Here is a 44,920-nt window from a genome sequence, read left to right on the forward strand (position 1 = left end):
TCATAGACGACGTCGCTGACGGTTTGCTTGAGTTGTGGCGACGCTGTGCTGCTGAGATCGATGCGGGCGAGTGGCATGGTGAAACCTCCTTGTGGCAGCTCGATGTGGGGACGGACTGCCCGCTGCGAAAGAGGCGCGCTCATTCCACCAGCGTGAACTGCATCAGCAAGGTTCGCTGCAGCATGGAGAAATTATCGTCGGAAATCAGCGTCAGCACGGTGTCGCCCTCGGGGGTGACGTGGGCGTCGATGCCCTCGAAATTGTCGATCTCGTAGCCAAGGTCGGCCTCGAAGATCGTGGGGCCATCGACGGTGGCGCCGGGCGCGATCGTGCCAAGCGCGATGCGCCGGATGCGGACGCCGGCGCCGCCGAGCAGCGAGAATTTTCGCTCCAGTATCAGAAGATCGCCGGAGGGCAGCTGCACGGCATCGCTGATGTCGTAATCGCCAGTGCGGCGCACGGAGAATTGCGCCGGCGCCTTGCCGCCGATCAGCCAGGCGATGATGTTGCCGTTGGCATCGAGGCCGCGTTCGGAAATTGCGACCAGGGTGCCGGCCAGCGGAAAACCCTTGCGCATCACCACCAGCGCTTCCAGCCCGCCGTTGGACGGCAGTTTTCGCATCCCCGGCGGCGTCGGGACGACCTCGCCTTTGGCGCGAACGCCATCGCGGCCGAAACCGAATTTCAGGATCTGATGCACGCGCTCGATGCCGATGTAGACCAGTGGCCCGTCGACTGCGATCGACTCGGTATCGTACCAGCCGCGCGCGGCGATCGGTCTGCCGTCGGCGCCGAGCATCGGCGCGGCTTCGACATCGGCGAGGCCGACCATCGCACTACCGCTGTAGACAATCTTGCCGGTGAACCAGTTGCCCTTGTCGCTGATGGCGATGAAGCCCTCGCCTTTGGCATCGAGCCGCAGGCCGGAGATTCCGCCGAAGTCGCGATATTTCGAGGTGAGCACCAGCCCGCTGCGATATTGCAGCGAGCCGAAGCGCAGATGGGTGCGGTCGCGGGTGTCGAAGGAGGGAATCGGCCGGGCTTCGACCTCGATGGAGACCGGGGCTCTGGCGGATGGTGGCGCCGGGACCGGCACCGTTTGCGCGCGGGCGATGGCGGGGAGAGCGGCGCTTGCAGCGGCGGCGATGAGAAAGCGGCGGCGGGTCAGCATGGGATTCGATCGGTCGGCCACAACGCAACAGATGCCCTCATGGTGAGGAGCGCGCCACTTGGCGCGCGTCTCGAACCACGAAGCGTTTGTCGCCCGTCTCCAGCGAATGGCGTTGCCATTCGCTGGAGACGCGGTCGAAGACGACCGCTCCTCAGGATGAGGAATTCTTGCGGAGAGAATGGCCCATCTCAAAACGAAGATGCTCTAGCGGGCCCGGATGTAGGATTGCTTCAGTGCGAAAGTCAGCACCAGCAAGGTCATCCACAGCCGCAGCATCGCGAAGCTGAAGATGTAGACGAACATGATCAGGTTCTTGAAAAGCTGGTTGAGCGGCGAATTGCGCCAGAACTCCACCAGGATGTCGCGCACGATATCCTGCAGCGTTCCGAGCGCTACATAACTCGCCGTCAGCGCCGCAATGCCGGCCAGCAGCCAGACGCCATGGCGCAGCAGTTCAGGTCCAATCGCGGACAGGCTGGTCCGGCCGGCGCGGCGTCCGGCCTCGACGATCATCAGCAGGATCAGCGTGGCGATCACCGCGCTCCACAGCATGGCCGGGATCGTGGGTTGTGCGAACGCCATGCCATCGATGCCCAACAGCATAAGCGGCGCCGCCTTGCCACCGAGCGCCAGTGCGCCGAGCATCGCCAGTACCATCAGCGATGCCGTCCATTTCAGGATCGTCAGCGACAGCCGAAAGCTTTCCGACGTGCTGAGGTCGCCGAGGCCGCTGTGCCCGCCGGTCAGTTCGATTGATCGTTGCGTCACCACGATGAAAGCGTTCAGGACCGCGATGGTGGCGAATGCAATGAAAATGATGGCGAGGCCCGGGGTGCTGAAAGCCAGTACGCGCATGGTGGCCGCCAGCACGAGCCAGGGCAGCGCTTCCAGAAAGCGGAAAGGCCCGAACTCGATGTCGGGTCGGAGGGCCATTCGCTCGCGGAGGGTATGGGACACGCTCCCATCCTGCCATGCGGGCCTGAATCGGCGGTTACGACCGATGGTAAAAGTGAGTTGAATTGGCAGGCTGCACGGACGCGCTACTCTTCTGGCTCCGTCGTGAACAGCAACGGATAGCCTTTGGCGCGGCCGGCGTCGGTGGCGCGGTCGGCCTTGGTCTCGGCGACGTCGCGCGTGAACACCGCGACCACGCAAGCGCCGAGCTTGTGTGCGGTGATCATCACCTTGTGCGCCTGGTCCTCGGTCATCCTGAATTCGCCCTGCAGCACCCGGGTGACGAATTCGCGCGGCGTGAAGTCGTCGTTGACGAGGATCACCTTGTACAGCTTGGGGCGCTCGACCTTCGGCTGGATCTTGGGCAGGACCGTGATGCGGGGGGTGGTGGTCGCGGGCATTCAGCGGCAACTCCGGGTGCCGTGTGGACGACGAGCCATCATGATGACACCGGGGAAAGCTGTCGATGAGTGCCCTGCGCCGTGCGCTGCGTTTGACCGGATTGTGAACCCGATGTCCGGTTACCACTTTGCGCGCCGTCATTTGCGTGTCACGATTGCGACTTCGACGGGAGGGCCGCTATGCGCTGGTGTGTCTCAATTGGAGCGGTGCTGGTCGCCGGAGCGATTGCCGGTGGCGATGTCGCGAGCGTGGCCGCACCCAATGCACGGCTGGTGCAGGCCCGGGATCCCACGGTCGATGTCGAACTGGTGCTGGCGGTCGACGTTTCCTATTCGATGGATATGGAAGAGCTGGCGATCCAGCGCGAGGGCTACGCTCTGGCGCTGGTCTCCAAGGAATTCCTTTCCGCGCTGAAGACCGGACCGACCGGCAAGATCGCCATCACATATTTCGAATGGGCGGCCTCGACCGACCAGAAGGTGATCATTCCCTGGCGCATCATCGACGGCCCGGAATCCGCGGATGCGGTGGCCGCCGAGATCATGAATACGCCGATCCGGCGGGCATCGCGGACCTCGATCTCCGGCGCGATCTATTTCGCGATGCCGTTGTTCGAGAACAACGCCTATGCCGGGCTGCGCCGCGTCATCGACATTTCCGGTGACGGGCCGAACAATAACGGCTCGCCGGTGACGGTCGCGCGCGACGAAGCGCTGGCCAAGGGTATCGTCATCAACGGCCTGCCGATCATGGCCAAGGAACTGTCCTATTCGACGATGGATATCGAGAATCTCGATTGGTACTACGAGGACTGCGTGATCGGCGGCCCCGGCTCCTTCGTGGTGGCGATCAAGGAGCGTGAGAAGTTCAAGGAAGCGATCCGCACCAAGCTGGTGATGGAAGTCGCCGGCCTGCAACCGCAGCCGCGCGTCATCCCGGTCGCCGGAAGAGAGCCGCGGGTGAATTGCCTGGTTGGCGAGAAGATCTGGCAGGACAGGTGGGGCAGGTAGCCGGGCTTACGCCGGCGCCGTTTCCTTCTTCGGCCAGTAGCGGTCGCGCAGATGTCGCTTCACCAGTTTGCCGGTCGGCGTGCGCGGCAGTTCGGCCTCGAAGTCGATGCTCTTCGGGCATTTGATCGGCGACAAATGTCTGCGGCAGAACGCGATCAACTCGGCCTCCAGCGCCTTTCCGGCGCGCGCCATGTCGTGCGGCTGCACGACCGCCTTGACCTCTTCGCCCATCTCTTCGTTCGGCACGCCGAACACTGCGACATCCGCGATCTCGGGGTGGGTGATCAGCACGTCCTCGGTCTCCTGCGGGTAGATGTTCACGCCGCCGGAAATGATCATGTAGGACTTGCGGTCGGTGAGATAGAGGAAGCCCTCGTCGTCGAGATAGCCGACGTCGCCGAGCGTTGACCAGCCGCGGTCGTTATAAGCGCGCTTCGTTTTCTCGGGATCGTTGTGATAGGTGAACACCGGCGCATCCGCGAAATACACCGTGCCGATCTGGCCGACCGGAGCCTCCTGGTCGTTCTCGTCTACGATCTTGAGGATGCCTGTTACCGCGCGACCGACAGTGCCGCGATGCGACAGCCATTGCTGCGAATTCGAAACGGTGACGCCGTTGCCTTCGGAGCCCGCGTAATACTCGATCAGGATCGGACCCCACCAGTCGATCATCCGGGCCTTGACGTCGATCGGGCAGGGCGCCGCTGCATGGATCGCGCCCTTCAACGACGACACGTCGTAGCGCAGCCGGATTTCGTCGGGCAGTTTCAGCATCCGCACGAACATCGTCGGCACCACCTGGGACTGGGTGATCTTGTGCTTCTCCACCAACTTCAGAAATTCTTCGGCGTCGAAGGCTTCCATGATCACCGAGGTGCCGCCGAGCGTGATCGCCATCATGTTGAAGCGCAGCGGAGCGGCGTGATACAGCGGCGCCGGCGACAGGTAGATGCTGTCGTCGTTCATGCTGCACATGTCGGCGCAGAGCTTCTTCAGGAACGGACTTGGTACGTCGATCGGGGTGTTGTCCTGGGCTCGCTTGATGCCTTTCGGCCGCCCGGTGGTGCCGGATGAATACAGCATGTCGCAGCCAGCGACCTCATCGGCGATCGGCGTCACGGGTTGGGCGTCCAGCGCGGCGCTCCAGTCGCGAAAGCCTTCGCGGGGCCCGTCGAGGATATAAAACAGCGTGTCCGGGGCACCGGAGATCAGTGGCGCGATCGCCTCGGCGCCCTTCGGCGAGGTGATGACGACCTTGGCGCCGCAATCCCCGGCGATATAGGCGATCTCGTCGGCGGTGAGGTAACGGCTGATCGCCGTAAAATACAGCCCGCTGCGCTGCGCCGCCCAGCAGATCTCCATGAATTCCAGCCGATTCTCGATCAGGAACGCGACGTGGTCACCGGCTTTCAGCCCGAGCGAGCGAAACAGATGCGCGCCCTGGTTGGATCGCGCATCGAGTTCGCGGTAGCTGATCGATTTACCGGAGCCGGCCATCAGATAAGCGGTCTTGTCGGGATGGGTGCGGGCGTGGATGGAGGGATGGCTCATCAGGCGTTTCCTCGGAAATCGGCGGATTTTTCCGCTCGTTTGGTCTTTCCCTGCCCCGCGCCGTGAAGCACCGTGGGGGAGCAAGGGCTGCAGCCGTTCACTTGCCGGTGGAGCGGATTAAATGGTCGCAAAACTGTTTAGTCAATCGGTCAATTAACTCTTGAGTCGGCGTCGATGATCGGGTTATCTGCGCCTCGCATGACGCCGAATCTGACATCCAGCCCCCCGGGCCGAGCGACCGCCGGACGCAATCCGACCGCCGACAAGCTGTTGCTTGCGGCGAACGAATTGATGATTGCTGGCAACTCGATCGAAGTGTCGCTGAGCGAGATCGCGCAGCGCTCGGGCGTCAATGCGGCGCTGGTTAAATATCATTTCGGCAACAAGGACGGCCTGCTGCTGGCGCTGCTCGCGCGCGATGCCGCCACCGAAATGACCAACCTTGATTACCTGATGGCGCAGCCGATCTCGGCCGCCGCCAAGCTGCGGCTGCACATCGCCGGCATCATCAAGGCCTACTACCAGTTTCCCTACATGAACCGGCTGATCCACTATTTGCTGCATGAGAGCAGCAGTGAATCCGCCGACGAGGTGTCGAAATTCTTCGTTGGCCCGCTGCTCGACTTCCAGCGCCGTTTGCTGGACGAGGGTTATGTGGCCGGCGAATTCCGCAAGGTCGATCCGGTGATGTTCTACACCAGCCTGATCGGCGCCTGCGATAACCTGTTCTTCAGCCGTCATGCCATGTCGCGCGCCATTGGCGTCGGCCCGGTGACGGATGAAGTCTGCCGTGACTACGTCGCCCATTTAGAAGCGATGATACTGCACGGCATGCTGATCAATCACAAAAAGGCGGGTTCAACCGTCTGACGACAACGAGCTAAGAAGAAACGACCCCAAGGAAACTGAAGCGAAGACGACCAAGAAAAAAATCTATCGGGAAACGCCCAAGGAACTATCAAAACCAATAAGAAACTTCGAGGAAACGCTTTCAAGGAACGGTCAACGTATCGTTCGAACAACAAAACAAGAAACGTCCCAAAAATTCAAAGAAACGTCCAAGGACCGATTAAAAAAGACTTCAAGAAACGACCAGGAAACGCCCAAGGAAAGGCAAACTCGATGCAGCTGAAAGACGTAGCCGTATTCATTACCGGCGGTGGCTCGGGGTTGGGTGCCGCGACAGCGCGCGCCATGGCAGCCCGGGGCGCCAAGGTTGCCGTGTTCGATCGCAGCCAGGAAAATGCCGAGGCTGTCGCTGCCGAAATCAACGGTGTTGCCGTGGTCGGTGACGTCACCAGCGAGGATCAGGTCAAGGCCGGCCTCGCCAAGGCCGAAGCTGCACACGGCACCGCGCGCGTGCTGATCAATTGTGCCGGCATCGGCGGCTCGCAGCGCATCGTCGGCAAGCAGGGCGTTTATCCGCTCGACAAATTCACCAACGTCATCATGGTCAACCTGATCGGCACCTTCAATTGTCTGCGGCTGTTCGCCGAGCAATTGGTGAAGCAGGAAGCCATCGGCGAAGAGCGCGGCGTCATCATTAACACCGCCAGCGTCGCCGCTTATGAGGGGCAGATCGGCCAGATCGCCTATGCGGCTTCAAAAGGCGGCGTCGTCGGCCTGACGTTGCCGGCCGCACGCGACCTCGCTTCGCAGAAAATCCGCGTCAACACCATCGCGCCGGGCCTGTTCCTGACGCCGCTGCTGATGGGCCTCAACGAGGAAGCGCGCGCCAGCCTGGGCGCGCAGGTGCCGCATCCCGCGCGCCTCGGCGACGCCTCGGAGTATGGCAACCTTGCGGTGCACATCGTCGAGAACCCGATGCTGAACGGCGAAACCATCCGTCTCGACGGCGCCATCCGCATGGCGCCGCGCTAGTACTTCTCTTTCTTCCCTCTCCCTAAGCAAAGCGAAGCCTTGCGAGGTGGGAGAGGGAGCCGTGCATAGTGCGGCCGGGCTAGGGGACAGGTTCTCGTTTCGCGACGCCCCCTCACCCATCAAGGTCTGTTTTGGCATCGGAGACGCCCTCTCCCACGAGGGGAGAGGGCGTAATTGGCGCTCTGAACCGGACGGCCAGAGGGAAAGACCAGCGTTCGCGACAAGAAGAAACACAGGGTCCGCAAGAGATCGTGGTTTTGGGAGAACGACATGAACGCGCAGGCCGCCGCGGTGCTGACAAAGCCTGCCTTCCGCAAGATCGACTGGCTTGAACGCGACATCGCGGTCGAGCGGCGGCCGGACGGCGTCATCGTGCTGAAGTCGCGCGTGCCGCTGATGGACTACCAGACCCATCTGCCGGCCTCGCTGGCGAAGTGGTCGCAAGAGCGGCCGGACCAGGTCTGGCTGGCGCAGCGCAATGGCCCCGATCGGCAGTGGCGTCATCTCACTTACGCCGAGGCCAAGCGCACGGTGGACGCGCTGACCCAGGCGCTGCTCGACATGAAGCTGGAAGCCGATCGCCCGGTCGCGATCCTGTCCGGCAATTCCATCGAACACGCGCTGATGACGCAGGCCGCGATGCAGGCGCGGCATCCGGCGGCGCCGATGTCGCCGGCCTATTCGCTGATGAGCCAGGACCACGCCAAGCTGAAATACCTGTTCGAGCTGATCGAACCGGCGGTGGTGATGGTGCAGGACGGCCCGACCTTCCAGAAGGCGCTCGATGCGCTCGACCTCACGGGCATCCGCGTCATTCACGTCGCCCGTCCGCCCGAAGGCATCGCCAGCGTTTCGTTCGTCGAGATGGCGGCGACACAGGTGACGCCGGCGGTCGAGCAATCGATTGCGCAAATCACGCCGGACACCATCGGCAAGCTGCTGTTCACCTCCGGCTCTACCGGCATCCCCAAAGCCGTGATCAACACCCAGCGTATGATGACCGCCAATGCGGCCATGATGATGCAGGTCCGGCCGCGCGATCCCGATAGCCCGCCGCCGGTCTATCTCGACTGGATGCCGTGGAACCACACGATGGGCGGCAACGCGCTGTTTCATCCACTGCTGATCGAGGGCGGCACGCTCTATATCGACGATGGCAAGCCGATGCCGGGACTGATCGAGGAAACGCTGAAGAACGTGCGCGAGATCTCGCCAACCTATTACGCCAACGTCCCGGCCGGCTACGCCATGCTCGCCGCGGCGATGGAGAAGGACGACGCGCTGTGCCGCAACTTCTTCAGGAATTTGAACGTTATGGGATATGGCGGCGCGCGGCTGCCGGACGATCTCTATGACCGGATGCAGGCGCTGGCGGTGCGCGCCACCGGCGAACGTATCGTGTTTTACACCGGCTGGGGCTCGACCGAGACCTCGCCGACCTCGACCGGCACTTACTGGGACACAGAGCGCGTCGGCCTGATCGGCCTGCCGTTTCCCGGCGTCGAGCTGAAGATGGTGCCGGTCGACGACAAGTACGAATTGCGGCTGCGTGGCGTCAACGTGATGCCGGGCTATTACCGCCAGCCGGATCTCACCGAAGCCGCGTTCGACGAGGAAGGCTTCTACAAGATTGGCGATGCCGCCGTGTTCGTCGATGATAGTGATCCGGTGCAGGGCCTGATCTTCTCTGGTCGCGTGGTCGAGGATTTCAAACTCACCACCGGCACCTTCGTTCATGTTGGCGACCTGCGCACTGATGCCATTTCCGCAGCAACGCCGGTGGTACAGGACGCGCTGATCGCGGGGCAGGACCGGCCGTGGATCGGCGTGCTGGCCTGGCCCAATCTCGCTGCCTGCCGCCTCCTGATCGGCGAACCCGAGGCGGGCTTTGCCGAAGTGGTGAAGCATCCTGCGGTGCTGGCCAGCCTGAAGAGCGGCCTTGAGGCACACAATGCCGGCACCAAAGGCGCCAGCAGCAAACGCATCGCGCGCGCGATGTTCATGGTCGAGCCGGCGTCGATCGACGGCAACGAACTCACCGACAAGGGCTACATTAACCAGCGCGCCGGTCTGCAACGCCGCGCGGCGCTGGTCGAGCAGCTCTATGCCGATCCGCCAGGAAGTGATGTGATGGTGCTGAAGTGAACGCGAATGCCGACCCCGTCATTGCGAGGAGCCCTTGCGACGAAGCAATCCAGTCCGCGCTTGCCGCCTTCTGGATTGCCGCGTCGCTTCGCTAAAGGGAAAGCTGCAAGGCAGCTTTCCCCGACCTCGCAATGGCGGCGGTGACTGCAAACAAAAAACTGAAGAGATAAAAAGGCATACCCCATGAACTTCGATTTCTCCGACGACCAGAAGCAGCTCCGCGATGAAGCACGTCGTTTCCTCTCGGAAAAATGCCCGCCGAAGGCGGTGCGCGAGGTGATCGACGGCAAGCAGCCTTATGATCGCGAACTCTGGAAGGGGCTCGCCGACATGGGCTTTCTCGGCGTTGCTATTCCCGAAGCGTTCGGCGGCTCGGGTGCCGGGCATCTCGAACTCTGCGTGATAGCGGAGGAAATGGGCCGCGCGCTGGCGCCGGTGCCGTTTTCCTCCACGGTGTATCTGGCCGCGGAAGCACTGATGCTGGCGGGCTCCGAGGCGCAGAAGCAGAAGTGGTTGCCGGCGATCGCGTCGGGCGCCGCGGTCGGTACGCTGGCGCTGTTCGAAGGCCCCGGCAATCCGTCGCCGGCTGCGATCAAGCTCACCGCCAGCAACGGCGTGCTTAACGGCGTCAAGCGGCCGGTGCCCGACGGCGCCGTAGCCGATTTCGCCATCGTCGCGGCGCGCAATGGTTCGACCGGCCGCGAGACCGATATCTCGCTGTTCCTGGTCGATCTCACCAGCGAGGGCGTCGAGGCCAAGGCGCTGGCCAATATTGATCCTTCGCGCGGCCAGGCCGAGATTTCGTTCAAGAACGTCAAGGCCGAGCTGCTCGGCCCGGCCAATGAAGGCTGGAGCATCCTGACCCGCGTGCTCGATCGCGCCGCGGTGCTGGTCGGCTTCGAGCAGGTCGGCGGCGCCGACCGCGCGCTGGAGATGGGCCGCGACTACGCGCTCGACCGCATCGCCTTCGGCCGCCAGATCGGCTCGTTCCAGGCGGTCAAACACATGCTGGCCGACATGTATGTGTCTGCGACTTTGGCGCGCTCGAATTGCTACTACGGCGCCTGGGCACTTTCCACCAACGCCTCCGAACTCCCGGAAGCGGCGGCCTCGGCGCGCATCAGCGCGACGCAGGCATTCCAGCACTGTGCCAAGAACAACATTCAGGTCCACGGTGGTATGGGCTTCACCTGGGAATTCGACTGCCACCTGTACTACCGCCGCGCCAATGCGCTGGCGCTTGGTCTCGGCAGCCTGTCGTATTGGGAAGATACCCTGATCGATCGCATGCGGCAGCGAAACGCGGCGTGAGGACGAGAACATGAATTTCGATGACACACCGCAGGAAGCCGCGTTTCGCGCCGAGGCGCGCGCCTGGATCGCTGCCAATGCGCCGAAACAATACCAAGACGAGCTGAACAAGGCCTCGCTCGGCCGCATCCAGCTCAAGGGCGGCAACATTCTCGAGGTCGCCAAGGCCTGGCAGAAGAAGAAGGCCGAGGCCGGCTGGGCCGTGCCGCACTGGCCGAAAGAGTATGGCGGCCGCGGCGCGACGCCGATCGAGCGGGTGATCTGGCAGCAGGAAGAGGGCGTGTTCGGCAAGCTCGGCGCGCTGTTCATCATCGGCCACGGCATGTGTGGCCCGACCATGATGGCTTATGCGCAGGAAGATCAGAAGCGGCACTACCTGCCGCCGCTGGCCTCCGGCGAGAATATCTGGTGCCAGTTGTTCTCGGAACCCGCCGGCGGGTCGGATGTCGCCGGGCTGCGTACCCGCGCGGAAAAGGATGGTGACAACTGGGTCATCAACGGCCAGAAGATCTGGACGTCGGGCGCGCATTATTCCGACTACGGCATCCTGATCACCCGCACCGATCCCAATGTGCCCAAGCACAAGGGTCTCACCATGTTCTTCCTGGACATGAAGAGCCCGGGTATCGAGGTGAAGCCGATCAAGCAGGCCAACGGGCAGGCTGAATTCAACGAGGTGTATTTCACCGACGTGCGGATTCCGGATGCGCAGCGGCTCGGTGCGGTTGGCGATGGCTGGAACGTGTCGCTGACCACCTTGATGAACGAGCGCATGGCGATCGGCGCCAATATGGCGACCGGCGTGCCTGAACTGTTCGAGTTCTGCAGCAATCTGATGCTGGAGGATGGCCCGGCGATCGATAATCGTGCGGTCCGCTCAAAGCTGGCAAGCTGGGCGGTGCGTGCCTCCGGCCTGAAATACACCAGTTTTCGCGCGATCTCGGCGCTGTCGAAAGGCGAGCGGCCCGGGCCGGAGAATTCGATCGGCAAGCTGGTCGCGGGCTCGATGCTGCAGGACGTCGCGACTTACGCGCTCGATCTGCAAGGCGCGGCCGGTATGTTGTCCGGTCCGGAAGACGCCGAGGTTGCCGGCAAGTTCCAGGCGATGCTGCTGCGCTCGCCGGCCACCCGCGTCGAAGGCGGCACTGACGAGATCCTGCGCAATATCATCGCCGAACGCGTGCTGGGATTGCCCGGCGATATCCGCGTCGACAAGGACGTGCCGTTCAACCAGATCCCGACCAGGGGACGATAGTTCGGTGTCCTGGACGCGGCGCACCACTTCGCGCTGTGCCGCGTCCCGGGAACGAATAACGAGACGAGGACGAGTACATGAATTTTGATGACACCCCGCAGGAAGCAGTCTTCCGCGCCGAAGCCCGCGCCTGGATCGCGGCGCATGCGCCGAAGGAGCTTGAGGCTGAGCTGACAAAGCCATCGGCCGAGCGCGCCAGCGAGAAGCGCGACGCGATGATCACGGTCTCGAAAGCCTGGCAAAAGAAGAAGGCCGATGCCGGCTGGGCCTGCCTGCACTGGCCGAAGGAATATGGCGGCCGCGGCGCCACGCCGATCGAGCGCGTGATCTGGCAGCAGGAGGAGGGCGTCTACGACAAGCTGTCGCGTCCCTTCGCGATCGGCCAGGGCATGTGCGGCCCCACCGTGATGGCCTATGCCGATGAGGAGCAGAAGCGTAAATACTTGCCGCCGCTGGCCTCCGGCGAAGAAGTCTGGTGCCAGCTGTTCTCCGAGCCGGCGGGTGGCTCCGACGTCGCCGGCCTGCGTACGCGAGCCGAGAAGGATGGCGATGGCTGGATCGTCAACGGCCAGAAGATCTGGACCTCCGGCGCGCACTATTCCGACTACGGCATCCTGATCACCCGCACCGATCCCAACGTGCCCAAGCACAAGGGCCTCACCATGTTCTTCCTCGACATGAAGAGCGAGGGCGTCGAGGTCAAGCCTATCAAGCAGGCCAACGGCATGCAGGAATTCAACGAGGTGTTCTTCACCAACGTGAAGATCCCGGACAGCCAGCGGCTCGGCGCGGTCGGCGACGGCTGGAACGTGTCGCTGACGACCTTGATGAACGAGCGTATGTCGATCGGCGCGCGGCTCTCCACCGGCTTTCCCGAACTGTTCGAGTTCGCCAGCAATCTGATGCTGGAGGACGGCCCGGCGATCGACGACCGCGCGGTGCGCTCCAAGCTGGCGAGTTGGGCGGTGAAGAATTCCGGCCTGAAATACACCAGCTACCGGGCGATCTCGGCGCTGTCGAAGGGCGACCGGCCGGGTCCTGAAAATTCCATCGGCAAGCTGGTGTCTGGCGCAATGCTGCAGGACATCGCGATGTTCGCCGCCGACCTGCAGGGTGCTTCGGGTGCGCTGACGGACCAGGATGCCGAGGCTGCCGGCGCGTTTCAGGCGATGATCCTGCAATCGCCCTCGATCCGCATTGCGGGCGGCACCGACGAGATCCTGCGCAACATCATCGCCGAGCGCGTGCTAGGTCTGCCCGGTGACATTCGCGTCGACAAGGACGTGCCGTTCAACAAGATCCCGACGAAGGGCAGATAAGGCCGAATATGACCGCTCCCATCGACACGCTGGAGACCCTGCTATCTGCGCGCTATTCCTGCCGCGCCTATAAGCCCGAGCAGGTGCCGCGCGTGACCATTGAGCGCATTCTCGCCGCCGCGCAAAAGACGGCCTCGTGGTGCAACAGCCAGCCGTGGCAGGTGACGATCACGTCCGGAGAAGCGACACAGAAATTCCGCGACGCCGTTTATCCGGTCGCCGCGGCGGGGACGCCGAATACCGGCGATTTTCCGTTTCCGCGCGAATACCGCGGTGTCTATCAAGACCGCCGCCGTGAGAGCGGCTTCCAACTCTACAACACGCTGGGCATCGTGCGCGGCGACAAGGCGGCCTACGCCAAACAGGCATTGGAAAATTTCAACTTCTTCGGCGCGCCGCATGTGGCCATTATCACCACCGACGAGGCGCTTGGCGTCTACGGCGCAGTGGATTGCGGCGGCTATGTCACCAGTTTCATGCTGGCGGCGCAGGCGCTGGGCCTGGCCACCGTGCCGCAGGCGGCACTGGCGTTTCATTCCGCGGTGGTGCGAAAACATTTCAGCATGGGTGACGACCGCCGCGTCGTCTGCTGCATCTCGTTCGGCTTTGCCGACGGAGAGAACAAGGTCAACGGCTATCGCACAACGCGGGCGGCATTGCCTGAAGTCGCGACGTTTGTGGAATAGGGGAGAATGTCATTCCGGGGCGCCTGCGTGCGACGAAGTCGTATGCGGGCGGACCCGGAATCCAGAAGTGCTCTATCATGTCGAGATTCCGGGCTCGCACGAGCTCACGCTCGCGTGCCCCGGAATGACAATTAAAAGCTCGGCGCACGCTTCTCCCCGAACGCCGCAATCCCTTCCTTGATCTCGTCGCCGCGCATGCTGTCGCGGGCGCGCTGGTCGGCGGCAGCTTCATCGAGTTCGCCGCGAGCGAATTCATTGATCGCGCGCTTCATGCCGGCCATGGCGCGGGGCGCGTTGCCGGCGAGGATCGTGGCAAGCTTGTCCACTTCCTCGTCCAACGCCTCGGCTGGCACCGACGTTGTGAGGTAGCCGATTCGCAGCATCTCGGAGGCGTCCAGTTTCTGTGCGGTCAGGAACAGCCGCTTGGCGTTATCGACGCCGAGCCGCGTCACGTAACGCTTGATGCCGCCTTTGTAGTAATGCAGCCCGAGCCTTGCTGCCGGCATGAACATCTCCGACGTGTCCACGCCGATGCGGAAGTCGCAGGCCAGCGCGAGGTCGGTGGAGCCGCCGTAGACACCGCCGTTGAGCCGGCAGATCGTCGGCAGGGCGATGTCCTCGAGCCGGTTGGCGACGATCTCGAAGGATGAGCCGGCACTCTGTTGCTGCGGTTCGCTCTGCGAGCGCTCGGCAATCGAGCCCAGATCGAAGCCGGCGCTGAAGGCGCGGCCGGTGCCGGTCAGCACCATCACGCGGATCGCCGGATCGGCCTCGATCTGGTCGAACAGCACGAGGAGGTGGTCGAGATCGCTTTGCTGCAGTCGGTTCAAATGTTTCGGGCGGTTCAGCCGGATGGTGGCGCGGGGGCCGTCGACGGTCAGGATGGGCAATGATGCGGGGGCCGTCGTTTCCGACATGTCGTTCTCCTTGGACTGGGGCGCGGACCGTGCCCGCGCCGACCCGGCGCGTCAACGCTGCCGGTTGCGGGGCGGTAATCCCCGCCGAGTTCGGCTATAGTGCCGCCAAACTACGCCCCTCCTGGAAACGGTTGGCTCCGATGGATCTCTCCTACCTGCAACACGCTGGCACCGTCTTCGCCACGATCTTCGTGCTGGCGACCTGCACCATGCGGACCATGATCCCGCTGCGGGTGTTCGGCGTCCTGAGTAATTTGCTGCTGATCGCCATCTCGATCCCGACGCACAACTATCCTGTGATGGCGCTGCATGCGGTGCTGCTGCCGCTGAACGGCTATCGCCTGCACCAGATGCTGCAACTGGTCCGCGACGTGAAGAAGTCGGTGTCCTCCGACCTGTCGATGGAATGGCTGAAGCCGTTCATGACCAAGCGGCGCTGCCGGACCGGCGAGGTGCTGTTCTACAAGGACGAAAAAGCCGAGGACATGTTCTATATCGTCAGCGGGAGATATCGGCTGGTCGAATCCGAGATTGAACTGCCGGTGGGTGCCATTGTCGGCGAACTCGGCATGTTGTCGCCCAGCAACGAACGCACCCAGACGCTGGAATGCATCGAGGCCGGAGACGTGCTCGCCGTCAGCTACAGCCAGGTCGAGGAGCTCTATGTGCAGAACCCGGAATTCGGATTTTTCTTCCTCAAGCTCGCCTCGGCGCGCTTGTTCGAGAATATAGGCAAACTGGAAACGCGGCTGGCGCAGTTCGAGGCGCCGTTGATCGCGGGCGCAGCGCAGCGCGCCTGAGCATCGGGAACCGCCGTGCCCGGCTTCATCAACGTCATCCGCAACACGCTCACTGAACTGGCGGGGCCGGACCAATCCGCACCGGCGGTTTTGCCGGCTGGCTTGCCGGAGGCCGTGCTGCCCGTTGCGAACGCCGGTGTGGCGCTGCTGACCGACTATCAGGGGGCGGCCTATGCGCAGCTCTATTGCGACCGGCTGCGCCGCTTCGTCGGTCGCCGCGGCGTCGATGACGCGCTGTTCGGCGAGATCGCCCGTCTGCTGGCGGAGCGGATGGCTTATCACGACGCCATCCGCATCGCGCAACTCAAGCTGCGCGAGCCGCCGCGCCACGGCCGCGCCGCAGTCGACGTCCGCCGCTTTCGCTGCGACGAATTGCTGTCGGCGCTGCCGGCGATCGTCGGCGAGCCGCTGTTATGGGCTGTCGAACGGATCGGCTGTTCGCACCGCACGGTGCCTATCCGCTTTAGCAATGCCGGTTGGTGGAGCTTGCTGCGCCTGAGGGGGGAAGCGTCGCTGCGTCGTTCGCGGCGGCTGTCGGTGCGATATGCCACCGAGCGCGTCTGGGTCGGGCGCTGGCTTCATATGATCGATCGCGCGCTGACCAGGCAGCCCGATGCGGCCGGCGCCGTTGTCCAGACCGCCAGTATGATCGAAGGCTACGGTACCGGCTATCGGCATGGTGTGGCGGCCTGGCACCAGATCATCGACGGGCTGGCGAAGCCGGTATTCGATGGGGGGCTGCTTCTGCCGGACCTCGCCGCCGCCATCACGCAGGCCAGCCACGCGCCGCGCGATCCGAAGGGTGATGAATTGCGCAAGATCATTGCGGAGATCCGGGCGGGTGCTCTTCTTCCTTCGTCTCCTGTGGAAGGCGGATAAAGGAACCGATGCATTTCGGGTTCCGCAATGTCATAAATGGGTGCGCGCAGATTACGATCTGTTCGCTGGCCCGGTGAGAAGGACATCCCTTTGTCGTTTCCCGCACTCTCATCGTCGATCGCTCTGGGCGCGCTGATTGCCTGGATGCTCGCCCTCACGGTCAAGCATGTCATCGCCGACTTCTTTCTGCAAAACGCCTGGATGGCGATCGGCAAGGACCAGAAGACCGGCTGGGCGCTGCCGCTGCTGACGCATGTCGCCATTCACGGTGTGCTGACCACGGCGCTGGTCGCCGCCGTGCAGCCGAAACTGTGGTTCATCGGCCTGATCGATTTTGCGATTCACATCACGATCGATCGCATCAAGGGGTTTCTGGTCGCCCGCTACCAGATCACTCCCGGCCACCCCTGGTTCTGGTGGCTGCTTGGTGTGGATCAGGCGCTGCACCACGTTACGGACTTCCTGCTGGCCATCCTGATCGTTGCGAACGCCTGATCACGGGTTCCAATACGGCCGAAATGCGGCGGTGATTGTCTGATTCGGAATCCAAATTCAAGGGGGCGTAACGCTGAAAAGGGTCTTGGTTAACCCCTCGTTAGGAAATTGCGCGGCATCCTCATCATCGAGGAGAAATGCCATGTGGTCCAGCCGACAAGCCTTTGAAAACGATTTCTGCCCGGTCCAGGAAGATCTGCTCGGTGCGATGTACCGGGCCAGCGAGAATGGCCTGCCGCAGCTCGTCGAGAGTGTTTCGTCCGATGTGCGTGCGATGCTGGCGCTGTTCTGCTACCGTCGAAGCCACCTGCATTCGCTGGCCATCGCCATCGCCGCGAGCTGCGACGAACGCGAACTGATGCAGCTTGGCGGCCGCGTCGGCTCGACGCTGTATGCGCTGTCGCACGAAACCGCGGTGTCGCGTCCCGCGGCTGCGTCTTCCTACGGCAACCGCAAGGCGATCACGCTGTCGACCAAGCCGCTTTCGACCTTCACGGCGGTCGATGACGAGATCGACGAAGACGTCGCCGAGGAAGCGACCCCGTCGGTTGTTCAGGGTACCTACGTTACGGCCTGAGCGCCGTTACGGCATGACCAGTGCGGGCATGCCATGCCGGCGCCGCGCCATGTCGCATTCGGGATCGCCGGGCAGGCAGGTCCGGCACACTTCCGGCCGGATCGCATAGATCCCGCAGGCGGTATGCGTGCCGACCTTGCCGGTCAGCGCCGAGCAGCGATCGCCCTCGCAGCGCATCCCGGACAGCCTGTCATTGACGAATTTTTCCGGAATCAGATCCAGATCGGCGTCATCTTCGGTGGTGAAGCGCGGCCAGTTGCTGGAATACGAACAGCAGGCGCCGCAGGCCTGGCAAGGGCCGACGTCATCGGGCAGGGCGGTGGCGGTTTCCATCGCGGCTGTCTACGCGAAAATCCCCGCCGGATACAGGGCAGCATCGTCGCGACGTCGCAATGACGCGAGCGGCGTCTATCCCCTCGGCTTCGCCAGTTCTGCTTCCAGTTCGGCGATCCGCGCGTCGCGCGACGCCAGTGCAGCCGCCACATCGGGAGCGTCAAACTTCTGCGGAATGTGTTGCGGGCAGTTGGTATCCCATGCCGCGATGGTGAACAGGATCGCTTGCTCGGGACGCGCCTTGTAATCCTGCGGCATCAACGACTTCAGCAATGCCGCATCGTCCTCGACCACGCGCGCGGTGCCCCACAGCTTGACGCGGCGGCGATGGGCAAAGTCCATGATGAAGATGTTGGCCTTGGGATTTTCAGCGAGGTTGCCCTGCGTGATGTACTGCCTGTTGCCGCTGTAGTCGGCAAATCCCAGCGTGTGCCCGTCGAGCGCCTTGATGAACCCTTTAGGCCCGCCGCGATGCTGGATATAGGGCTGCCCATCGGCGCTGGCGGTGGCGAAGAACACACTGTCGGTCTCGGCAAGGAAGGCCGCTAGATTGTCATCGATCTCGGTACGCCAACCGCCATTCTCCTCGACATGCGCATAGGCTTTTCGCGACCCCTTGCGGGCCTGGATCGCCTTGACCGCGGCGCTGAAGGCCACGTCGCTTGAGTAGGTGTGAACGTCTGACATCGGTCCGACCTTTCAAACAGAGCTGCACCGCCCCGATCGCACCAACATAGGGCGCTCCTGCGCCCGCCATAATCGTCTCAATTGACAGTTCATTATTGCAGGATATGAAATAACGGGATGGATAGGATCGAAGCTATGACGACCTTCGTCGCGGTGGCGGACCTCAAGGGGTTCGCTCCAGCCGCGCGCAAGCTCGGGCTGTCGGCTTCCGCCGTGACCCGTTACGTCGCCGCACTCGAAGATCGACTCGGCGCGCGCCTGCTGCAGCGGACCACGCGCTCGGTGACGTTGACCGATATCGGCGCGCGCTATCTCGAGCGGGCCCGCCGCATCCTGGGAGATGTCGAAGAAGCCGAGAGCGCGGCGCAGGCGGAACGTACCCAGCCGAACGGGCGTCTGATCGTTTCGGCGCCCGTGGGGTTCGGGCGTATTCACGTTACGCCGCTGATGTCGCTCTACCTTCAGCGTTATTCGAACGTCAGTGGCGAATTGCGGTTGACCGACCACCTCGTCAATCTGGTGGAGGACGGCGTCGATGCTGCGGTGCGGATCGGCCATCTCGCAGATTCAAGTCTGGTCGCGCGAGTCGTTGGCAGCATGCGGCGTATCGTGGTCGCGTCGCCTGACTATCTTGCCCGTCGCGGCACTCCGAAGCTGCCGAAGGACATCTCGGCTCACGATACCATTCAGTTTGGCGGCGTCGCAGTGCCTCCCGAATGGCGTTTCGTCGAGAACGGCGAGGATATCCGCGTGGCGCACACGCCGCGCTTTACCTGCAACGTCGCTGATGCGGCGATCTGGCATGCCGAACGCGGCGGCGGTCTGACCAGCGTGCTCGCCTATCAGGCAGCGGAGGCGCTTGCGGCAGGGCGTCTCAAGACGGTTCTGTCCCGTTTTGAACGGCCCGCGATGCCGATCCATATCGTCTATCCGACATCGCGCCTGTTGTCGGCCAAAGTTCGTGCCTTCATCGACCTCACGGCCGAAACCTGCAACTGGAATTTCGACGTGCGCAAATTCTCCGTTAGACCTTCGGCTGGGCCACGCTGAAAGTGCCGTTGGCACGCGCGCAGGGCACGCCGTCGGCGGTGACCAGCGCCTGCGCGAAGCAAAGCCGGTTGCCGGTCTTGATCACGTCGCTCTCGACCTGCAGCCATTGCCCGACCTGCGCGGGTCCCAGAAAATCGACCGACAGGTTGACCGTCACCAGCCGGGCCCCGCCGCCGATCACGTGGCCGCAGCTCATGCCCATGGCATTGTCGGCCAGCGACGTGATCAATCCGCCATGCGCCATACCGCGCGAATTGGTATGCGGCCGCGTCAGACGCAGCCCGATCAGCACGGCGCGGTCGGTGGATTTGGAATAGATCGGCTCCCACGGCTCGGTCAGCGGAGAACTGCGGGTGTGGCGGGCGAAGCCATCGGGAATGTCGGTGTCGGTCATTACGGGCATCCGGTTCGTTGCCGTTTCATTGAACCCAAACGCGCACGAACACCACGCCAACAAAGTTTAAAACGCGAGCGGCCCGGGCCACGCTCCCTTCCGGCATTGCGAGGAGCTCTTGCGACGAAGCAATCCAGTCTTTCCGAGCCTCCGCTCTCTGGATTGCTTCGCTGCGCTCGCAATGACGGCGTTTCAATTAGTACGGCAGCCCCACATAGTTCTCCGCCAGCGCGGAAGTCGCGGCTTCCGAATGTACGACATAGTCCAGTTCGGCCTGCTGCAGCTTGGTGGCGAAGCCGTCATTGTCGGGGAAGCGGTGCATCATCGAGGTCATCCACCACGAGAACCTAACCGCCTTCCACACCCGCTGGAGCGCGCGCGCGGAGTAGCCGTTGATCCCGGCCGACGACTTCTCGTCGTAGAATTCGCGCAGCGCCTGCGACAGGTAATGTACGTCGGAAGCGGCGAGGTTCAGCCCCTTGGCGCCGGTCGGCGGCACGATGTGCGCGGCGTCGCCGGCGAGAAACAGTTTGCCGAACCGCATCGGCTCGGCGACGAAGCTGCGCAGCGGCGCGATGCTCTTCTCCAGCGAAGGGCCGGTGACCAGCGCCTCTGCAGCTTCCGGGTCAAGCCGGGAGCGCAATTCGTCCCAGAACCGGTCGTCGGACCAGTCCTCCACCTTTTCGTCCAATGCGCACTGCACATAGTAGCGGCTGCGGGTTGGCGAGCGCATCGAGCACAAAGCGAAGCCGCGTTCGTGGTTGGTGTATATCAGTTCCGGCGACACCGGCGGCGTATCCGACAGCAGGCCGAGCCAGCCGAACGGGTAGACCCGCTCGAACGTCTTCACGGCGTCCGCCGGCACGCTCTGTCGGGAGACGCCATGGAAGCCGTCGCAGCCGGCGATGAAGTCGCAGGCGATCTCGTGGCTGACGCCATCCTTGACGTAGCGCACGCGCGGCCGGTCGCCGTCGAAATCATGCAGGCTGACATTGTCGGCATCGTAGATAGTGGTGAGCCCGGCCGTGGCGCGGGCGTCCATCAGGTCGCGGGTGACTTCGGTCTGGCCGTAGACGGTGACGACCTTGCCGCCGGAGGCGTGCTTGAGGTCGATGCGGTGCCGGACGCCGCCGAACAGCAATTCGATGCCGTCGTGGATCAGCCCCTCATGCTGCAGCCGCTCAGTGATCCCGAGCTTTTCCAGCAGGCCGACGGTGCCCTGTTCGAGCACTCCGGCGCGGATGCGCGCCAGCACGTAGTCGCGGTCCTTGCGCTCCAGAATGACGTTGTCGATTCCATAGGAATGCAGAAGTTGTCCGAGCAGCATGCCCGCCGGGCCGGCGCCGATGATGGCTACTTTTGTCCGCAACGTGAAGCTCCCGCGATAGTGTCGGTCCGGTGTCGAACGCGGCTGGTTGTGAGTCAAGCGCAGGCCTCGGAGGCCCAGCTTGCAATGATGATTATATCATATAACAATATTCTCAAGCGCCTAGTCGAGGCTTGTTCTTCCGGGGGAGAAAATGTCGATCCCCCGCATCATCGATCTTGCAACGGCTTGCCAGTTAGATAACATGTTAATCAAATAACAGCGGGACGATCAAAGTCCGGCGAAAAACATAATTTAGACCGGGAGAATACGTCGATGAGGAAAGCCATTCTGGCGTTGCTTGTGGCTGCGTGCGCGATACCTGCAGTCACATCTGCCATCCATCCTGCTCTGGCGCAGGACAAGACCGTCACCATGAAAGTCTCGTTGTGGGTGCCGCCGGCGCATCCGCTGGTGCCGGCCACGCAGGCCTGGGCCGCCGATATCGAGAAGGCCTCGGGCGGCACGATCAAAATGTCGGTGTTCCCCTCCGAGCAGCTAGGCAAGGCGTTCGACCATTACGACATGGCGCGCGACGGCATCGCCGACATCACCTACATCAACCCCGGCTATCAGCCCGGCCGCTTCCCGATCGTCGCCGCGGGGCAATTGCCTTTCGTGTTCGCCGACGGCAAGAAGGGAACGCTGGCGCTCAACGAATGGTACCAGAAATACGCCAAGACCGAGATGAAGGACACCAAGCTGTGCTTCGCCTTCATCCACGATCCAGGCTCGCTGCACGGCAAGAAGAAGATCCTGGTGCCCGCCGATCTCAACGGCGTGAAGGTGCGTCCGGCGCAGAGCACGATCGGCGAAATGGTCAAGTTGTTCGGCGGCACCAACGTGCAGGCTTCGGCGCCGGAATCGCGCGACGCGATCGAGCGCGGCGTCGCCGACGAGATCGCCTTCCCGTGGGGCTCGATCTTCCTGTTCGGCATCGACAAGGTCGTCAAGTATCACATCGACGTGCCGCTTTATGCCACGGTGTTCACCTACAACATCAACCTCGCCAAATATAATTCGATGTCGGATGGCCAGAAGAAGATCATCGACGACCACTGCACGCCGGAATGGGCGTCCAAGGTCACCGATCCCTGGGTCGATTTCGAGGCCAACGGCCGCGTCAAGATGAAGGCGCTGCCAGACCACGAGGTCTACAAGCTGACGCCGGAACAGCTCGCCGAGTGGAAGAAGGGCGTCGAACCGCTGCACGCCAGCTGGGCGGCGGCGGTGAAGAAAGCCGGCGGCGATGCGGATGCGATCGACGCGGAATTGAAGGCGGCGCTGAAGAAGTTCGACGCGGGGCTGTAAGGCACCAATCTGTCATTCGGGGATGCGCTCTGACCGGCGCAGTCGGTCGGAGTGCAGACCCGGAACCCAGAGATGTTCGTTACCCTCTCGGGGTTCCGGGTTCGCTCGCAGCTGACGCTGCTCGCGCCCCGGAATGGCCGACCTTCGGGATAAAAAATTGAACCAGTCATCATGACCGCTACTCCCGAAATCACTACTGACGGTGTCGTCGGTGGGCCGCTTGGCCCGCCGCGCAAGAACGTTATGGACCGCTTCATCGATTCCATCGAATGGATCGCAGCCCTGTTCGTCGGCATCGTCGCGCTCAACACCTTCATCGCGGTGTTCATGCGCAAATTCTTTGCCGTGACGATCCCCGATTACTACAATGTCGGCCAGTTTCTGCTCGGCATCCTGATCTTCTGGGGCATCGCCGCGACCTCGTATCGCGGCTCGCACATCACCGTCGATCTCGTCTGGGCCAACGCCACGCCAAAATACCAGCGATGGATCGACGTGTTTGCGACGCTGGTGCTGCTGTTCGTGGTCAGCGTGCAGACCTACACGCTGTTCGACAAGGTAGTCGACACCTACAACAGCAACATCGTCACGATGGACCTGCAGTTGCCGATCTGGCCGTTCTTTCTGGTGTCCTGGATCGGCGACGGCGCCGCCGTGCTGCTGATCGCGTTCCGGACCTACAGGCTGATCTTCCACCCCGATCAGATGCACGATCCCAAAATCAATACGGCAGAGTGATCGCATGGAATTGAGCAATGAAGCGGTCGCGCTGATCGGGTTCGTCAGCCTGTTCATATTGATGCTGTTGCGCGTGCCGGTCGGCATGGCGATGGGTCTCGTGGGAATCACCGGCTTTGGCTATCTCACCGGCTTTGCGCCGGCGCTGAAGCTGGTCGGCCAGACCACGATGCGCACGGTGACGGACTATTCCTTCGGCGTGATCCCGATGTTCCTGCTGATGGGCGCCTTCGTCTCGGTGTCCGGCATCAGTCGCGAACTGTTCCGCGCCGCCAACACCTTTGTCGGCCACTGGAAGGGCGGGCTCGGCATCGCCACCATCGCCGCCTGCGGCGGCTTTGCCGCGATTTCCGGCTCGTCGGTAGCGACCGCCGCGACGTTCTCTGCCGTGGCCTATCCGGAAATGCGGCGCTTCAACTATCCGCAAAGCTTCGCCACGGGCGTGATTGCGGTCGGGGGCACGCTCGGTGCGATGCTGCCGCCGTCCACGGTGCTGGCGGTGTATGGCATCATCACCCAGCAGGACATCGGCAAATTGTTCATCGCCGGCATCGTGCCCGGCCTGCTGGCGATCGTGATGCACATGATCACCATCGCTATCATCGGCGTCGTCAAGCCGGACTTCCTGCCGGCGGGGCCGAAGGCGTCGTGGCACGAGCGCGCGCTGGCGATCCGCGACGTTTGGTCACCGTTGCTATTGTTCGTGTTCGTGATCGGCGGGCTGTATGGCGGCTTCTTCATCCCCACCGAGGCCGGCGCGGTCGGCGCGGTTGGCGCCTTTATCATCGGCGTGCTTCGCGGCAAGCTGAACAAGGAGGGCATCCTGCAATCGCTGCTGCAGGCGACGCGCACGGCGGCGGCCGTGTTCACCGTGCTGATCGGCGCTTTGTGTTTCGGCTATTTTCTCACCATCACGCAGACGCCGCAGCACGTCACCGAATTCCTCACCAGTCTCGGCATCGGCCGCTACGGCGTGCTGGCGCTGATCCTGCTGATGTATCTGGTGCTCGGCTGCCTGATGGACGCGATGGCCATGGTGATCCTCACCGTGCCGATCGTGTTTCCGGTGGTGATGGCGCTCGGCTTCGATCCGATCTGGTTTGGCATCGTTATCGTCATGACGGTCGAACTCGGTCTGATCCATCCGCCGGTTGGCATGAACGTGTTCGTCATCAAGAGCGTGATCAAGGACGTCAGCATGTCCACCATCTTCAAGGGCGTGCTGCCCTTCGTCGTCACCGACCTGATCCGGCTGGTGCTGCTGGTGCTGTTCCCGTTGATCGCCACCTGGCTGCCCATGCGGATGATCGGATGACCATGACGCCACAACTCCAGACGAAGTATGTCTTCACTCTCGCCATCAAGATCGGCGTGCCGATCGTGGCCGGCGAACTCGGTCACGGCCTGCGCCGCGTCATCCCGATTCTCGGTGGCGAAGTGCGCGGCGAGGGGATGCATGGCACGATCTACCCGGTCGGCGCGGATTTCCAGACCATCCGGCCGGACGGCTTCACCGAACTCGAAGCCAAATATGCCTTCGAGATGGACGACGGCGCGGTGATCTACATCGACAATATCGGCATGCGCTTCGGCCCGAAGGAAGCCCTCGACCGCATCGCGCGCGGCGAGATCGTCGATCCCGATCTGATCTATTTCCGCTCGGTGCCGAAATTCGAGACAGGCAGCCCGAACTATCGTTGGCTGATGCAGCACCTGTTCATCGGCGTCGGCGCAAGGCATCCGGACCGCGTGGAGATCGCGGTGCATCAGGTGTTGTGAGCGGCGTTGCTTCCCCTGTCCCGGCCCGGGCTTCGTCCGGTCCACCGTCGCCCGGTTAGCGAAGCTTCGCTTCGAGCGGAGAGGGAAAGAGGCGAGTCATCGTACCGCAGTGCAAGATTGACTCACGTCAAATTAGTTATAACGTATAATTATTCCAGTTAGGACCTATTCCCTGCCATGACCGATGCTACCTCCACCACCGCTCCGTCGCTCCTGACCATCGACACCGTCGGTCGCGTGATGACCATCGGCCTGAACCGGCCGGCGAAGCGCAACGCGCTCAACGACGGCATTATCCTTGAGATCGAGCGCACCTTCGCCGCGCTGCCGGAAGCCATCGGCGCCGTCGTGTTTCACGGTATCGGCGCGCATTTTTCCGCAGGCCTCGACCTCTCCGAGCTGTCCGAGCGTGACGCTACTGCCGGACTGATGCATTCCAGGATGTGGCACCGCGTGTTCGACGCCATCCAGCATGCTCGCGTACCCTCTATTGCGGCGCTGCAGGGCGCGGTGATCGGCGGCGGGCTCGAACTCGCCTGCGCGTGTCATATCCGGGTTGCTGACCCCACTGCTTATTACGCGCTGCCGGAAGGCCAGCGCGGCATCTTCGTCGGCGGCGGCGGATCGGTGCGGCTGCCGCGGCTGGTCGGCGTGGCGCGGATGGCGGACATGATGCTGACCGGCCGGGTCTACACCGCGACCGAAGGCGTGGGGCTCGGATTCTCGCAATATCTGACGGAGCAGGGCGGCGCGCTGGCCAAGGCGGTCGAACTCGCCGAACGCGTCGCGCAAAATGCGCCGCTGACGAATTTTGCTGTGTTGCAGGCGCTGCCGCTGATCGCCGAAGCCAGCCCGCAGACCGGGCTGATGCTGGAGGCGCTGATGGCCAGCGTAGCCCAGAGCGACCAGGAGGCCAAGAAGCGCATCCGTGATTTCCTTGATCGCAAGGCGGGCAAGGTCAAGCCCGGCTGATCTCTCCGAACTATAAACCAGGGTCGAAACAACATGTCTGCAACAGCCGCAAAAGGCGATCAGACCATAGCGAATACGGCGCATCCGCTGCGCCCGATCTCGTTCGGCGATATCGGCATCACGATCGATCGTCGTGACGACGGCACCATCTATATCCGCCCGGCCACCGCACTCGGCGACTATCCGGTCCGTATCACCGACCGGCTGCATCATTGGGCGCGCGAAGCGCCTGACCGCGTCTTCATGGCCGAGCGCGCCGAGGCCGGTGGCTGGCGCGAAATCACCTATGCGCAGATGCTCGATGCGGCGCGTCGGATCGCCTCGGCGTTGTTGGCGCGCGGCCTGTCGGCCGATCGGCCGATCGTGATCCTGTCCGGCAATTCGCTCGATCACGCACTGATCGCTTTCGGTGCGCTGTATGCCGGGATTCCGTTTGCGCCGGTGTCGCCGGCCTATTCGCTGATATCGAAGGACTACGGCAAGCTCTCGTATCTCATGAAGCTGCTGACGCCCGGCCTCGTCTTCGTCGATGATGCCGCCCCCTTTGCCGACGCGATCCGCCTCAATGTCCCGGAGGACGCCGAGGTCGTGGTGTCGCGCGGCGTGCTGCCGGATCGCGACGTCACCATGCTAGGCGAATTGCTGGTGACGCCGGAGGCCGCCGATCTCGACGTCGTGCACGACGCTATCGGTCCCGATACGATCGCCAAATTTCTGCTGACCTCAGGCTCGACCGGCAACCCCAAGGCGGTCATCAATACCCAGCGGATGCTGTGCGCCAACCAGATCATGATCCGCGATACGATGGCGTTCCTGAAAGACGAGCCGCCCGTGATTATAGACTGGCTGCCGTGGAATCACACTTTTGGCGGCAACCACAATATCGGCCTGACGCTGCTCAATGGCGGTTCGATGTATCTCGACGCCGGCAAGCCGACGCCGGCGGGCATCGAACAGACCATCCGCAATCTCCGGGAAATTTCGCCGACGGTGTATTTTAACGTGCCGAAGGGCTACGAGTCGCTGCTTCCTTATCTGCGCGAAGACGCCGAGTTGCGCACGAAGTTCTTCTCGAAACTGCATGCGATGTTCTTCAGCGGCGCCGGCCTGTCACCCTATGTCTGGAACAGCCTCGACGAGCTCTCGGTGCTGGCCACGGGCGCGCGGGTACCGATGCTGACCGGGCTCGGAGCCACCGAAACCTCGCCGTACTTTATGTCTGTGACCCCCGCCACCAGCCGCTCCGGCCATGTCGGGCTGCCGGTGCCGGGGAATGAAGCCAAGCTGGTGCCGAACAACGGCAAACTGGAAGTCCGCGCCAAGGGGCCGAACATCACGCCGGGCTACTGGCGCCAGCCGGAGCTGACTGCGAAGGCCTTCGACGAGGAAGGCTACTACATCTTCGGCGACGCGCTGAAGCCGGTCGATCCCGACGATTTCACCGCCGGGTTCGATTTCGACGGCCGCATATCCGAGGATTTCAAGCTCGGCTCCGGCACCTGGGTCAGCGTCGGCCCGCTGCGCGCGCGCTTCGTCGCCACCTGCGCGCCGCTGGTCCGCGACGTCGTGATCGCCGGCATCAACCGCGACGAGCTTTCGGCCCTTGTCATCCTCGATCTCGACGGCTGCCGGCTGATCAACCCGGCGCTGCCGCTGAACGATCTCGCCGCCGCGACCGCCGATCCCTTGATCCGCGACGCCTTTCGCGACCGGCTGGTACAGTTCATGGCGGGATCGACGGGGTCCTCGACCCGGATCGCCCGCGCGGTATTGCTCGATACGCCACTGTCGATCGACCGCGGCGAAGTCACCGACAAAGGCTCGGTCAACCAGCGCGCGGTGCTGGAGCATCGCGCCGAACTGATCGAGGCGATATATGCCGGGACGGCCAGCGTCATTACGACCTGAGCCGCGGGGCTGACTTTACCACCGCCCTGACCTAAAGAAGGGGCTGATTACGCGTTCGAACTTGCTTAAGACCAAATTATAAAAACAAAACCACCAGGGAGAAACCAATGACCAGACTCAGTTTGGCGATCGCGGCTGTCGCTGCCTCGCTGGCCGTCGCCGGAGTGGCGCAGGCACAGACCCCCGAGATCACCATCGGCATCACCGTGTCCACCACCGGCCCGGCGGCGGCGCTGGGCATTCCCGAGCGCAATTCGCTGGAATTCGTGCCGAAAGAAATCGGCGGCGTGCCGCTGAAGGTGATCGTGCTCGACGACGGCGGTGATCCGACCACTGCGACGACCAATGCGCGGCGTTTCGTCACCGAGTCCAAGGCCGATATCATTATGGGTTCGTCGATCACGCCGCCGACCATCGCGGTCTCGACCGTCGCCAACGAGGCCGGCATTCCGCATTTCGGCCTGGCGCCGTTCCCGATCACGCCCGAGCGCGCCAAATGGTCGGTCGGGATGCCGCAGCCGGTGCCGATCGTCGGCAAGGTGATGTACGACCATATGAAGGCCAAGGGCGTCAAAACCATCGGCTATATCGGCTATTCGGATTCTTACGGCGACCTGTGGTTCAACGATCTCAAGACCCAGACCGGGCCGATGGGCATGACCATCACCGCCGAGGAGCGCTTTGCGCGCCCGGATACGTCGGTGACCGGCCAGGTGCTGAAGCTGTTGGCTGCCAATCCCGATGTGGTGCTGGTCGGCGCTTCCGGCACGGCTGCGGCCCTGCCGCAATCCGAATTGCGCGCGCGCGGCTACAAGGGGCTGATCTACCAGACCCACGGCGCCGCCTCGATGGACTTCATCCGCATCGCCGGCGCCTCGGCCGAAGGCGTGCTGATGGCGTCCGGCCCGGTGATGAACCCGGAAGGCCAGCCCGATTCGGCGCTGACCAAGAAGCCCGGCCTCGCGCTCAACGCGGCCTATGAGGCCAAGTACGGTGCCAACAGCCGCAGCCAGTTCGCCGGCCATTCCTACGACGCCTTCGAGTTGTTGAAGCGCCTGATCCCGGTGGCGCTGAAGACCGCCAAGCCCGGCACGCCGGAATTCCGCGAAGCGATCCGCCAGGCGATGCTGTCCGAGAAGGAAATGGCTGCCAGCCAGGGCGTCTACAACTTCACCGAGAAAGATCGCTACGGCGTCGACGACCGCGCCCGGATCCTGCTGACCGTCAAGGATGGCAAGTACATCCCGGCGCAGTAGACACGCCACGCGACGGCGCGGGGTAGGGATCAACCCACTCCGGCGGCACGTTGAAGTGGTGGGCACGGCGCCAGAGCGCCTTTGCCCGTCCAGCAGAACCGAGTAATAAGGCCGGCCCTCGCCAGAGGGCCGGCCTTTGCTTTTGCTCACCTGTGTTCCACGAGAAAGAAACGTTAATGTCCAAGCTTCATCTGGCCCTCGCGGCCGTCGCCGCCACGCTGGCGCTCGCCACGCCGGCTTGCGCCCAGACCTCCGAGATCACCATCGGCCTCAGCCTCTCCACCACCGGCCCCGCCGCCGCTTTGGGCGTGCCGGAGCGCAACGTGCTGGAATTCGTGCCGAAGGAAATCGGCGGCGTGCCGCTGAAGCTGATCGTGCTGGATGACGGCGGCGATCCGGCCACCGCCACCACCAATGCGCGCCGCTTTGTCACCGAGGCCAAGGCCGATGTGATGATCGGCTCTTCGATCGTGCCGTCGAGCGTGGCGATGTCCACCGTCGCCAACGAGGCCGGCATTCCGCATTTCAGCCTGTCGCCGATGCCGTTCACCCCGGCGCGTGAAAAGTGGTCGGTGGACATGCCGCAGCCGGTCGCGATCGTCGGCAAGGTGATGTACGACCACATGAAGGCCAAGGGCGTGAAGACGCTCGGCTATATCGGCTATTCCGATTCTTACGGCGACATCTGGTTCAATGACTTCAAGGAGCAGACCGCGCCGATGGGCATGAAGATCGTCGACGACGAGCGCTTCGCCCGGCCGGACACCTCGATCACTGGCCAGGCCCTGAAGCTGGTCGCCGCCAATCCCGACGCGATCCTGATCGGTGCGGCTGGCGCCGGCGCTGGCATGCCGCAGTCGGAATTGCGGGACCGCGGTTACAAGGGGCTGATCTACCAGACCCATGGTGCTGCCTCGATGGACTTCATCCGCATCGCCGGAAAATCCGCCGAGGGCGTCTTGATGGCGTCCGGCCCGGCGATGAACCCGGAAGGTCAGCCCGATTCGGCATTGACCAAGAAGCCCGGCCTGACGCTCAACGCCGCCTACGAAGGAAAGTACGGCGCCAACAGCCGCAACCAGTTCGCCGGCCACGCATATGATGCGTTCGAAATTCTGAAGCGCGTTCTTCCGACCGCGCTGAAGACCGCCAAGCCCGGCACGCCGGAATTTCGTGAAGCTATCCGTCAGGCGCTGCTGTCCGAGAAGGAAATGGCTGCCAGCCAGGGTGTCTACAACTTCACCGACAAGGACCGTAACGGCGTCGACGACCGCTCGCGCATCCTGCTGACAGTGAAGGGCGGCAAGTACGTTCCGGCGGAGTAGGGCGCGCTGTCATCCTCAGCCACGCCAATTGGCTTGGCTGAGGATGCAGCAGACGGCGAAGCCGGCTGATGCAGGCCCTGAATCCCGAGATGTTCAACGTCCCATGTCGAGGTTCCTCAGCCGCTCCAATCGGAGCGGCTGAGATTCGCTCGCAGCTTTCGCTGCTCGCACCCCGGAACGACAGCTTTAGGCAGGACGACGGCTTCGACGAAACTCAAACCGCGCTCGCACCCTCGTGCTGAAATCCGAGATAGCTGGCCACCACGCGCTGGTTGCTGGCGATGTCGCGCGCATCGCCGTCCAGGATGAACTCGCCGAGCTCCATCACATAGGCCCGGTCGGCGATCTTCAACGCGGCCTGCGCGTTCTGCTCGACCAGCAGCACCGAGACGCCGGCAGCCTTCAAATCTGCGACGATGCGAAAGATGTCGGCGACGATGATCGGGGCGAGGCCGAGGCTCGGCTCGTCCAGCATCAAGAGCTTTGGTGCGCCCATCAGCGCACGGCCCATTGCCAGCATCTGCTGTTCGCCGCCGGAGAGCGTGCCGGCGAGCTGCTTGCGGCGTTCCTTGAGTCGCGGAAACAGCGTGTAGACGCGCTCGAAAGAGCGCGAAGCGGTCGCCTTGTCGATGCGGAACGCGCCGAGCTGCAGATTGTCCTCGACATTCATCGTGCCGAACAATTCGCGATGCTCCGGCACCAGGCAAAGCCCGGCAGCGACGCGGTCCTCGATGTCCTGCCGGGATACGTCCGCGCCCTGAAAGCTAACGCCGCCCTTCAGCGGCAGGATACCCATCACGGCGTTGAGCAGCGTGGTCTTGCCGGCGCCGTTGGCCCCGATGATGGTGACGATCTCGTTGTCGCGGACCTCGAGATTGACGGCGCGCACGGCCTCGACCTTGCCATAGGCGACATGGGCGTCGGTAACGGACAAGAGAGCACTCATGCGACCGCTCCGAGATAGGCCTTGATGACATCGGGATTGGACTTGATCGCGGATGGCGTGCCTTCTGCGATCTTGGTGCCGAAATCCAGCACCACGATGCGGTCGGCGAGATCCATCACGAAGCCCATATCGTGCTCGACCAGCAGCACCGACATGCCGCCGTCGCGCAACTGGCGCAGCAAAGCGGCGAGCTGCTGCTTCTCCATGTGGCGCAGGCCGGCGGCGGGCTCGTCGAGCAGCAGCAGCATCGGATCGACGCACAGAGCGCGCGCGATCTCGACGATGCGCTGCTGGCCGAGCGACAGAGAGCCGGCGAGTTGCTCCATCTGGTCGCCGAGGCCAACGCGTTCGATCTGGCGCGCGGCTTCCGCCAGCAGCTTGGCCTCGTCGGCACGGTCGAGCCGCAACATGCTGCTGATGGCGCCGGCGCGGCCGCGCAGATGCGCGCCGAGCGCGACATTTTCCAGCACAGTCATGTCGGGCACCAGCTTGACGTGCTGGAAGGTGCGGGCGATGCCGCGCTTGACGATCTCCTGCGGCGCGGCGCCATCGACGCTTTGGCCGCGCACGGAAATTTGGCCTGCGGTCGCCGCCAGCACGCCGGTGATCAGGTTGAACGTTGTGCTCTTGCCGGCGCCGTTGGGGCCGATCAGCGCTACGATCTCACGCGCCTGCACGTTGAAGGACACGTCGTTGACGGCGATCACGCCGCCGAACTGCTTGCGCGCCTTGTCGACCTGCAGCAGCACGCCGGATTCTGCATGGAGCACCAGCCGCGGCGGCAATTCCGCCGAAGTATCGGGCCGTTTGCGCTTGCTTTCAAACGGCAGCAGTGAGGTCAGCCACGGCCACATCCCGGTCGGCGCCAGTTGCAGCAGCCCGACCAGCAGGATGCCGAACACGATGGTCTCGAGCTGGCCGCCGCCGCCGCCGAAGATCATCGGCAGATAGCTCTGCAGCACTTCCTTGAGGATCACGACGATTGCAGCACCCAGCACGCCGCCCCAGACGTAACCGGCGCCGCCGACCACGGCGATGAACAGATATTCGATGCCCGCCTGCGGGCCGAACGGCGTCGGGTTCGCCGCGCGCTGGAAGTGCGCGTAGAGCCAGCCGGACAGGCCGGCGAGCACTGCGGCATAGATGAACACCAGGAGCTTGGCGCGCGCGGTCTGTACGCCGAAGGCTTCGGCAGCGACATGGCCGCGGCGCAGCGCGCGGATGGCGCGGCCGGTGCGGGAATCCAGGAGGTTCATCGACAGCAGCGCGCTGACGATCACCGCGATCCAGATCGGGAAATAGATCGTGCCGGGGTCGAGCATCTTCAGCGTTCCGACCGACAGCGGTGGAATTCCGGAGATGCCGTCATTGCGGCCGAGGAATTCCAGCTTGCTGAACAGATAGAACAGGCTGATGCCCCAGGCGATGGTGCCGAGCGGCAGATAGTGGCCGGAGAGCCGCACGGTGATGAGGCCGAGGAGCACGGCGGCGGCGCCGCTGACGATCAGGGACAGTGGCAGCGTCAGCCAGGGCGACAGGCCGTAGGTCGTGGTCAGCACTGCCGTGGTGTAGGCACCGAAGCCGCAGAACGCGGCCTGGCCGAACGAAGTGAGGCCGCCGACGCCGGTCAGGATCACCAGGCCCATCGCCACCAAAGCGGCGAGGCCGATATTGTCGAGCAGCACGAGCCAGAACGGCGGCATGCCGGGAATGAAGGGGATCACCGCCATCAATGCGGTGAACAGGAAGATCGGAAGGAGACGCTGGTTCATCGCGCTCAATCCTTCTCTTCTTCGACCGCGGGCGCGGCCAGCGAGCGCAGCACCAGCACCGGCAGGATCAGCGTGAAGACGATGACCTCCTTGAAGTTGCTGGCATAGAACGACGAGAACGCCTCGACGATGCCGACCACCAGCGCCGCCACGGCGGTCAGCGGATAGCTGACCAGACCGCCGATGATGGCGGCGATGAAGCCTTTCAGCCCGATCAGGAAGCCTGTGTCGTAATACAGCGTGGTGATCGGGATGATCAGGATGCCGGAGATCGCGCCGATCACCGAGGCCAGCAGGAACGCTATCTGGCCGGAGAGCGAGGTGCGGATGCCGACGAGGCGGGCGCCGAGCCGGTTGACCGCGGTGGCGCGCAGCGCCTTGCCGTACAAAGTGAAGCCGAAGAACAGCCAGAGGCCGACGATCAGCGCGATGGTGATGGCATAGACGGCGATGCTCTGGCCGGTGAAGCGCAGTGGCCCCAGCGTCAGGACGGCGCTGGACAGCGCCGGTGCGCGCTGGCCCTCGGCGCCGAAGAACACCAGGCCGAAGCCCTGCAAAGCGAGATGGCAGCCGACCGAGGCGATCAGCAACACCAGTACGGAGGCGTGGGCGATCGGCTGAAACGCGATGCGGTAGAGGTACAGCCCGATCGCGGCGACGATCAGCAGCGACAGGGTGATGTTGACCGCGACGCCCGCCTGATGGCCGGCCAGCGCCAGCGTGACGCCCCAGATCGCCAGAGGAAACACGATGTTGACCGTGAAAGCCCGCAGCACCCGCCTGGCCTGCAGCGATTTCCGGGATGTGAAGAGGTCGAAGCCGAACGCGACCACGCCCATCGCGACCGCCAGCCGGATCGTGCCCGGCACCTGGCCGGCCGAGAGGCTGGCATAGGTCAGCGCGCCAAAGGTGATGAATTCGCCCTGCGGGATCAGGATGACCCGCGTGACCGCGAACACCAGCACCAGCGCCAGGCCGAGCAGCGCGTAGATCGCGCCATTGGTTATGCCGTCCTGTAACAGGAACAGCAAAATCGTCGTGTTCAAGGCCGGACGCTCCCCCACCATGTCATGTGCGTGCCGCGGTTAACACAAGCGCACGACGATCAGCAACGGCAGTTGAAACCCGCCGTATATTTGATATGTTTTATAACGATTATCGATCATAACCTCAAGGCCCGCGGGCTTTGAACGGATTGTTGTCCACCTCTTGGTGGCGTCGGGTGAATTCAACGATGGCTGCTTCCAAAACCACCGCGGGCGACGCGCTGAAACGCCAAGTGCCGCTGGAACCGGCGCTCGATGTCGCGCCGCTGCAGATGGGCGAATTGTCCGAATTGCTCGGCTATTCGCTGAAGCGCGCGCAGCTCAAGGTGTTCGAGGACTTTTTGCGCTGCATGGCGCCGCTGCAGCTGACGCCGGCGCAGTTTTCGGTGCTGCTGTTGCTCGACAACAATCCCGGACGCAACCAGACCGAGATCGCCAATACGCTCGGCATCCTCAGGCCGAACTTCGTCGCGATGCTCGATGCGCTGGAGAGTCGCGACCTGCTGACCCGGATGCGCTCGCCCAGTGACCGCCGCTCCCACGTACTGACGCTCACCGACAAGGGACGAGCCACGCTCAACCGCGCCAAGAAACTGGTCGCCACGCGGCACGAGGCCCGGCTGATCGAACTGCTCGGTCCGGCCGACCATGCGGCGTTGCTGGGGATGCTGGCGAAGATCGCAGCGGAGTTCTGATTTTCCTAGCTGTCATTCCGGGATGCGACAGACGGCGAAGCCGGATGGCGCAGGCCCGGAACCTCGAGCTGTTTTGACATGTCGGGGTTCCCAGCCGCTCCAATTGGAGCGGTTGAGGTTCGCTCGCGGCTGAAGCCGCCCCCGTCCCGGAACGACAGCGCGCTACTCCCGCTCCACCAGAATCGCCCGGACGTCGTTCACATTGGTCAACGTCGGGCCAGAGTGCAGCAGATCGCCGGTGGCTGTGAAGAACGCGGTGGCGTCGTTGTTTTTCAGGTAGGCCGCGGGATCGAGATCCTGGGCGCGCATCGCCGCAAAGGTCCGGGCGTCGATCAGCGCGCCGGCCGGGTCGTCCGCAGAGCCCGCGCCGCCATCGGCGCCGTCGGTGTCGCCCGCCAGAGCCGATACGCCAGGCGTATCTTTCAGCAGGTCCGCCAGCGCCAGCGCGTATTCCTGGTTCGGGCCGCCGCGGCCGTTGCCGGTGACGGTTACGGTCAACTCGCCACCGGAGAAGATCGCGAGCTTGCGGTTGTCGGCGCGGGCCTGCAGCGCGAGCTTGGCGTGCGCCGCCGCGATGTCGCGGGCTTCGCCTTCGAGGTCGGCGCCGAGATCGACGATGTCATAGCCGGCTTCGGCGGCGACCTTGATCGCGGCATCCAGAGATTCCTTCGGCCGGGCGATCAGCTTGAATGTCGCGCGCGCAAACGCGGCGTCGCCGGGCTTCACGCTTTCGTTGGCTTCGTCGTCCAATGCGGCGCGCACGGCGTCGTCGATGGCGAGATTGTATTTTGAGATGATGGCGCGGGCGTCGGCCAGCGTGGTCGAATCCGCCACCGTCGGGCCCGACGCGATCACCGCGGGATCGTCATGCGGCACGTCGGAAATCGCCAGCGTCAGGATTTCGGCGCGGTGGCCGGCGCGGGCAAGCCGGCCACCCTTGATACGTGACAGATGCTTGCGCACGGTGTTGATCTCGCCGATCGCAGCGCCCGAGCGCAGCAGCGCGCGCGTCACCTGCTGCTTTTGCAGGAACGTGATGCCTGCGACCGGCGCGATCCAGTTGGCCGAGCCGCCGCCGGACAGCAGCACCAGCAGCAGGTCGTCGGCGGTGGCCTCGGCCGCCAGTTTCAGGCTGTCATCGGCGCCGCGTAATCCGGCCTCGTCGGGCACGGGATGGCCGGCTTCGATAATCTGGATACGCCGCGTAGGCACGCCGTGGCCGTGCCGCGTGGTGGCGATGCCGGTGAGCCGGGAGGGCTCCAGCCCCAGCGCATCGAGATAATGCGCTTCCGCCGCGGCGGCCATCGCGCCGGCCGCCTTGCCGGCGGCGAGGCAGATGATGCGGCCTTGCGGCGGCATCGGCAAATGCGCGCCGAGAATGACATCGGGATGCGCCGCAGCAACTGCGGCATCGAAGATTGCGCGGAGCAGGGGACGGGTGTCGGTCATGCTGCGAGTTATGCCGATGAACGCAGATCACGGCAAGATGCGCCGTCTTCCCCCTCTCGCACCCTACGCATACAATGCGCTGGGTGGAGAGGGAAATGATGGCTCAGCGGCCGTTGGCACCGCCACCGAGTTCGCCGTCAAGCACGTCGCCGAACAGCACCCAGTTCTCGCCCTGGAATTTCATCAGCTGCAGCTGTTCGATCGGTGAGAAGTCGGTTGGCGAGGTGTTGATCTTGACGCCCGGCAGCAGCGTGCTCTGCTGGATGTTCTTGAGATTAGCCGATTGCCGCATCACGTTCTCGCGCGTGAGGTCGTCGCCGCACTGCTTGAGCATGATCGCCATCGTCTCGGCGATGTTGTAGCCGGACATCAGCGAGGAATCGGCGGGGTTGGCGTCGGGCAGATATTTGGCAAGGAAGGCATGATAAGCCTTCATGCCGGCGTCGTCCTTCCACTGTGGATCGGTGGCGTCCTTGGAATAGGCCGCCGACAGCACGCCCTGCGCGTTGTCGATACCGGCCGGTCGCATCACCGCGCCGATCGAGGCGGAGACATTGGGGACGATCATCATCGGCTTCCAGGCCAGTTCGGCGATCTTCTTGATCGACTGCGCCGCGAATTTCGGCGTGGCAAAGACCACCACGACATCAGGGTTCAGCGACTTGATCTTGACGATATGGGAATCCACCGTCGGCTCGGTCAGCTCATAGCTCTCCTCGATCACGATCGAGGAGAGCTTGTCGCCGATGCCATCCTTGAGGCCTTTGAGGTAATCCTTGCCGAAATCGTCGTTCTGGTAGAGCACTGCGATCCTGGCGCCGGGCTTTTCCTTCATCAGGTACTTGGCGTAGATGCGGCCTTCGCTCTGGTAGCTCGGCAGCCAGCCCATCGTCCACGGGAAGTTCTTCGGATCGGCCCATTTGGTGGCGCCGGTGGCGAGGAACAGCTGCGGCACTTTCTTGCCGTTGAGATATTTGTGGATCGCGGTGTTGGACGCCGTGCCGAGCGCGCTGAACATCAGCAGCACCTCGTCGCTCTCGACCAGCTTGCGGGTCTGCTCCACCGATTTCGGAGGGCTGTAGGCGTCGTCATAGGAAATGTAGTTGATCTTGCGGCCGTTGATGCCGCCTTGTTCGTTGATCATCTTGAAATAGCCGGCCTGCGCCTTGCCGACCGCGCCATAGGCCGAGGCCGGGCCGCTATAGGGGACGATGTTGCCGAGCTTGATTTCGGTGTCGCTGGCGCCGGTGTCGTATTTTTTCTGCGCAAACGCGGGACCGGCAATGGCCAGAAGCATAGCGGTGGCCGAAATCGACAGAAGCCGGGCGTGAGGTGCAGACATTCAATTTCCTTCCCGAAAGCCGTAGCCATTGAGGTTGCGGCTGATTTTTTTGGTTGAGTCGCGATGCTTTTGCATCTGCGAGAGAATTTTACCGCATTCGCAGCATCGCCTCAACGAAAAAGCCCTCCGCCTCGGTGGCGGAGGGCTGAGATGTCAAGGCATTCCATAATGCGGAATAGCGTCAACTCCACGCTCTGTCGCGTGACGCGATTGGGGTCACTCTGTCGGCGTATCGGCCGTGATGACGTCGCCGAACAGCTCCCATTTGTCGCCCTTGAAGCGAATCATCCGCAGTTGGGCGATCGGTGCGAAATCCGTGGCCGACGTATTGATGGAAATGCCCGGCAGAAGCGTGTCCGGCACAAAGTCCTTCAGACTTGCGGCCTGCTTCATCACGTTGGCGCGCGTGAGATCGTCACCGCACATCTGCAAGACCTTCACCAAGGTTTGCGCAGCTCCGTAGCCATAGAGCAGGCTGTTGTCGGAACGATCTGAGCCGGGCATGTATTTGTCGATAAAGGCCGCCCACTTCTTCATGCCGGGATCGTCCTTCCACTGCGGATCGAGACCGTCCTTGCGGTAGTCGGCCGACAACACGCCCTGCGAATTGTCAAAGCCGGCCGGCTGCAGCACGGCGCCCACCGAGATGCTGACATTGCTGACCAAATGAAGCGGTTTCCAGCCGAGTTCGCCGATCTTCCGGATTGTCTGCGCGGCAATCTTCGGCGTCACGAAGGACACCACGACATCCGGGTTCAGCGACTTGAGCTTCACGATATGGGAGTCGACGGTCGGTTCGGAGATTTCATAGCTCTCCTCGGTGATGATCATCGAGGCTTTCGCACCCAAAGCTTCGCGAAAGCCTTTCTGGTAGTCCTTGCCGAAATCATCGTTCTGGTAGAGCACCGCGATCTTCGCGTCGGGCTTCTCCCGCATCAGATATTTTGCGTAGATCTGCGCTTCGACCTGGTAGCTGGGTTGCCATCCCATCGTCCATGGAAAGTGCTTTGGATCGTTCCACTTGCTGGCGCCGGTGGCGACGAACAGTTGCGGCACCTTTTTGGTATTGAGATATTTCTGGAAGGCGGTGTTAGATGGCGTGCCCAGCGAATTGAACACCACCAGCACTTCGTCGGACTCCACCAGCTTGCGTACCTGCTCGACCGCCTTGGGTGGGCTGTAGCCGTCGTCATAGCTGATAAAATTGATCTTGCGGCCGTTAATGCCGCCTTGGTCGTTGATCATGTTGAAATAGGCGGCCTCGGTCTTTCCGATCAGCCCGTAGGACGAAGCAGGCCCGCTATACGGCATGATGTTGCCGATCTTGATTTCGGTGTCGGTCGCGCCCGGGTCGTATTTCTTCTGGGCGAGCGCGCTGCCGCTGAGGGCAATGCTGAGGGTCACGGCAACCGAAGCCGCAATCGCACGCGATGGCATAGGCATTATTCGTCAACTCCCTGATGTGAATCGTTTTCGAGGCGGCCTTTGTGGCCTTGCTCCGATTGAATACTTTTCCTGGGCGCTCATCAAGGAAAAGCCCCCCGCGACGACATCGCGAGGGGCTGCTTTATTGGGCATTGACGAAGCGGCTTAATCGGAAACGCGGCCGTCGATGACGGGGCCGAACATCCGCCAGCTCTCGCCGGTAAAGCGCATCATCTGCAATTGCTCGATCGGATAGAAATCACTCGCGGACGTGTTGAGCTTGATGCCGGGCAGCACCGTATCGGGCGCAAAGTCCACAAGGCTAGCCGCCTGCTTCATGACGTTGTCGCGGGTCAGGGTATCGCCGGTCTGCTTCAGTACCTGCACCATGGTTTGCGCGGCACCATAGCCGTAGACGACGGAGATATCGCTGCGGCTGACCTCCGGCGCGTACTTGGCAAGGAAGGCGATGTAGCGCTGCATGCCTTCGTCGCTGTCCCATTGCGGGTCGGCGCCATCCTTGGCGTAATAGGCCGACACGATACCCTGCGCGTTGTCGAAGCCGGCAGGCTTCATCACCGAGGATACCGATGCGCTGGCATAGCTCTGGATGTAGAGTGGCTTCCAGCCGAGTTCGGCGGCCTTGCGGATGCTCTGCACCGCCGATTTTGGCGTGGTGACGCTGATGAAGGTGTCGGCGCCGCTGGCCCTCAGATTGATGATGCGCGAGTCGATCGTCGGCTCGGTCACCTCGTAGCTCTCCGTCGCCACGATCATCGAGGCTTTGTCGCCGAGCCCTTCCTTCAGGCCCTTCAGCACTTCTTTGCCGAGATCGTCGTTCTGGTATAGCACTGCGATCTTCGCGTCGGGCTTCTCGGCCAGCAGGTACTTTGCGTAGGTCCGACCTTCGCTCTGGTACGGCGGCTGGAACCCCATCGTCCACGGATAGTCGCGGTGGTTGCCGAAGCCGGCGGCGCCGGCGGCGACGAACAGTTGCGGCACGCGCTTGCCGTTGAGGTAGCGCTGGATCGCGGCGTTGGAGGGCGTGCCGAGCGGGCCGAACACTGCCAGCACCTCGTCGCTCTCCACCAGTTTTCGCGCCTGCTCGACCGCCTTGGCGGGATTGTAGGCGTCATCGTAGCTGATGAAATTTATCTTGCGGCCGTTGACGCCGCCCTGGTCGTTGATCATCCGGAAATAGGCGGCCTCAATGCGGCCGGCGACGCCGTAGGCAGACGCAGGGCCGCTATAGGGCATGATGTTGCCGATCCGGATCTCGGTGTCGCTGGCGCCGGGGTCATAGCGCGGTTCGGCGCGTGCGGCGACGCAGGTGACAAGCAGGGCAGCGACGGCCGGCAAAGCGGCGGCGCGGGAAAGCAGGGCAGGCATGGGTGTCCTTGAAGCGAAGCGGCGATAAGCGGACCAGAAGATCCCGATTGCCCCAACAGGTTTCATGCTATCGCATCAAGAATAAGGCCCCGCGCGACCAGAGGTCGGCGGGGCCTGGAAAACAATCAATGGTCATTCCGGGATGCATGTCAGTCGGCAGAGCCGGCTGGCATGCAGACCCGGAACCCAGAGATGTTTACACAGCTCTAGGTTCCGGGTTCGCTCGCAGCGCGCTGCTCGTGCCCCGGAGTAACGGGCAACCTTACCCGCCGATCTGGCCAGCAATGATGGGGCCGAACAGGTCCCACTTCTCGCCCTTGAAGCGCTGCATCTGCAATTGCTCGATCGGGTAGAAATCCGTCGCCGAGGTGGTGGTGGTGACGCCCGGCAGCAGCGTGTCGGGCGCGAAGGCCTTCAGGCTGGCGGCCTGCTTCATGATGTTCTCGCGGGTCAGATTGTCGCCGGCCTGCTTGAGCACCTGCACGATGGTCTGCGCCTGGCCGTAGCCGTAGACGACGGAGCCATCGTTCTTGTCCATGCCCGGGGCATATTTGGCGAGGAAGGCGTAGAACTTCTTCATGCCCTCGTCATTGTCCCACGACGGGTCCGAGCCATCCTTGGCGTAGTTCGCCGACAAGATGCCCTGGCCGTTCTCGTAGCCGGCGGGCTTCATGACCGAGCCGACGGAGGCGCCGACGTTGCTCTGGATGTAGACCGGTTTCCAGCCGAGCTCCGCCACCTTCTTGATCGCCTGCGCGGCGAACTTCGGTGTCGTGATGCTGACGAAGGTGTCGGCGCTGGTCGATTTCAGTTTGACGATGTGCGACTCGATGGTCGGCTCGGACACTTCATAGCTTTCCTCGGCGATGATCATTGAAGCCGCCTTGGCGCCGAGGCCGTCCTTCAGGCCCTTCAGCAGATCCTTGCCGAAATCGTCGTTCTGGTACATCACGGCGATCTTGGCGTCGGGCTTCTCCTTCAGCAGATAGGCCGCGTAGATGCGTCCCTCGCTCTGATAGGCCGGTTGCCAGCCCATCGTCCACGGGAAGTCCTTGTAGTCACCGAACTTGGTCGCACCGGTGGCGACGAACAGCTGCGGTACCTTCTTGGAATTCATGTACTTCATGATCGCCGAATTCGACGGCGTGCCGAGGGCGCTTGCGATGAACAGAACTTCGTCGCTCTCCACCAGCTTGCGCGCCTGCTCGACCGCCTTCGGCGGGCTATAGCCGTCATCATAGGTGATGTAGTTGATCTTGCGGCCGTTGATGCCGCCCTGGTCGTTGATCATCTTGAAGTAGGCGTCTTCCATCTTGCCGATCACGCCATAGGCCGAAGCCGGGCCGCTGTAGGGCATGATGTTGCCGATCTTGATCTCGGTATCGGAAGCGCCGGTGTCGTATTTTTTTTGAGCGAAGGCGGCGCTGCTGGCGGCAACAAAAGCGAAGGTCGCTGCAACGGTCAGGGCCGCGCGCGAACGATTTGCAGGCATTTCGAAACTCCCATTGAGTGCTACTTGAAAAGCGTAGTGATTTTCAGTGCCGGACTTTTTATCCCGCCTTACCTAATACGTTTTCGACTCCGGCAGCAAGAAAAAGCCCCCTGCGACGTTAGTCGCAAGAGGCTGAGATGTTAGGTACTTTTGTTATCAAGCTACGTCATTCCGGGGCGCGAGCAGCGTAAGCTGCGAGCGAACCCGGAAGCTCGAGATGGCGATCACACATCGAGGTTCCGGGTCTGCGCTATCCGGCTTCGCCGTCTATCGCATCCCGGAACGACAGAGTTAACCGCCCAGATTGCTGTCGACCGGCGGGCCGAACACGTCCCATTTCTCGCCGGTGAAACGCATCATGCGCAACTGCTCGATCGGATAGAAGTCGGTCGCCGAGGTGTTGAGCTTGACGCCGGGCAGCATGGTGTCCGGCGCGAAGTCCTTCAGGCTGGCTGCCTGCTTCATGATGTTTTCACGAGTCAGGTTGTCGCCGGCCTGCTTCAGCACCTGCACGACGGTCTGTGCCTGGCCGTAGCCGTAGATCGCGGAGCTATCGGCGAGGTTGGCGCCGGGCGCATATTTGGCGACGAAGTCGAGATACTTCTTCATGCCCTCGTCGTTGGCCCATTGTGGATCCGACGAGTCCTTGGCGTAGGCCAGCGACATCACGCCCTGCGAGTTGTCGAGTCCTGCTGGACGCATCACCGACGCCACCGAGGAGCCGACGTTGCTCTGGAAATACATCGGCTTCCAGTTGAGCTCGCCGACCTTCTTGATCGCCTGCGCGGCGAATTTCGGCGTCGAGATGCTGACCAGAACGTCGGCGCCGGTCGCCTTGAGCTTGACGAGGTGGTTCTCGATGGTCGGCTCCGAAACCTCGTAGCTTTCTTCGGCCACGATCATCGAAGCCTTGTCGCCGAGGCCGTCCTTGAGACCCTTCAGGAGATCCTTGCCGAGGTCGTCATTCTGGTAGAGCACGCCGATCTTGCCGGCGGGCTTTTCTGTCAGGATATATTTGGCGAAGATACGGCCTTCGCTCTGATAGGCCGGCTGCCAGCCCATCGTCCACGGGAACGTCTTGTACTCGCCGAATTTCGTCGCGCCGGTGGCGACGAACAGCTGCGGCACCTTCTTGGCGTTCATGTACTTCTGGATCGCGGTGTTCGACGGTGTGCCCAATGGCCCGAAGATGAACAGCACCTCGTCCGATTCCACCAGCTTGCGGGCCTGCTCGACTGCCTTCGGCGGGCTGTAGGCATCGTCATAGGTGATGAAGTTGATCTTGCGGCCGTTGATGCCGCCCTGATCGTTGATCATCTTGAAGTAGGCTTCTTCCATCTTCCCGATGATGCCGTAGGCCGAAGCCGGGCCGCTATACGGGATGATGTTGCCGATCTTGATTTCGGTGTCGGAAGCGCCGGTATCGTACTTCTTCTGGGCGAGGGCGCTGCCGCCGGTGATGAAGAGGGCGGCGGCAGCGGCGGAGAGCGTAGCGTAGCGAAGGGTATATTTAGAAATCACAAGTTCCTCAGTTTCTTCTCAGTTTGCCGATCAGGCTTTGCGCGCCGTAGGCGATCTGCCGGGCGCCGTGGGGGACCAGAAAGATGATCATGATCAGGATCACGCCAAATACGGCGCCGGAAAGGCCCTTGGAGATGTGCTCGGCGATGTTCGGAACGAACACGATGAACGCCGCACCCGCCAGCGAGCCGGGCAGCCAGCCGACGCCGCCGACCACCATGCCAAGGAACAATGCGATCGCGAGCTGGATGGTGTAGCCATCCGGCGCCACGAACTGCACGGCGATACCACCGAGGCCGCCGGCGACGCCGGTGATGCCCGCGCTGACGCCGAAGGCCAGCGTCTTGTACAGCGAGACATCGACGCCCATCGCGGAGGCCGCGATTTCGTTGTCGCGGATCGCCATCATGGCGCGGCCGGACCGCGACTTCAGCAGGTTGACCGAGAAGATGTAGATCAGGATCGAGACAACGAGCGTGAAGTAATACAGCCACATGTCCTGTGAGACCTTGAGGCCGATCGTTGCGAAGATTTCCGGTGCATCCGGCTTGGTGACGACGAGGCCCTGCACGCCGCCGGTCCAGTGCTCGAACACGCCGAGCTTGAGCAGCTGCGGCATCGCGATCGCCAGCGCGAAGGTCGCCAGCGCCAGATAGACACCGGACAGGCGCAGCGCGGGCAGGCCGAACAGGAAGCCGGCGATAAAACAGATTACGCCGGCGACCGGCAGCGTCAGGATGTAGTTGACGTTGCCGTGTTCGATCAGGATCGCCGACGTATAGGCACCGAGCGCATAGAACGCGCTCTGGCCCAGCGAGAATTGCCCGCTGGCCCCGGTGAGAATGTTAAGCGCCAGCACCGCGATGGCATAGATCAGCCACATCGTCATCTGGAAGATGAAGAAGTTCTTCACGAACAGCGGCGTGGCGATCAGCAGCGCCAGGATCACCAGCGATGCCATGGGCCCGAGCGCCAGTGCCTTCTTCGGCACCGCGTCGGTAACGGGAGCGGTCGAGACTTCTTGAACGGCGCTCATGATCAAACTCGCTTCACGATGGCACGGCCAAACAGGCCATTGGGTTTGACGACCAGCACGGTGATGATCAGCGCCAGAGCGATCGGCAGCTTTAGTTCATTGCCGACGCCGGGAATGTAGGTGCCGGCGAGATTTTCGAAGATGCCCACCAGGAAGCCGCCGACCACCGCGCCGAACGGCGAGGTCAGGCCGCCGAGCACCGCGGCGGCGAAGCCGTAGATCAGCACGCCGCCCATCATGTTCGGTTCGAGGAACACCACCGGCGCGATCAGCATGCCGGCGATCGAGCCGATCGCGGCCGCCATGCCCCAGCCGAGCGCGATCATCCAGGACGT

General features: G+C 62.9%; 41 protein-coding genes and 1 pseudogene. 22 read left to right on the top strand and 20 right to left on the bottom strand.

What is annotated here, in order from left to right; genetic code table 11:
• Window positions 1–139: 139 nt before the first annotated feature.
• From JWQ24_RS25865 to clpS, 3 genes are all read right to left on the bottom strand, one after another.
• On the bottom strand, window positions 140–1,171 hold the full coding sequence (locus tag JWQ24_RS25865) for an esterase-like activity of phytase family protein (RefSeq protein ID WP_299814575.1): 1,032 nt from the start codon (window positions 1,169–1,171) through the stop codon (window positions 140–142).
• Window positions 1,172–1,375: 204 nt separating this feature from the next.
• Entirely contained in the window at window positions 1,376–2,128 is a 753-nt protein-coding gene (locus JWQ24_RS25870) for a hypothetical protein (protein WP_299814578.1), read from the bottom strand.
• An 83-nt stretch (window positions 2,129–2,211) separates the two neighbouring features.
• Window positions 2,212–2,526, bottom strand: coding sequence for an ATP-dependent Clp protease adapter ClpS (clpS, locus tag JWQ24_RS25875; RefSeq protein WP_299814590.1), 315 nt, complete (start codon window positions 2,524–2,526; stop codon window positions 2,212–2,214).
• Window positions 2,527–2,706: 180 nt separating this feature from the next.
• On the opposite strand from clpS, the gene JWQ24_RS25880 reads away from it, so the two are divergent.
• Complete coding sequence (locus JWQ24_RS25880) at window positions 2,707–3,537, top strand: DUF1194 domain-containing protein (RefSeq protein WP_299814593.1); 831 nt, start codon at window positions 2,707–2,709, stop codon at window positions 3,535–3,537.
• Between the two features lie 6 nt (window positions 3,538–3,543).
• On the opposite strand, the gene JWQ24_RS25885 is transcribed toward JWQ24_RS25880, so the two are convergent.
• Window positions 3,544–5,088, bottom strand: a complete 1,545-nt coding sequence (locus tag JWQ24_RS25885) for an acyl-CoA synthetase (RefSeq protein ID WP_299814596.1) — start codon at window positions 5,086–5,088, stop codon at window positions 3,544–3,546.
• Window positions 5,089–5,286: 198 nt separating this feature from the next.
• Here JWQ24_RS25885 and JWQ24_RS25890 point away from each other — a divergent pair, with 198 nt between their 5' ends.
• The 7 genes from JWQ24_RS25890 (at window position 5,287) to JWQ24_RS25920 (ending at window position 13,685) form a co-directional block, all read left to right on the top strand.
• A complete protein-coding gene (locus JWQ24_RS25890; RefSeq protein WP_299814599.1) occupies window positions 5,287–5,958 on the top strand; it encodes a TetR family transcriptional regulator in 672 nt (223 codons plus the stop codon).
• 252 nt (window positions 5,959–6,210) lie between these two features.
• Window positions 6,211–6,969, top strand: coding sequence for an SDR family NAD(P)-dependent oxidoreductase (locus tag JWQ24_RS25895; protein ID WP_299814602.1), 759 nt, complete (start codon window positions 6,211–6,213; stop codon window positions 6,967–6,969).
• 270 nt (window positions 6,970–7,239) lie between these two features.
• Window positions 7,240–9,114 carry an AMP-binding protein gene (locus tag JWQ24_RS25900; RefSeq protein WP_299814605.1) on the top strand — a complete coding sequence of 625 codons (1,875 nt, stop codon included), beginning with the start codon at window positions 7,240–7,242 and terminating at the stop codon, window positions 9,112–9,114.
• Between the two features lie 183 nt (window positions 9,115–9,297).
• Complete coding sequence (locus tag JWQ24_RS25905; RefSeq protein WP_299814608.1) at window positions 9,298–10,425, top strand: acyl-CoA dehydrogenase family protein; 1,128 nt, start codon at window positions 9,298–9,300, stop codon at window positions 10,423–10,425.
• A gap of 10 nt (window positions 10,426–10,435) precedes the next feature.
• Entirely contained in the window at window positions 10,436–11,680 is a 1,245-nt protein-coding gene (locus tag JWQ24_RS25910; protein WP_299814611.1) for an acyl-CoA dehydrogenase, read from the top strand.
• Between the two features lie 77 nt (window positions 11,681–11,757).
• Window positions 11,758–12,999 carry an acyl-CoA dehydrogenase gene (locus JWQ24_RS25915; RefSeq protein WP_299814614.1) on the top strand — a complete coding sequence of 414 codons (1,242 nt, stop codon included), beginning with the start codon at window positions 11,758–11,760 and terminating at the stop codon, window positions 12,997–12,999.
• A gap of 8 nt (window positions 13,000–13,007) precedes the next feature.
• Window positions 13,008–13,685 (top strand): nitroreductase, encoded by a 678-nt coding sequence (locus JWQ24_RS25920; protein ID WP_299814616.1) that lies wholly within the window; start codon window positions 13,008–13,010, stop codon window positions 13,683–13,685.
• Between the two features lie 131 nt (window positions 13,686–13,816).
• Here the strand turns inward: JWQ24_RS25920 and JWQ24_RS25925 are convergent, their stop codons facing one another.
• A complete protein-coding gene (locus JWQ24_RS25925) occupies window positions 13,817–14,602 on the bottom strand; it encodes an enoyl-CoA hydratase/isomerase family protein (RefSeq protein ID WP_299814620.1) in 786 nt (261 codons plus the stop codon).
• A gap of 140 nt (window positions 14,603–14,742) precedes the next feature.
• Between JWQ24_RS25925 and JWQ24_RS25930 the strand changes: the two genes are divergently transcribed.
• The 4 genes from JWQ24_RS25930 to JWQ24_RS25945 all read left to right on the top strand — a co-directional run bounded on the left by JWQ24_RS25930 (window position 14,743) and on the right by JWQ24_RS25945 (window position 17,353).
• Window positions 14,743–15,402, top strand: coding sequence for a cyclic nucleotide-binding domain-containing protein (locus tag JWQ24_RS25930; protein WP_299814696.1), 660 nt, complete (start codon window positions 14,743–14,745; stop codon window positions 15,400–15,402).
• Window positions 15,403–15,417: 15 nt separating this feature from the next.
• The gene (locus JWQ24_RS25935) at window positions 15,418–16,281 is read left to right on the top strand and encodes a DUF6537 domain-containing protein (protein WP_299814623.1); all 864 of its coding nucleotides are present in this window, start codon (window positions 15,418–15,420) and stop codon (window positions 16,279–16,281) included.
• 90 nt (window positions 16,282–16,371) lie between these two features.
• Complete coding sequence (locus JWQ24_RS25940; protein WP_299814626.1) at window positions 16,372–16,776, top strand: DUF3307 domain-containing protein; 405 nt, start codon at window positions 16,372–16,374, stop codon at window positions 16,774–16,776.
• Window positions 16,777–16,918: 142 nt separating this feature from the next.
• Complete coding sequence (locus tag JWQ24_RS25945) at window positions 16,919–17,353, top strand: hypothetical protein (RefSeq protein ID WP_299814629.1); 435 nt, start codon at window positions 16,919–16,921, stop codon at window positions 17,351–17,353.
• Between the two features lie 6 nt (window positions 17,354–17,359).
• Here the strand turns inward: JWQ24_RS25945 and JWQ24_RS25950 are convergent, their stop codons facing one another.
• Both JWQ24_RS25950 and JWQ24_RS25955 read right to left on the bottom strand, forming a co-directional pair.
• Window positions 17,360–17,686, bottom strand: a complete 327-nt coding sequence (locus JWQ24_RS25950) for a YkgJ family cysteine cluster protein (protein ID WP_299814632.1) — start codon at window positions 17,684–17,686, stop codon at window positions 17,360–17,362.
• Between the two features lie 75 nt (window positions 17,687–17,761).
• Window positions 17,762–18,373 (bottom strand): pyridoxamine 5'-phosphate oxidase family protein, encoded by a 612-nt coding sequence (locus tag JWQ24_RS25955; RefSeq protein ID WP_299814635.1) that lies wholly within the window; start codon window positions 18,371–18,373, stop codon window positions 17,762–17,764.
• A 117-nt stretch (window positions 18,374–18,490) separates the two neighbouring features.
• On the opposite strand from JWQ24_RS25955, the gene JWQ24_RS25960 reads away from it, so the two are divergent.
• A complete protein-coding gene (locus JWQ24_RS25960) occupies window positions 18,491–19,423 on the top strand; it encodes a LysR family transcriptional regulator (protein ID WP_299814638.1) in 933 nt (310 codons plus the stop codon).
• On the opposite strand, the gene JWQ24_RS25965 is transcribed toward JWQ24_RS25960, so the two are convergent.
• The gene (locus JWQ24_RS25965; protein WP_299814641.1) at window positions 19,398–19,817 is read right to left on the bottom strand and encodes a PaaI family thioesterase; all 420 of its coding nucleotides are present in this window, start codon (window positions 19,815–19,817) and stop codon (window positions 19,398–19,400) included. The two genes, JWQ24_RS25960 and JWQ24_RS25965, sit on opposite strands and share 26 nt — an antisense overlap.
• Before the next feature lie 196 nt (window positions 19,818–20,013).
• Window positions 20,014–21,186 (bottom strand): 4-hydroxybenzoate 3-monooxygenase, encoded by a 1,173-nt coding sequence (pobA, locus tag JWQ24_RS25970; protein WP_299814644.1) that lies wholly within the window; start codon window positions 21,184–21,186, stop codon window positions 20,014–20,016.
• A gap of 273 nt (window positions 21,187–21,459) precedes the next feature.
• Here pobA and JWQ24_RS25975 point away from each other — a divergent pair, with 273 nt between their 5' ends.
• From JWQ24_RS25975 to JWQ24_RS26010, 8 genes are all read left to right on the top strand, one after another.
• On the top strand, window positions 21,460–22,494 hold the full coding sequence (locus JWQ24_RS25975) for a TRAP transporter substrate-binding protein (RefSeq protein WP_299814646.1): 1,035 nt from the start codon (window positions 21,460–21,462) through the stop codon (window positions 22,492–22,494).
• A gap of 171 nt (window positions 22,495–22,665) precedes the next feature.
• On the top strand, window positions 22,666–23,232 hold the full coding sequence (locus tag JWQ24_RS25980) for a TRAP transporter small permease (protein WP_299814649.1): 567 nt from the start codon (window positions 22,666–22,668) through the stop codon (window positions 23,230–23,232).
• A 10-nt stretch (window positions 23,233–23,242) separates the two neighbouring features.
• Window positions 23,243–24,547, top strand: coding sequence for a TRAP transporter large permease (locus tag JWQ24_RS25985; RefSeq protein ID WP_299814699.1), 1,305 nt, complete (start codon window positions 23,243–23,245; stop codon window positions 24,545–24,547).
• A 2-nt stretch (window positions 24,548–24,549) separates the two neighbouring features.
• Window positions 24,550–25,011, top strand: coding sequence for a DUF3237 domain-containing protein (locus tag JWQ24_RS25990; protein WP_299814701.1), 462 nt, complete (start codon window positions 24,550–24,552; stop codon window positions 25,009–25,011).
• A gap of 177 nt (window positions 25,012–25,188) precedes the next feature.
• Window positions 25,189–25,983, top strand: coding sequence for a crotonase/enoyl-CoA hydratase family protein (locus JWQ24_RS25995; RefSeq protein WP_299814652.1), 795 nt, complete (start codon window positions 25,189–25,191; stop codon window positions 25,981–25,983).
• Between the two features lie 33 nt (window positions 25,984–26,016).
• Window positions 26,017–27,891 carry a feruloyl-CoA synthase gene (locus JWQ24_RS26000; protein ID WP_299814655.1) on the top strand — a complete coding sequence of 625 codons (1,875 nt, stop codon included), beginning with the start codon at window positions 26,017–26,019 and terminating at the stop codon, window positions 27,889–27,891.
• A gap of 107 nt (window positions 27,892–27,998) precedes the next feature.
• On the top strand, window positions 27,999–29,147 hold the full coding sequence (locus JWQ24_RS26005; protein WP_299814658.1) for an ABC transporter substrate-binding protein: 1,149 nt from the start codon (window positions 27,999–28,001) through the stop codon (window positions 29,145–29,147).
• A gap of 176 nt (window positions 29,148–29,323) precedes the next feature.
• Entirely contained in the window at window positions 29,324–30,472 is a 1,149-nt protein-coding gene (locus JWQ24_RS26010) for an ABC transporter substrate-binding protein (RefSeq protein ID WP_299814661.1), read from the top strand.
• Window positions 30,473–30,686: 214 nt separating this feature from the next.
• Here the strand turns inward: JWQ24_RS26010 and JWQ24_RS26015 are convergent, their stop codons facing one another.
• The 3 genes from JWQ24_RS26015 to JWQ24_RS26025 are packed head-to-tail and all read right to left on the bottom strand — an operon-like array spanning window position 30,687 to window position 34,236.
• Window positions 30,687–31,418, bottom strand: a complete 732-nt coding sequence (locus JWQ24_RS26015) for an ABC transporter ATP-binding protein (protein ID WP_299814664.1) — start codon at window positions 31,416–31,418, stop codon at window positions 30,687–30,689.
• Window positions 31,415–33,190: a branched-chain amino acid ABC transporter ATP-binding protein/permease gene (locus JWQ24_RS26020; RefSeq protein WP_299814667.1), complete on the bottom strand. Its 1,776-nt coding sequence runs from the start codon at window positions 33,188–33,190 to the stop codon at window positions 31,415–31,417. Before JWQ24_RS26020 ends, JWQ24_RS26015 begins: the two co-directional genes overlap by 4 nt.
• Window positions 33,191–33,195: 5 nt before the next feature.
• A complete protein-coding gene (locus tag JWQ24_RS26025; RefSeq protein WP_299814670.1) occupies window positions 33,196–34,236 on the bottom strand; it encodes a branched-chain amino acid ABC transporter permease in 1,041 nt (346 codons plus the stop codon).
• A gap of 188 nt (window positions 34,237–34,424) precedes the next feature.
• On the opposite strand from JWQ24_RS26025, the gene JWQ24_RS26030 reads away from it, so the two are divergent.
• Entirely contained in the window at window positions 34,425–34,931 is a 507-nt protein-coding gene (locus JWQ24_RS26030; protein ID WP_299814673.1) for a MarR family transcriptional regulator, read from the top strand.
• A 162-nt stretch (window positions 34,932–35,093) separates the two neighbouring features.
• Here the strand turns inward: JWQ24_RS26030 and JWQ24_RS26035 are convergent, their stop codons facing one another.
• From JWQ24_RS26035 to JWQ24_RS26070, 8 genes and pseudogenes are all read right to left on the bottom strand, one after another.
• Window positions 35,094–36,380, bottom strand: coding sequence for a DUF4147 domain-containing protein (locus JWQ24_RS26035; RefSeq protein ID WP_299814676.1), 1,287 nt, complete (start codon window positions 36,378–36,380; stop codon window positions 35,094–35,096).
• Window positions 36,381–36,483: 103 nt separating this feature from the next.
• Window positions 36,484–37,722, bottom strand: coding sequence for an ABC transporter substrate-binding protein (locus JWQ24_RS26040; RefSeq protein WP_299814679.1), 1,239 nt, complete (start codon window positions 37,720–37,722; stop codon window positions 36,484–36,486).
• 216 nt (window positions 37,723–37,938) lie between these two features.
• A complete protein-coding gene (locus JWQ24_RS26045) occupies window positions 37,939–39,165 on the bottom strand; it encodes an ABC transporter substrate-binding protein (RefSeq protein ID WP_299814682.1) in 1,227 nt (408 codons plus the stop codon).
• A 147-nt stretch (window positions 39,166–39,312) separates the two neighbouring features.
• A complete protein-coding gene (locus JWQ24_RS26050; protein WP_299814685.1) occupies window positions 39,313–40,536 on the bottom strand; it encodes an ABC transporter substrate-binding protein in 1,224 nt (407 codons plus the stop codon).
• A gap of 262 nt (window positions 40,537–40,798) precedes the next feature.
• The gene (locus tag JWQ24_RS26055) at window positions 40,799–42,028 is read right to left on the bottom strand and encodes an ABC transporter substrate-binding protein (RefSeq protein WP_299814688.1); all 1,230 of its coding nucleotides are present in this window, start codon (window positions 42,026–42,028) and stop codon (window positions 40,799–40,801) included.
• A 291-nt stretch (window positions 42,029–42,319) separates the two neighbouring features.
• Window positions 42,320–43,549, bottom strand: a complete 1,230-nt coding sequence (locus JWQ24_RS26060; protein WP_299814691.1) for an ABC transporter substrate-binding protein — start codon at window positions 43,547–43,549, stop codon at window positions 42,320–42,322.
• Window positions 43,550–43,556: 7 nt separating this feature from the next.
• A complete protein-coding gene (locus tag JWQ24_RS26065; protein ID WP_299814694.1) occupies window positions 43,557–44,585 on the bottom strand; it encodes a branched-chain amino acid ABC transporter permease in 1,029 nt (342 codons plus the stop codon).
• Window positions 44,586–44,587: 2 nt separating this feature from the next.
• Window positions 44,588–44,920, bottom strand: a pseudogene (locus tag JWQ24_RS26070) (branched-chain amino acid ABC transporter permease); the annotation flags it as partial.

The sequence above is a fragment of the Tardiphaga sp. genome (genome assembly GCF_028290495.1).
Taxonomy (GTDB): domain Bacteria; phylum Pseudomonadota; class Alphaproteobacteria; order Rhizobiales; family Xanthobacteraceae; genus Tardiphaga.

Coding starts and splice junctions, on each gene's coding strand:
- JWQ24_RS26055 (WP_299814688.1), bottom strand. CDS start 42,028: ATGCCTGCAAATCGTTCGCGCGCGGCCCTGACCGTTGCAGCGACCTTC.
- JWQ24_RS25975 (WP_299814646.1), top strand. CDS start 21,460: ATGAGGAAAGCCATTCTGGCGTTGCTTGTGGCTGCGTGCGCGATACCT.
- JWQ24_RS25925 (WP_299814620.1), bottom strand. CDS start 14,602: ATGTCGGAAACGACGGCCCCCGCATCATTGCCCATCCTGACCGTCGAC.
- JWQ24_RS25865 (WP_299814575.1), bottom strand. CDS start 1,171: ATGCTGACCCGCCGCCGCTTTCTCATCGCCGCCGCTGCAAGCGCCGCT.
- JWQ24_RS25995 (WP_299814652.1), top strand. CDS start 25,189: ATGACCGATGCTACCTCCACCACCGCTCCGTCGCTCCTGACCATCGAC.
- JWQ24_RS25885 (WP_299814596.1), bottom strand. CDS start 5,088: ATGAGCCATCCCTCCATCCACGCCCGCACCCATCCCGACAAGACCGCT.
- JWQ24_RS25910 (WP_299814611.1), top strand. CDS start 10,436: ATGAATTTCGATGACACACCGCAGGAAGCCGCGTTTCGCGCCGAGGCG.
- JWQ24_RS26030 (WP_299814673.1), top strand. CDS start 34,425: ATGGCTGCTTCCAAAACCACCGCGGGCGACGCGCTGAAACGCCAAGTG.
- JWQ24_RS25920 (WP_299814616.1), top strand. CDS start 13,008: ATGACCGCTCCCATCGACACGCTGGAGACCCTGCTATCTGCGCGCTAT.
- JWQ24_RS25965 (WP_299814641.1), bottom strand. CDS start 19,817: ATGACCGACACCGACATTCCCGATGGCTTCGCCCGCCACACCCGCAGT.
- JWQ24_RS25945 (WP_299814629.1), top strand. CDS start 16,919: ATGTGGTCCAGCCGACAAGCCTTTGAAAACGATTTCTGCCCGGTCCAG.
- JWQ24_RS26005 (WP_299814658.1), top strand. CDS start 27,999: ATGACCAGACTCAGTTTGGCGATCGCGGCTGTCGCTGCCTCGCTGGCC.
- clpS (WP_299814590.1), bottom strand. CDS start 2,526: ATGCCCGCGACCACCACCCCCCGCATCACGGTCCTGCCCAAGATCCAG.
- JWQ24_RS25930 (WP_299814696.1), top strand. CDS start 14,743: ATGGATCTCTCCTACCTGCAACACGCTGGCACCGTCTTCGCCACGATC.
- JWQ24_RS26045 (WP_299814682.1), bottom strand. CDS start 39,165: ATGCCTATGCCATCGCGTGCGATTGCGGCTTCGGTTGCCGTGACCCTC.
- JWQ24_RS26050 (WP_299814685.1), bottom strand. CDS start 40,536: ATGCCTGCCCTGCTTTCCCGCGCCGCCGCTTTGCCGGCCGTCGCTGCC.
- JWQ24_RS25890 (WP_299814599.1), top strand. CDS start 5,287: ATGACGCCGAATCTGACATCCAGCCCCCCGGGCCGAGCGACCGCCGGA.
- JWQ24_RS26020 (WP_299814667.1), bottom strand. CDS start 33,190: ATGAACCAGCGTCTCCTTCCGATCTTCCTGTTCACCGCATTGATGGCG.
- JWQ24_RS25960 (WP_299814638.1), top strand. CDS start 18,491: ATGGATAGGATCGAAGCTATGACGACCTTCGTCGCGGTGGCGGACCTC.
- JWQ24_RS26040 (WP_299814679.1), bottom strand. CDS start 37,722: ATGTCTGCACCTCACGCCCGGCTTCTGTCGATTTCGGCCACCGCTATG.
- JWQ24_RS25950 (WP_299814632.1), bottom strand. CDS start 17,686: ATGGAAACCGCCACCGCCCTGCCCGATGACGTCGGCCCTTGCCAGGCC.
- JWQ24_RS26000 (WP_299814655.1), top strand. CDS start 26,017: ATGTCTGCAACAGCCGCAAAAGGCGATCAGACCATAGCGAATACGGCG.
- JWQ24_RS25955 (WP_299814635.1), bottom strand. CDS start 18,373: ATGTCAGACGTTCACACCTACTCAAGCGACGTGGCCTTCAGCGCCGCG.
- JWQ24_RS26010 (WP_299814661.1), top strand. CDS start 29,324: ATGTCCAAGCTTCATCTGGCCCTCGCGGCCGTCGCCGCCACGCTGGCG.
- JWQ24_RS25990 (WP_299814701.1), top strand. CDS start 24,550: ATGACGCCACAACTCCAGACGAAGTATGTCTTCACTCTCGCCATCAAG.
- JWQ24_RS25895 (WP_299814602.1), top strand. CDS start 6,211: ATGCAGCTGAAAGACGTAGCCGTATTCATTACCGGCGGTGGCTCGGGG.
- JWQ24_RS25880 (WP_299814593.1), top strand. CDS start 2,707: ATGCGCTGGTGTGTCTCAATTGGAGCGGTGCTGGTCGCCGGAGCGATT.
- JWQ24_RS26065 (WP_299814694.1), bottom strand. CDS start 44,585: ATGAGCGCCGTTCAAGAAGTCTCGACCGCTCCCGTTACCGACGCGGTG.
- JWQ24_RS26035 (WP_299814676.1), bottom strand. CDS start 36,380: ATGACCGACACCCGTCCCCTGCTCCGCGCAATCTTCGATGCCGCAGTT.
- JWQ24_RS25900 (WP_299814605.1), top strand. CDS start 7,240: ATGAACGCGCAGGCCGCCGCGGTGCTGACAAAGCCTGCCTTCCGCAAG.
- JWQ24_RS26015 (WP_299814664.1), bottom strand. CDS start 31,418: ATGAGTGCTCTCTTGTCCGTTACCGACGCCCATGTCGCCTATGGCAAG.
- JWQ24_RS25905 (WP_299814608.1), top strand. CDS start 9,298: ATGAACTTCGATTTCTCCGACGACCAGAAGCAGCTCCGCGATGAAGCA.
- JWQ24_RS25915 (WP_299814614.1), top strand. CDS start 11,758: ATGAATTTTGATGACACCCCGCAGGAAGCAGTCTTCCGCGCCGAAGCC.
- JWQ24_RS25980 (WP_299814649.1), top strand. CDS start 22,666: ATGACCGCTACTCCCGAAATCACTACTGACGGTGTCGTCGGTGGGCCG.